At 44.7% G+C, this 57671-nt stretch carries 55 protein-coding genes and 2 riboswitches (2 of these 57 cut by a window edge); of the genes, 33 read left to right on the top strand and 22 right to left on the bottom strand.

The window, feature by feature from the left end; genetic code table 11:
* The 5 genes from P343_RS33190 to P343_RS33170 all read right to left on the bottom strand — a co-directional run.
* Positions 1–73, bottom strand: partial view of an ABC transporter permease gene (locus P343_RS33190; protein WP_023511219.1) — the start only. The gene continues 794 nt to the left of window position 1, outside the view; the window shows 73 of its 867 coding nt (coding positions 1–73); the start codon lies at positions 71–73; its stop codon lies off the left edge, out of view.
* Between the two features lie 14 nt (positions 74–87).
* Positions 88–1035, bottom strand: coding sequence for an ABC transporter permease (locus tag P343_RS33185; protein WP_023511218.1), 948 nt, complete (start codon positions 1033–1035; stop codon positions 88–90).
* On the bottom strand, positions 1032–1958 hold the full coding sequence (locus P343_RS33180; RefSeq protein ID WP_023511217.1) for an ATP-binding cassette domain-containing protein: 927 nt from the start codon (positions 1956–1958) through the stop codon (positions 1032–1034). Before P343_RS33180 ends, P343_RS33185 begins: the two co-directional genes overlap by 4 nt.
* A 2-nt stretch (positions 1959–1960) precedes the next feature.
* Positions 1961–2941 (bottom strand): ABC transporter ATP-binding protein, encoded by a 981-nt coding sequence (locus P343_RS33175; protein ID WP_023511216.1) that lies wholly within the window; start codon positions 2939–2941, stop codon positions 1961–1963.
* 196 nt (positions 2942–3137) lie between these two features.
* On the bottom strand, positions 3138–4757 hold the full coding sequence (locus P343_RS33170) for an ABC transporter substrate-binding protein (RefSeq protein WP_023511215.1): 1620 nt from the start codon (positions 4755–4757) through the stop codon (positions 3138–3140).
* Between the two features lie 216 nt (positions 4758–4973).
* A riboswitch (SAM riboswitch) is annotated at positions 4974–5075 on the bottom strand.
* A 434-nt stretch (positions 5076–5509) separates the two neighbouring features.
* Here P343_RS33170 and P343_RS33165 point away from each other — a divergent pair.
* Entirely contained in the window at positions 5510–6703 is a 1194-nt protein-coding gene (locus tag P343_RS33165; RefSeq protein ID WP_023511213.1) for an MFS transporter, read from the top strand.
* A 73-nt stretch (positions 6704–6776) separates the two neighbouring features.
* On the top strand, positions 6777–7688 hold the full coding sequence (locus P343_RS33160) for a phosphotransferase (protein ID WP_023511212.1): 912 nt from the start codon (positions 6777–6779) through the stop codon (positions 7686–7688).
* 71 nt (positions 7689–7759) lie between these two features.
* On the opposite strand, the gene P343_RS33155 is transcribed toward P343_RS33160, so the two are convergent.
* Positions 7760–7975: a hypothetical protein gene (locus P343_RS33155; protein ID WP_023511211.1), complete on the bottom strand. Its 216-nt coding sequence runs from the start codon at positions 7973–7975 to the stop codon at positions 7760–7762.
* Positions 7976–8086: 111 nt separating this feature from the next.
* Between P343_RS33155 and P343_RS33150 the strand changes: the two genes are divergently transcribed.
* Both P343_RS33150 and P343_RS33145 read left to right on the top strand, forming a co-directional pair.
* Positions 8087–9052, top strand: a complete 966-nt coding sequence (locus tag P343_RS33150; protein ID WP_152525315.1) for a nuclease-related domain-containing protein — start codon at positions 8087–8089, stop codon at positions 9050–9052.
* A gap of 128 nt (positions 9053–9180) precedes the next feature.
* Positions 9181–9669, top strand: a complete 489-nt coding sequence (locus P343_RS33145) for an NUDIX hydrolase (protein ID WP_023511209.1) — start codon at positions 9181–9183, stop codon at positions 9667–9669.
* Here the strand turns inward: P343_RS33145 and P343_RS33140 are convergent.
* Positions 9652–10107, bottom strand: coding sequence for an NUDIX domain-containing protein (locus P343_RS33140; RefSeq protein ID WP_023511208.1), 456 nt, complete (start codon positions 10105–10107; stop codon positions 9652–9654). The two genes, P343_RS33145 and P343_RS33140, sit on opposite strands and share 18 nt — an antisense overlap.
* Before the next feature lie 73 nt (positions 10108–10180).
* On the opposite strand from P343_RS33140, the gene P343_RS33135 reads away from it, so the two are divergent.
* Positions 10181–10678, top strand: coding sequence for a GNAT family N-acetyltransferase (locus tag P343_RS33135; RefSeq protein ID WP_023511207.1), 498 nt, complete (start codon positions 10181–10183; stop codon positions 10676–10678).
* 233 nt (positions 10679–10911) lie between these two features.
* On the opposite strand, the gene tlp is transcribed toward P343_RS33135, so the two are convergent.
* A complete protein-coding gene (gene tlp, locus P343_RS33130; protein ID WP_023511206.1) occupies positions 10912–11139 on the bottom strand; it encodes a small acid-soluble spore protein Tlp in 228 nt (75 codons plus the stop codon).
* Between the two features lie 86 nt (positions 11140–11225).
* Positions 11226–11669 (bottom strand): cyanase, encoded by a 444-nt coding sequence (cynS, locus tag P343_RS33125; RefSeq protein WP_023511205.1) that lies wholly within the window; start codon positions 11667–11669, stop codon positions 11226–11228.
* A gap of 347 nt (positions 11670–12016) precedes the next feature.
* On the opposite strand from cynS, the gene P343_RS33120 reads away from it, so the two are divergent.
* From P343_RS33120 to P343_RS33110, 3 genes are read left to right on the top strand one after another with little or no spacing between them, the layout of a single operon-like run.
* Positions 12017–12916, top strand: a complete 900-nt coding sequence (locus P343_RS33120; protein WP_023511204.1) for an ABC transporter ATP-binding protein — start codon at positions 12017–12019, stop codon at positions 12914–12916.
* A complete protein-coding gene (locus P343_RS33115) occupies positions 12913–13719 on the top strand; it encodes an ABC transporter permease subunit (RefSeq protein ID WP_023511203.1) in 807 nt (268 codons plus the stop codon). Before P343_RS33120 ends, P343_RS33115 begins: the two co-directional genes overlap by 4 nt.
* Positions 13720–14337: a TetR/AcrR family transcriptional regulator gene (locus P343_RS33110; RefSeq protein WP_023511202.1), complete on the top strand. Its 618-nt coding sequence runs from the start codon at positions 13720–13722 to the stop codon at positions 14335–14337.
* A gap of 58 nt (positions 14338–14395) precedes the next feature.
* Here the strand turns inward: P343_RS33110 and P343_RS33105 are convergent, their stop codons facing one another.
* Together P343_RS33105 and adhE are read right to left on the bottom strand one after the other, a co-directional pair.
* Positions 14396–15406: a D-2-hydroxyacid dehydrogenase gene (locus P343_RS33105; protein WP_023511201.1), complete on the bottom strand. Its 1011-nt coding sequence runs from the start codon at positions 15404–15406 to the stop codon at positions 14396–14398.
* A gap of 246 nt (positions 15407–15652) precedes the next feature.
* Complete coding sequence (gene adhE, locus P343_RS33100) at positions 15653–18268, bottom strand: bifunctional acetaldehyde-CoA/alcohol dehydrogenase (RefSeq protein WP_023511200.1); 2616 nt, start codon at positions 18266–18268, stop codon at positions 15653–15655.
* A gap of 549 nt (positions 18269–18817) precedes the next feature.
* Between adhE and P343_RS33095 the strand changes: the two genes are divergently transcribed.
* Positions 18818–19297: a GNAT family N-acetyltransferase gene (locus tag P343_RS33095; RefSeq protein WP_037594031.1), complete on the top strand. Its 480-nt coding sequence runs from the start codon at positions 18818–18820 to the stop codon at positions 19295–19297.
* Positions 19298–19491: 194 nt separating this feature from the next.
* On the opposite strand, the gene P343_RS33090 is transcribed toward P343_RS33095, so the two are convergent.
* A complete protein-coding gene (locus tag P343_RS33090; RefSeq protein WP_023511198.1) occupies positions 19492–20568 on the bottom strand; it encodes a DUF5105 domain-containing protein in 1077 nt (358 codons plus the stop codon).
* A gap of 633 nt (positions 20569–21201) precedes the next feature.
* On the opposite strand from P343_RS33090, the gene P343_RS33085 reads away from it, so the two are divergent.
* Positions 21202–22323 (top strand): TcaA second domain-containing protein, encoded by a 1122-nt coding sequence (locus tag P343_RS33085; protein ID WP_023511197.1) that lies wholly within the window; start codon positions 21202–21204, stop codon positions 22321–22323.
* Positions 22324–22555: 232 nt separating this feature from the next.
* On the opposite strand, the gene dltD is transcribed toward P343_RS33085, so the two are convergent.
* From dltD to P343_RS0119130, 6 genes are all read right to left on the bottom strand, one after another.
* Positions 22556–23743, bottom strand: coding sequence for a D-alanyl-lipoteichoic acid biosynthesis protein DltD (dltD, locus tag P343_RS33080; protein ID WP_023511195.1), 1188 nt, complete (start codon positions 23741–23743; stop codon positions 22556–22558).
* Positions 23740–23991 carry a D-alanine--poly(phosphoribitol) ligase subunit DltC gene (gene dltC / locus P343_RS33075; protein ID WP_023511194.1) on the bottom strand — a complete coding sequence of 84 codons (252 nt, stop codon included), beginning with the start codon at positions 23989–23991 and terminating at the stop codon, positions 23740–23742. The genes dltD and dltC overlap by 4 nt, the downstream gene beginning before the upstream one ends.
* Before the next feature lie 75 nt (positions 23992–24066).
* On the bottom strand, positions 24067–25242 hold the full coding sequence (gene dltB / locus P343_RS33070) for a D-alanyl-lipoteichoic acid biosynthesis protein DltB (protein WP_023511193.1): 1176 nt from the start codon (positions 25240–25242) through the stop codon (positions 24067–24069).
* Entirely contained in the window at positions 25239–26753 is a 1515-nt protein-coding gene (gene dltA / locus P343_RS33065) for a D-alanine--poly(phosphoribitol) ligase subunit DltA (protein WP_023511192.1), read from the bottom strand. The genes dltB and dltA overlap by 4 nt, the downstream gene beginning before the upstream one ends.
* Before the next feature lie 14 nt (positions 26754–26767).
* Positions 26768–26914 carry a teichoic acid D-Ala incorporation-associated protein DltX gene (locus P343_RS36835; RefSeq protein WP_023511191.1) on the bottom strand — a complete coding sequence of 49 codons (147 nt, stop codon included), beginning with the start codon at positions 26912–26914 and terminating at the stop codon, positions 26768–26770.
* A gap of 1 nt (position 26915) precedes the next feature.
* Positions 26916–28100: a serine hydrolase domain-containing protein gene (locus P343_RS0119130; RefSeq protein WP_023511190.1), complete on the bottom strand. Its 1185-nt coding sequence runs from the start codon at positions 28098–28100 to the stop codon at positions 26916–26918.
* A gap of 414 nt (positions 28101–28514) precedes the next feature.
* Between P343_RS0119130 and P343_RS33060 the strand changes: the two genes are divergently transcribed.
* The 18 genes from P343_RS33060 (at position 28515) to purD (ending at position 47631) form a co-directional block, all read left to right on the top strand.
* A complete protein-coding gene (locus tag P343_RS33060; RefSeq protein WP_152525314.1) occupies positions 28515–29636 on the top strand; it encodes a hypothetical protein in 1122 nt (373 codons plus the stop codon).
* Positions 29637–29711: 75 nt separating this feature from the next.
* On the top strand, positions 29712–30410 hold the full coding sequence (locus P343_RS33055) for a response regulator transcription factor (RefSeq protein WP_031264165.1): 699 nt from the start codon (positions 29712–29714) through the stop codon (positions 30408–30410).
* Entirely contained in the window at positions 30407–31777 is a 1371-nt protein-coding gene (locus tag P343_RS33050; protein ID WP_023511187.1) for a HAMP domain-containing sensor histidine kinase, read from the top strand. Before P343_RS33055 ends, P343_RS33050 begins: the two co-directional genes overlap by 4 nt.
* A gap of 305 nt (positions 31778–32082) precedes the next feature.
* Entirely contained in the window at positions 32083–33390 is a 1308-nt protein-coding gene (locus tag P343_RS33045) for an NCS2 family permease (protein WP_023511186.1), read from the top strand.
* Between the two features lie 272 nt (positions 33391–33662).
* On the top strand, positions 33663–33941 hold the full coding sequence (locus P343_RS33040) for a hypothetical protein (protein WP_023511184.1): 279 nt from the start codon (positions 33663–33665) through the stop codon (positions 33939–33941).
* Positions 33942–34063: 122 nt separating this feature from the next.
* Entirely contained in the window at positions 34064–34297 is a 234-nt protein-coding gene (locus tag P343_RS33035; protein WP_023511183.1) for an NETI motif-containing protein, read from the top strand.
* A gap of 72 nt (positions 34298–34369) precedes the next feature.
* Positions 34370–34471, top strand: a riboswitch (purine riboswitch).
* Between the two features lie 425 nt (positions 34472–34896).
* The gene (gene purE, locus P343_RS33030) at positions 34897–35355 is read left to right on the top strand and encodes a 5-(carboxyamino)imidazole ribonucleotide mutase (protein WP_031264163.1); all 459 of its coding nucleotides are present in this window, start codon (positions 34897–34899) and stop codon (positions 35353–35355) included.
* Positions 35352–36503: a 5-(carboxyamino)imidazole ribonucleotide synthase gene (gene purK / locus P343_RS33025; protein WP_023511179.1), complete on the top strand. Its 1152-nt coding sequence runs from the start codon at positions 35352–35354 to the stop codon at positions 36501–36503. The genes purE and purK overlap by 4 nt, the downstream gene beginning before the upstream one ends.
* Positions 36500–37798 carry an adenylosuccinate lyase gene (gene purB, locus P343_RS33020; RefSeq protein WP_023511178.1) on the top strand — a complete coding sequence of 433 codons (1299 nt, stop codon included), beginning with the start codon at positions 36500–36502 and terminating at the stop codon, positions 37796–37798. Before purK ends, purB begins: the two co-directional genes overlap by 4 nt.
* A 63-nt stretch (positions 37799–37861) precedes the next feature.
* A complete protein-coding gene (gene purC / locus P343_RS33015) occupies positions 37862–38572 on the top strand; it encodes a phosphoribosylaminoimidazolesuccinocarboxamide synthase (RefSeq protein ID WP_023511177.1) in 711 nt (236 codons plus the stop codon).
* A complete protein-coding gene (gene purS / locus P343_RS33010) occupies positions 38569–38820 on the top strand; it encodes a phosphoribosylformylglycinamidine synthase subunit PurS (RefSeq protein ID WP_023511176.1) in 252 nt (83 codons plus the stop codon). Before purC ends, purS begins: the two co-directional genes overlap by 4 nt.
* Positions 38817–39509, top strand: a complete 693-nt coding sequence (gene purQ, locus P343_RS33005) for a phosphoribosylformylglycinamidine synthase subunit PurQ (RefSeq protein ID WP_023511175.1) — start codon at positions 38817–38819, stop codon at positions 39507–39509. The genes purS and purQ overlap by 4 nt, the downstream gene beginning before the upstream one ends.
* Entirely contained in the window at positions 39490–41712 is a 2223-nt protein-coding gene (gene purL, locus P343_RS33000; RefSeq protein WP_023511174.1) for a phosphoribosylformylglycinamidine synthase subunit PurL, read from the top strand. The genes purQ and purL overlap by 20 nt, the downstream gene beginning before the upstream one ends.
* Entirely contained in the window at positions 41688–43112 is a 1425-nt protein-coding gene (gene purF, locus P343_RS32995; RefSeq protein WP_023511173.1) for an amidophosphoribosyltransferase, read from the top strand. The genes purL and purF overlap by 25 nt, the downstream gene beginning before the upstream one ends.
* An 11-nt stretch (positions 43113–43123) precedes the next feature.
* On the top strand, positions 43124–44164 hold the full coding sequence (gene purM / locus P343_RS32990) for a phosphoribosylformylglycinamidine cyclo-ligase (RefSeq protein WP_023511172.1): 1041 nt from the start codon (positions 43124–43126) through the stop codon (positions 44162–44164).
* Positions 44154–44723, top strand: a complete 570-nt coding sequence (gene purN, locus P343_RS0119120; protein WP_031264162.1) for a phosphoribosylglycinamide formyltransferase — start codon at positions 44154–44156, stop codon at positions 44721–44723. Before purM ends, purN begins: the two co-directional genes overlap by 11 nt.
* Before the next feature lie 61 nt (positions 44724–44784).
* Complete coding sequence (gene purH, locus P343_RS32985; protein WP_023511171.1) at positions 44785–46329, top strand: bifunctional phosphoribosylaminoimidazolecarboxamide formyltransferase/IMP cyclohydrolase; 1545 nt, start codon at positions 44785–44787, stop codon at positions 46327–46329.
* 30 nt (positions 46330–46359) lie between these two features.
* Positions 46360–47631, top strand: coding sequence for a phosphoribosylamine--glycine ligase (gene purD, locus P343_RS32980; protein WP_023511170.1), 1272 nt, complete (start codon positions 46360–46362; stop codon positions 47629–47631).
* A 107-nt stretch (positions 47632–47738) separates the two neighbouring features.
* Here the strand turns inward: purD and P343_RS32975 are convergent, their stop codons facing one another.
* The 3 genes from P343_RS32975 to P343_RS32965 form a co-directional block, all read right to left on the bottom strand.
* Positions 47739–48449, bottom strand: coding sequence for a hypothetical protein (locus P343_RS32975; protein ID WP_023511169.1), 711 nt, complete (start codon positions 48447–48449; stop codon positions 47739–47741).
* Positions 48450–48464: 15 nt separating this feature from the next.
* Positions 48465–49292: an ABC transporter ATP-binding protein gene (locus P343_RS32970; RefSeq protein WP_023511168.1), complete on the bottom strand. Its 828-nt coding sequence runs from the start codon at positions 49290–49292 to the stop codon at positions 48465–48467.
* A gap of 154 nt (positions 49293–49446) precedes the next feature.
* Positions 49447–50787: an aminotransferase-like domain-containing protein gene (locus P343_RS32965; RefSeq protein WP_023511167.1), complete on the bottom strand. Its 1341-nt coding sequence runs from the start codon at positions 50785–50787 to the stop codon at positions 49447–49449.
* Between the two features lie 145 nt (positions 50788–50932).
* Between P343_RS32965 and P343_RS32960 the strand changes: the two genes are divergently transcribed.
* Together P343_RS32960 and P343_RS32955 are read left to right on the top strand one after the other, a co-directional pair.
* Positions 50933–51769 (top strand): DMT family transporter, encoded by an 837-nt coding sequence (locus tag P343_RS32960; RefSeq protein ID WP_023511166.1) that lies wholly within the window; start codon positions 50933–50935, stop codon positions 51767–51769.
* A 119-nt stretch (positions 51770–51888) separates the two neighbouring features.
* Positions 51889–52869: an L-lactate dehydrogenase gene (locus P343_RS32955; RefSeq protein WP_023511165.1), complete on the top strand. Its 981-nt coding sequence runs from the start codon at positions 51889–51891 to the stop codon at positions 52867–52869.
* A 473-nt stretch (positions 52870–53342) separates the two neighbouring features.
* On the opposite strand, the gene P343_RS32950 is transcribed toward P343_RS32955, so the two are convergent.
* Positions 53343–53915, bottom strand: a complete 573-nt coding sequence (locus P343_RS32950; RefSeq protein WP_023511164.1) for an HAD-IA family hydrolase — start codon at positions 53913–53915, stop codon at positions 53343–53345.
* Positions 53916–54292: 377 nt separating this feature from the next.
* On the opposite strand from P343_RS32950, the gene P343_RS32945 reads away from it, so the two are divergent.
* The 3 genes from P343_RS32945 to ligA all read left to right on the top strand — a co-directional run.
* Entirely contained in the window at positions 54293–54589 is a 297-nt protein-coding gene (locus P343_RS32945) for a YerC/YecD family TrpR-related protein (protein ID WP_023511163.1), read from the top strand.
* Between the two features lie 148 nt (positions 54590–54737).
* Positions 54738–56966, top strand: coding sequence for a DNA helicase PcrA (gene pcrA / locus P343_RS32940; protein WP_023511162.1), 2229 nt, complete (start codon positions 54738–54740; stop codon positions 56964–56966).
* 71 nt (positions 56967–57037) lie between these two features.
* On the top strand, positions 57038–57671 hold the beginning of the coding sequence (gene ligA / locus P343_RS32935) for an NAD-dependent DNA ligase LigA (RefSeq protein WP_422784831.1). It continues 1373 nt past the right edge of the window; 634 of the gene's 2007 nt are visible here — the first part of the coding sequence; its start codon is at positions 57038–57040; its stop codon lies off the right edge, out of view.

Here is a 57671-nt window from a genome sequence, read left to right as displayed (position 1 = left end):
AGGCAAGCTTATGCTTCCAGAAAACAAAAGTATGCGTACGTTTTTGACTTTTCTTTTGAATGAGTGCTTCCATTTTTACCCCTGAGATTATTTGAAAGTTATGGTCGGATCCACAGCAGCATAAAGAATATCGGTCAACAAATTAGTGATGAGCACGACAACGGCGGTTAACAGGCAGACACCCATAATGACTGGATAATCATTATTCAGAACGGCCGTCATGGTCAGCAGGCCCAGACCGGGCCAGGAAAAAATCTGCTCAATGATGACGGTTCCGCCAAACAGCAAAGGAATCTGCATGCCAATCACCGTGATAATGGGAATTAGCGCGTTTTTTAATGCATGCTTATTAATGACAAGAAATCGGCCGATTCCTTTTGCCCTGGCATTTAATAGATAATCCTTTTGCAGAATTTCCAGCATGGCGGAGCGAATATAGCGCACATTGCTTCCCATTGTTGCCGCAACAAGGACAATGACCGGCAAAAGCAGATGACGAAACACATCGCCAAATTGGGTGTTTTCGCCAAGCGTACTCATACCGCTGGAGGGAAGCCAGCCTAATTTGACTGTAAAAAGGTAAATCACAACTAAAGCAGAAAAGAAACTTGGAATACTTGTTCCGACAAAGGATGCTGTGACAATGGTATAGTCGCCCTTCGAATACTGATGGGTTGCACTGTAAATGGCAACCGGAATCGAGAGGGCGATGCTGATAAAAAGTGCACTCCCCATGAGCAGCAGCGTCGGTCCGACATGACTTGCGATTAAATCCGAAACCGGCTGAAAGCTTTTATAGGAATAGCCGAAATTTCCATGGAGGATTTGATTGAGCCAAACGAGATACTGGATGTAAAAAGGTTTATTTAATCCATATTCGATTTCCTTCGCATGGACTGCGGCCTGTGACACCTTGGGACCGTGAATCATTTGCAGAGGATTCCCCGCATAGCTCATGAACAGATAATCAATAATCGTAATACCAATAAGAATCGGAATGGCGAAAAGAATTTTCTTTAGTACATATTTTCTCATGACCCAGTTCCCTTCAGAATGGACGATTTCACATAATGATGCGTCTGCTGGTCAACAAGTTCGAGTGGTGATGCATCATTCGGGTCCCATTGTGTGCGCGCATTTTCTTCCGCCTTCATCGATTTAATGAGCGGACTCGCGATTGGGATTGCTTCCTTTAAAACTTTGGTATAGGGATGAAGCGGATGCCTAAAGAGTTCGGCGGATTCGGCAATCTCGACAATTCTGCCTTGATTCATGACAGCGATTCGATCACTCACATAGCTCACAGCCCCAAGTCCGTGACCAATAAAAAGCATGGAAAGCTTCAGCTCGTCTCTTATTTCTTTCAGCAAATTCAATATCTGTGCCTGAATTGAGACATCAAGCGCTGAGGTAGGCTCATCACAGACCAAGAGTTCGGGTTTAAGCGATAAGGCGCGGGCAATCCCGATGCGCTGTCGCTGCCCTCCCGAAAACTCGTGGGGATATTTGTCTTTTGAACTTCTAGGAAGACCGACAAGATCAAGCAGATGATCGATATAAACGCCTGCATCACGCTTTGAAGCGATATGGTTCACCAAAATCGGTTTTTCCAGAATATCAAAGATATTTTTTCTCGGATTTAAAGAAGAGTAAGCATCTTGAAAGATCATTTGGATCTTCACGCGGTTCGCTCTTTTTTCCTTTGGCGTGAAGGTCAATATATCTTTGCCGCGAAACTGAATGGTTCCTGATGTGGGCTTTCCCAATCCAACAATTTGCTTGCCGATCGTTGTCTTGCCACTGCCTGACTCGCCGACTAATCCCAAAATTTCACCTTTTTTAATCATAAAGGAAACATCCTTTACGGCATGGACAACAGCCTTTGTAAAAAATGAGGCGGACTGCACCTTATAGACCTTATTCAACTTAATGATTTTCAAAACGGTATCGTCATTCATCTTTATTCTCCATTTAGCAATTGTTCTGCAAACTGGCAGCGCACCTGTGATTCCTGAAGTTTTTTTAATGACTGTACATTCTGTGTGCATGCCGGTTGTCTGAACGCGCATCGATCAGCAAAGCGGCATCCCTTAATCTGATCATAATTCTCCGGAACTCGGCCCTTTATTGGCTCGATTTTCTTCGCCTTTGAATGTTCGATATCTGGAATTGATTGGAGAAGCGCTTTGGTATAAGGATGTTTGGGACGTAAGAAAATGTCGTTCACGTTCGCCTCTTCAATGATTTCACCGGCATACATAACGGCCACACGGTCTGCCATCTGCGCCACGAGTCCCATATCATGGGTGATTAAGATCAGAGCCATATTCAACTCTCTTTTTAACTGATCTAATAGATTCATGATTTCAGCCTGAATAGTAACATCGAGAGCCGTTGTGGGTTCATCGGCGATCAGAACCTTAGGATGACACGCTAAGGCGATGGCAATCAGCACTCTTTGCCTTTGGCCCCCGGACAATTCATGCGGATATTTTTTCAAGATCAGCTCATGATCAGAAAGACCTACTTGATTCAGTAGGTCAATCACTTTTTTCTTCTTTGCTTTTCTTGAAAGGTTAAGATGTGCATCAATAATTTCTTCGATTTGGTTCCGGACAGTGAATACAGGATTCAGGCTTGTCAATGCATCTTGAAAAATCATACTGATCTTGCTTCCACGGATTTTATCCAGCTCGCGGTCTGAAAGATTCTGTAATTCCTGATTTTCAAATCGTATTGATCCGGAAGTAATCCTGCCGTTGTTTTTTAATAAGCCCAAAACAGACAGCATCGTCAGGCTTTTCCCAGACCCGGATTCACCGACCAGGCACAGTGTTTCTCCCTTATCTAGATGCAAACAGACATCGTGAACAAGAATCCGTTCTTCTGAATGAACTGTGTAAGTGGTATCAAGATGATCGATTTGAAGCAAATGTTCCATTAACTGCTCATTCCTTTAATAAGGTTGTTCAAAGAAGATGAGAATGATCTTCTGCTAAGGAGATGATCTTTCGCTAATAAAGGAAAGGATCTTTCGCTAAATACGTACACGTCCTGTGTACAACGCGAAAGTCACCACATCCTGTGGAAGTACGTACTGTGTACAACGCGAAAGCCACCGCATCCTGCGGAAGTTCTTATTTTTTCCATTCCCACTTCTCGATCGTGTTGAAGGATCCGTAAATATGCGGTTCGGCGTTCTTGAGGTCTTTATTGTAAGCGCCTAGTGAACGCAACACATATGCTGAATAGACAGGAACATCCTTTTGAACAATTTTATCGATGTTGCTGTACAGCTGCTTAGTTTCTTCCACACTTTTTGCCGACTGAATCTTAGAAAGATTGTCTGCGAGTTTGCTATTTTTATACTGCGGCCAGTCGCCATCACTGTTGACGATCCAATCAACATCCGGATATGGATCAATTGGGGACAGTGTATATTGAACGGCGAACAAATCAAATTGATGCTTCGAAGCTTTAGCGAGCAGATTGGACAAATCCAGTGTCTGGACGGTCACGTTAATGCCGATGGTTTTCAGATTCGCTGCAATAATATTTGCTGCTTGAACGAACGTGCTGTCTCCTGAATTAACAAGGAATGTCAGTTTCTTCGATTTATCCCAATGTGCTTCGTCAACCAGCTTCTTTGCTTTTTTCAAGTCAAAGGCGACCGGTTTGATGGATGCGTCATAGTACGGACTGTAAGATGTAACGAACCCATCAACGATATCGCCGTTTCCGTTCAGCAAGCTCTTCACTATTTCTTCGCGATTTGTCGCCAGTTGAATGGCTCTTCTGATGCGCACATCAGAAATCGTTTTGGTATTTATTGAAACGAGTTGGTGCGTGAGCGGCTGCTCCAGGACCGTTTTTACATTGCTTAATTTTTGAACATTTTTATAGTCTTCTTGTGGGAAAACGCCTAGGGTTTGCTGAACAAAATCAATTTCGCCTGATTTAAGCCCGGAGTACAGCTGACTTGACGGCACGATTTTTATGTTCAAATTCTTAATTTTTGGTGCGCCTCTCCAATAATTTTTGTTCGCAGTATACGTGATATAGTGATTGGAATCGTATTTGACCAACTTGTAAGGACCGCTGACAACGGTTGGTTTGTTGAACCAGCTGTATTTGCTTAACTGATCCGGGCTGACATCTTTTAATACATGCTTTGGAACTGTAAATAGATAGCGTCCGATTGTATTGTCAAAAGTTGCAATCGACAGCGGGCTTTTCGTAATGAACGCCACTGTTTTATTGTCGATCTTCTTCAAGCCGGCAATACTTGTTGCACCGTCCGGTGAATTGCCGCTGTCGGAAAATCCTTTTAATGCGGCATATCCGCCAATGTTTACATTTCCGACCTTAGGATCGGTTAGCCTCAGAACGGAGAAGATCACATCATCGGCGGTAATATCCTGACCATCCGACCATTTCGCCTTATTATTAATTTTGACTGTAAATGTTCGATTGTCTTTTGTTGTAACACTGTCTGCCAGCTGGCCGACTACATTCAGCTTATGATCGAGTTCAATCAGCGGCAGAAAATTGAGCCCAATCGCGTATTTACCTAATTCAGTAAGATCTACGAGCAGCGGATTAATTGTGGTCAATGAATCCGTAGCGCCGATTGTGACCACATTTTTATCAACCTTATTTTCACTTTTTTTATTGTCGGATGCACTGCTGCATCCTGCAAGCGACAACACAACTAATAAAAAAGATAAAACGATTGCAAATCCTTTGCGAAGCTTCATTGATACTCCCCCTTAAAGATTGTCATGGTGGTGGACCCTGATTTTCTGATTCTTTCAGGCTCCAGTTTGTTCACGAATTATAGAGCGCCACGGGCAGATCGCGGCTCTAGCGAAAAAAATGTTTAAAGATCGTCGAAGACAACGGGCAACGTCGAATGCTGTATCACGAAAAATAGACCGCTTTCGCAGAATCGAAAGCAGCCTTATTGCCGTTGCTTCTTATCTGCCAGAATTGAATCTGCAGGAATTGACACCATTGCACCATGTGCTGGTTGTCGGGCTTCATTGGGCCAGTCCCTCCGCCGCTCTTGATAAGAATTTAAGTGTTCAGTTTTAGGTTTACAAAACAAATCTTGCGAAACGTTTCAGCCTGACATGTCCCGGACGCGTTCCAGGACTTTTGCTAGCGATGATCATTAGCTAAATTATAATTCATAGTAATTCGATGTCAATAATATTTGATTGAATTACTTGGTTTAAAATTTACAGTGACATAGAATTGTAATAAATGAAACAGTACACCATCCTGGCCCTAACGCTATGAAATGATCTGGGACCGTTGTGGTTTACATAAAAATGAAGCTAAATAGAATCGGCTAACTCGCAAGAGAATGCAATCATCCAGTTTCTATATAAAAATCGAATAGCTAGAAAAGGATCTCTATGCCGGGCGATCCTTTTTTGATACGATAAATAGGTTGATTGTTTAGCATAAGCGAGCATTTTCTTATGCGTAGGACGGAGTGGACACAATGATGACCTGGAGAAGAAGTATTGGCAATAATGTTCGTTATAATTATTTTTATAATTTCTTTTCCTTTTTTGGTGTGACAGCGCTCTGGGTGCTCTATTTGACGCATCGCGGGATGTCGCTTGTCGAGGTAGGATTGCTTGAGAGCATCTTCCATGTAAGTAGTTTTCTTTTTGAGGTGCCGAGCGGTGCGCTTGCGGATCGCTTGAGCTATCGGGCGGTGCTGATACTTGGGCGAGTCTGTTCGATGATCAGCAGTGTTATTTTGATTTTTTCACATGACTTCCTTTGGTTTGCTGTCGGATTTATCATTTCCGCATGGTCCTATAATTTGAATTCTGGCACGATTGATGCGCTCGTTTATGAATCGTTGCGAAATTTGGGTGCGGAAAAGAAGTACATTAGCGTTTCTGCCAATATTAATGCAATTTATGAGTTTGCTGATACACTGGGTGTTTTTATTGCCGGCTGGCTCGTCAATGTCTACTTTGAGGGTGTGTACTGGATTCAGATTGTCATTTCGCTGTTTGCAATTTTGGCTGTTGTTATGATGGTGGAGCCGGACAAGTCTAAGATCAAGCAGCAATCGGAGAAGGCGACGGGGTATTTTGCGATTTTGAAAAACGCCGCAAGCTTCCTCAAAGAAAATGGTCAGCTCCGTTTTCTGATGATCTTTTTCGCGCTTTTTCAAGGGATCGCCGCTACTTACTATTTTTATTTTCAATCGCTAGTAGATAAGAACGGGTTTAAAGGCTTTCAAATTAGCATACTGATGATTGTGTCTGCAGTATTCCAGATCATCGGGGCAAAAATCTCTCCTCAAATTGAAAAAAGAGCCGGGCAGATCATGCTTATTAACACATTTTCATTTTTGCTTTGCGTTTTTCTTCTCGTCTCGTTTACGAATCAGCTAGTAGTTCTGATCATCTGCTTCATCGGCATGAATGCTCTAATCGCGATCAGCCAGCCAATCTTCAGTAACTATTTTAATGAGCTGATTCCATCGTCAAGCCGAGCAACGTTACTTAGTGTTTCCAGCATGCTTTTTAGTGTAACCATGATTATCCTATTCCCGTTTACAGGATGGTTGATCGAGAAACTGAATTTTTCAATCAGTTTCGGATTGCTCGGCGGTGTGCTGCTGATCCTGCTGACGGTGTTGCTGTTTTTAAAGAAAAGCTTTAATAAGGCATAGGTTATTGATAAAATGGAACCCGCTTTCCGGAAAAACAGGAGGCGGGTTATTCTACTTTAAATGGGGGAGCGCAATGGCAAATATCTGGGATCCGGAGCAGGTCGTTTCGGAGAAATTGGCGAAAGAATTGGTCGAGCGGCAGTTTCCTGATTTATCTCCAGTGACTGTGACCACGCTTGGTGAAGGCTATGACAACACGGTCTATCTCGTCAATGATTGTTACGTGTTCCGCTTTCCGCGCAGGCAGATCGCAGTAAATCTATTGAACACAGAAAAAGGTCTGTTACCGAAACTGGCTGGGACGTTACCGCTGCAAATTGCTGAGCCGATTTACTTTGGTGAGCCTGTAGAAAAAGTGTATCCGTGGCCTTTTATGGGGTACAAACTGGTACGGGGGAATCTGCCCGGAGTACTGACTGAAGAAAAGCGTGTGGAATCTGCCGTGGTACTCGCCAAATTTTTGCGCGCGCTTCATGATTTTCCAGTTGATCAGGCGAAAGCGTTAGGTGTTCCTCCCGATATGCTTGGTCGTCTGGACATTGGTAAGCGAAAAACTGCGCTGCTGGAACGCATTGATCAAATGGAAGCTTTGAATCTGTACGGTAATGTGCACAACCTGCGGCGATATGTAGAGGGGACCGGCCCGGTTGCCTTGTCTGAACAGCAGTGCCTTGTGCATGGAGATATGCATATCCGTAATCTGATTGTTGACGGGCATCATATGGTAACTGGGGTGATTGACTGGGGCGATGTCCATATCGGTGATCCGGCGGTGGATTTATCGATCATCTACAGCTTCTTGCCAAAACGAGGCTGGAACCTGTTTTTTGAACACTACGGCCGCGTCGATGATTCCACGAAAGCGCTCGCCAAATGGAAGGCAGCATTCACAACCGTTTCCCTGCTCATGTATGGACATGATATAGGAGATCAGGAGATCGTCGAAGCATGCAGTCAGAGCCTCGATCTGATTTTGGAGAAATGATTTTGTGGTGCGCGGCGGCAGGTGAAAATAGGAACTGATTGATAAAATTTTGAAAGTGATTGATATGTTGCTCAAGCTGATCGATAAACGCTGTACAAAAAGTAGGAACTACTTTTTGTCGGAAATTTTGTGGGAAAATAGGTAATGACCGGATTATTTTCCGTAACGACCGGATTATTTTGAATATCGACCGGATTTTTCTCGATAAAGACCGAATTATCTTTTGCGACGACCGGAATATCATGAACAACGACCGAATTACTAAAAATAGGAAAGTTGTCGATCAAGCAGTGGGCTCAGATTGTTCACAAAATGGTATTATTAACGGCAAAATTCACATAGGGATGCACAGCCTAGCCGGAGAACTTTTTAAAGGAAAGTGAGGCGGTGACGTGTATTTGAAAAAAATCGAAATTCCCTATCATGTGTATCAGTATGAAGTGTTTATCAAAAGGCTAAAACCGGGGCCGTTACGTGATGATTTAACGTCGCTCTATAAAAGAGCAATGGCTGGTTTTCGAGGTGAACAGTCTCTGGACTTTCCGCTTAGTTATCTCCCCAATGATGACTTCTTCATTTTTCACGATCTTCGCTTATTTGATGGCCTTCATCATTTTCAAATTGACTTTCTTGTCCTTTGCTCCAGATTTGCGCTCATTTTAGAAGTGAAAAATATTATCGGCAAGCTGACATTCGACACCGAGTTCAATCAATTAATTCGGGAATTGGATGACACAACCGATGTTTACGATGATCCGATTTTACAGGCGGAATATTTAAAAACGCAGTTGGGTGAATGGCTGGAGCGACACTACGGAATATCAATACCGATTGTAGATCGAGTCGTCATTGCTTCCTCCGCCCAGCTCCAGGTGACCGATTTGAAAAGCGATAAGATCAAAAAAATCGTGCGCAGAGCCAAACTCAAGGCGGAACTTCTGCAATTGAATCAACAGTTTGCTAAGGACTATCTGTCACCAGAGACGATGAAGAAGATTGCTGATCAACTGCTAGCCAATCATCATCCGCGGGTTATTAAAAAGTTCACTACTCGATTAAAACCCGACGATCTAATAAAAGGTGTGCAATGCCCGAATTGTGGTACACTTTCAATGATACGTAAGACTCGAACTTGGTATTGTCATTCATGTGATCGGACATCAAAAAATGCACATATAGAGGCGCTTTACGATTATTTGCATATCTATGGGCCGAAGATAACAAACAAAAAGTGCCGTGAATTTCTGAAATTCAATGCTGAAAGCACGGTTAAAAAATTACTTCATTCCTTTTCTGAGCGTTATGAAGGCGGAACAAAAAGTAGGAGCTACTTTTTGTCTAAGCGATTGTTGAAAACTAGGTAACGACCGGATTATATGGAATAACGACCGGATTTTTCTCGATAACGACCGAATTATTCAGAACGACGACCGGAATATCACGAACAACGACCGAATTCCTTATTTATAACGTACACATAGAGGTGATCAACATGAATGAACCGGAAAAACGCTACCATACGGTGTTCGGCTGCTATGGTATTGCCGAGCGTGACGGCAAAATGATTGTAATCGATAAGACCGGTGGACCGTACATTCATCGTTATGATCTGCCGGGTGGGAGCCAGGAGCCGGGCGAATCATTGGAAGCAACATTAGTTCGGGAATTTAAGGAGGAAACCGGTCTGACGGTTTCCAACTACTCGCAAATCGGTGTTTTTGATTTCTTTCTACCATGGATGTGGCGAAATTTTACGCATGTTCACCATGTTGCAGTCTTTTATAAAATCGCTCAAGCTGAAGGACAGTTTGAGACGCCCGAAGTCTTCGATGGTCAGGATTCTGCGGGTGCACATTGGGTCAGCATCGAGAAATTTAACGATCGTAATGCGTCCCCGCTCGTATTAAAAGCAGTCGAGTGGCTCAAAAATAGAAAAATGCCGAGCAAAGCCACCATATATGATTCATGGTCGGTCCTGTAATTGATCAAGCGCTTTTTGAATGGCCCATGCCTGATGCTCATGGAACATGAGATCCGCACTTTGCCGCACATCAACCCATTCCAGAAAGTTGTCTGTTTCAATAGGCGCCTGAATCTTCTGACCTAAACGCGTGGTGTAAAAGTAGCCGTCGTTGATCATCGGCTGAACGACAGGAAGCGTTGATAAGAAATAGCGTTGCGCATGATCCAGATAACGGATCTCATCAATCAAATGCCCCGTTTCCTCCAGTAATTCACGCCGAAGACATTGCGCGTCCGTTTCATCAGATTCAACACCTCCGCCGGGCAGAAAATATTGATTGCCATGTGCGCGTATCAGCGCTACTTTTTTTGGATAACCCTCCTCAAAAATCACAGCATACGCGCCTTTTCTCACTTTATAGTTCAAGCCATCTTTCACAGTACCGAAAATGTGCACGGATCCTCACCTCTATAAATTTTGCGAATAAGCCCATAATAACATAGAGAATATGTTGTGGAGGCGTTCGTCCGTGGTCATTTTTAAAAAGTTAAGCGCTGAACATGCGGAAATCTATAGAACATTAAGATTGGAAGCTCTTCGAACAAACCCTGAAGCCTATGCATCGGATTACGTAACTGAGAAGAATCGATCAATGGATCAAATCAAGACCCATTTATCCAATCCATACGTGATGACGGTCGGCGGATTCGATGGTGACCGGCTTATTGCGATCGCCTCGCTTCATCTGGAATCACTACCCAAGATGGCCCATCGCAGCACGCTTACCAGCGTTTATGTTTCGCCCGAAAATAGAGGTCAGCGTATTGCCCGGAAAATCATGGAATACATGATTGATACGGTAAAAAAAGACGGCGTTACAAAAATGTATCTTTATGTGGTTACTCATAATGAGAGTGCCATCCGTGCCTATAAAAAATTTGGATTCAACATTTATGGCGAAGATCAAAACGCAATGAAGGAAGAAGATGGATTCGTCGGTGAGTACTTGATGGTGAAATACATTTAACTGTAAAAACCTGTAGACACACGAGAACTCTGCTACTAAGCGGATTCAGGATTTTTAGAGGATCAACTGCAACTATGGGAGCAATAATAGTTTTGGAATTGATCATGACGGTTAACTTTTGGGGGGTGTCCCATGAAAGCGAGGGGCCCGGATATGCTCAACGTATTGGCGCATCTTACGCGCAGAGCAAGAAAAAAAGGTGTCAATCGGCAACGCCAATCGACACCTTTTCATTATCTTGTTTTGCTGAAGGCAGCTTCGTCTTTGATTTCATCGCGCAAGCCTTCGATGCTTTGCTCACGGCGCTGATTTTTTTCTTGAATCTGCTGCTTCTCTTCTTCGCTCATTTCATTACCATGTGCTTTGACAAAATCATTGGCTTCATCCATGTTTTTCAGAGTATGACCAATGTTTTTCGCAATTTTTTCCATGTTGTCTGAACGGTCATCAGGTTTTGCCATTGTGTATCCCTCCTCGTTTTTCGCTCCTTATTATGCGACCGGGAGGGAGAGATATACCAAAAAAATTCGAGTGCAGAATGAGAGTATCAGAACGTTTTATATTTGAGAAATTTACCGCTTAGCGTAATCACCACACGATCGCCGTGAGGATCCTCCTCTTTATCCAGATCCATTTTAAAATCAATAGCACTCATGATTCCATCGCCAAATTTTTCATGGATCAGCGCTTTAATTGTATCGCCATATACAAGAACGAGTTCGTAAAGGCGGTAAATGGTTGGATCTGTTGGTGGCAAGGAAAAATTTGCACCGCGGAATGGGATCGATTTCAGATCACGTTCAACTTCCGCTGGTAATTCGAGTAATTCAGTGACCGCTTTTGCCTGATCGGGACTTAGCGTCTGCTGTCCATAAATAGCGGCTGTGCAGAATACCTCGGAACAGCCCGCGGCATCTGCGATTTGGGAAAAGGTAAGATTTTTCTTTTCTTTCGCTTCCAGTATTAACTCTGTTGCTGAAGAATAAGCCATGTTCGCAATGCCTCCCAGATCATGCTTTATTAGAGGTGTTCGAAAAGTCCGGGAAAAATTACCGGCGAATCTCTGTGTCAACTTGCTTTTCTGCTCCTCACGTATTATGTGCATACGCTCCGGTGCTCAAAGCTGCGTTTCCTTGACCTTCTTGGCCCTTTTTGTCCTCCTTTTCGAACAGACTCTATAGACAAATAAAGGATACCACTCCGCGTAAAAACTGCTGGTTTTTTGTTACAGAGTCTGACATAAAATTTCCTTTTTATTAGTGTTGACCGAGTGGTCAATGCATGATATATTGATGTTGACCGAGTGGTCAATGTGCATCGAAAGGGAGGTTCACTGAGATGTCTGTTATTGAACTGAGTCATATTAGTAAACGTTTTGGCAAGTTTGTCGCTGTGAATGATCTGTCTTTTTCCGTCGAGCAGGGTGAGTTCTTTGGATTTATTGGACCGAACGGTGCAGGCAAATCAACAACAATGAACATGATGCTGAATTTTATTAAATGCAGTGGGGGAGAGATCTCACTGCTCGGGAAAAAAGTGCCGCAATATGATCTTGAAGTGAAGAAAAGGATCGGCTATGTGCCGAGCGATGTGCGGTTTTATCCGCAGCTTCGTGTGCAGGACTTGATCCGTTACACGCTCGATTTTCATCATATGGAAGGCGACAAAGCGGAAATCGATCGGTATTGTGATCTTTTCCAAATTGATCGTAAGAAGAAGTTCGGTGATCTGTCGCTTGGAAATAAGAAAAAGGTGGCGCTTGTATGCGGGCTCATCCATCATCCTGAATTAATCATTATGGATGAACCAACGAATGGACTTGACCCGCTGATGCACGCACGACTATTCCGCGTACTGAAAGAAAAGCAGGAGCAGGGTGTAACGATCTTTCTGTCCAGCCACAACTTGAAGGAAGTGGAGGACTACTGTTCTAAGGTTGCATTTATTCGCAGTGGCCAGCTGATCGGTGTTGAAGATCTGTCCCAAATTAATAAAAAGGTGAAAGTGATTACTTTAAAAGGCGAGACGCTGCCATTGGAACAAATGCAGACCATTGGCGCGAAGTGTATAAAAAAAGAGGATCATGAAGCACGTTTTCTCTATGAAGGCGGACTGCCGCAGCTTTTCTCAACACTCTCGAATCTTTCAGCGGATCTTGACGATGTTTCCGTCGCAAACCGTGACTTGGAGGAACAGTTCATGTCTATGTATGAACGTCAGGAGGGAGAACGGTTATGACACTTTTCAGGCTTGAATGCAAAACACATATTAAAACGCTGTTGATCTGGATTATTGTGGTTGGCTTGCTGACTTTAGGTTTGGTCTCTTTGTTTCCGGCAATGAAAGATATGGGCCTGCAGCAGATGGACTTGAAGTCGATGCCGAAAGAAATGCTGAAGGCATTTAACCTGTCGGATATGGGGCTACTAGCGACTATTAAAGGGTACTTTGGCTATGAGTATCAATATGTCATGATTGCGACCGGTATTTTTGCAGCGATGCTTGGTACGAACGCTCTTTCAAGGGAAGAATCGGAAGGGACGATTAGCTATCTCTATGCACAGCCAATTTCACGTATATCGATTATCGGGCAGAAAATGCTGGCTAATAGTATCCTTTATACGCTCTATTGGATCGTCTCAATGGCTGTCGCGTTTCTTGTTTGTTTGATTTTTAAAGAATCGGGCGCTTCCGTGTCTAATTTGTTCAAAGCATTCTCACAACTGACGTTTGCCGGATGGGTGATGGGACTGACCTTCCTTGCGGTTGGATTCCTTTTATCATCGCTGCTGTCTTCAAATAAATCAGCAACGTCCCTGTCACTTGGTCTTGTCTTTCTGACTTTTATTTTGGGGGTTGTCGGCAAGCTTAAGGAGGATTTTCAAGCACTTGTCTATTTTTCTCCGGTGGATGCCGCGCTTCCAAGTGCCGTTTTCAAAAATGGCATTGAGTGGAACTATATCGTGACCGACCTGATTGTCATTTGCATCTCATGTTTGCTGGCATTATGGATCTACAGGAGGAAGGATTTGAAAGTATAAATGGAAGAATCGAAAGAAAAAGCGATTTTGACAGCGGCGATCCATGAATTTGCGGTGAAAGGATTCGATCAGGCGTCAACGAATCAGATCGCTAAATCTGCCGGGGCGTCAAAAGGGCTGATCTTTCACTATTATGATTCAAAAGAGAAGCTCTTTGAAGCGAGCATTAACTACGCCCTTGATTTTTCAATGAAAGAGTTAGATTTTAAAAAATGGGATATGGAAGGCAATTTAATCGAGAAGTTGAAGGGGTATTGTGAGCAGGAATTTCTCTTTTGCAAAAAATACCCGGACATCTATCAGTTGCTTATTGCTGCTTTCACAAAACCGCCGAAGCAGCTGTCCGAAAAATTGACCAATTTGTTTACCGAGTTGATGGCCATGGCGCCTGAGTTTTTTCAAAAAGTGATTGATGGGCTTGATTTGAAAGATGATGTCGACACCAATACACTGCAGGCAGTGCTGATGTCTCATTATCAATTTTATTCTGGTCAGTCAATGGGCTACTTAAAAGAACATCCCGAGGCAACAATCGATGATCTAAAGCCTTTTATCGATCAGTTTCTGAATATGTTAGCTATGAGTCTGCGCGGGTTGCTGAAAAACGAGGACGTATAAAAAAAGAGCGGGGAATGATCGAAGCTTATGATCATTTCCTGCTCTTTTTATTTGTTCTTTATTTTGCCGATAGCGGCTGTGCTTGAACAAGATTTTTGCTTGTTCCTGTCCTCAAAACCTCGACAACACTGTCTAAGGCACCTTCAACAATGTTTTGAATGGCGGTCTCAGTAAAGAAGCCGACATGCGGTGTGAGCAGCACTTGTTCCATATCGAGAAGTTTCGAAAGAAGCGGATCATTGAGCGACTGCTTACTCAGATCTTTATTAATCATGAGTTCATTTTCAAAGGTATCTAACGCTGCGCCGGCAATTTCGCCGTTTTCAAGTGCTTCAATCAGATCTTCAGTTTTAATTAAGCCGCCTCTGGCAACATTGATTAGATAGGCACTGTTTTTCATCAGTTTTAATGTGCTTTTATTGATCATGTGCCGAGTCGAATCAAAAAGCGGCGTGTGAAGAGAAATGATATCAGCTTCCTTAAGCACGTCTTCAAGTGAAGGCCGATAGTCAAGGATACTGTTTAACTGATCGTTGGGATATTGATCAAAACCAATGATTTTTGCTCCTAGTCCTTTGAAGAGCTGTGCGGCCGTTGCACCGATGCGGCCGGTGCCGACTATGCCGACCGTTAATGATCGGATTTCTCTGGAAATAAGGCCTGACCAGCGAAAATCTTTGCCTGCAACGCGTTTAGTGAATTCAGGAATATGGCGGACGAGCTGCATCGCCTGAGTGACCGCGAGCTCGGCGACTGCGTAAGGGGAGTATGCTGGAACATTGGTCACCAACAAACCGTTTTTCTCGGCTTCGTTCAAATCAATCATGTCATAACCGGCGGTTCGTGTAGCAATCTGTTTGATACCGTTGCTTTTTAATTGAGTGTATAAATTCGGGCCTCCGAGTGCAATCGGCTGTTGAATGCAGATACCGTCAAAGCCTTTCGATTGAGCGACTGTATCTTCTGAGAGGAAATCTGAGGTTGTTACGATCTCCACCTGATGTTGATTTGCCCAATTCTCGATCGTTGCTCTCTCATGATCTTGTACTCCATACATCAAGAATTTCATTTGAATTCTCCTCCCTCATTTTCAAATGAATGGCGTATTTTTGCGCCGTTTCATCTATTCTTTAATTTCTTATAGTTTAAAGTGTGAACCATTTCACAATTATTTTATCGAATGCGCAAGCAAATGTAAACGATTGCAATTTAAAGCATAACCGCTGTTATGCAACGAAGTGATGTTAAGAAAAGCAGAACGAAACAAAAAATCCGCTCATGAATTCATGAGCGGACCTTTCGCTTTAGTTTGTAATCAGATACCCTTAAATGCTTGGCGATAGATTTCAGTGAGTTCGGATACAAGCGGCATTTTCGGATTGGCAGGGGTACATTGATCGCCAAATGCGCGATCCGCGAGCTTATCAACTGCTGCTTCAAATGCTTCTTTGCTTACTCCATTTTTTTCAATGCTCATCGGCATGTTTAATTCCTGAGTCAGTTTTTTAATAGCCTGAACAAGGTTTTCAACACTTTCTTCCGTGGTCTTTCCGGCGATGCCAAGGACTTGCGCGATCTCTGCATAGCGCTCATCAGCAATAAAATGTTTGTATTTCGGGAACGCTGCGAATTTTGTTGGCTTTTGAGCGTTGAAACGAATCACATGCGGCAGCAGAATGGCACAGCAGCGGCCATGTGCTAGATGGAACTCGTTGCCCAATTTGTGCGCCAGGCTGTGATTGATTCCGAGAAAGGCATTTGAGAACGCCATACCGGCAATCGTCGATGCGTTATGCATTTTTTCCTTTGCTTCCCGGTCGGTGCTGTCTTTATACGATCTCGGCAGATATTTGAATACAAGCTGGATCGCTTTGATACAGAGTCCATCGGTAAAGTCATTGGCCATATTGGAAACATAGGCTTCGATCGCATGTGTGAGCACATCCATACCTGAATCAGCAAGCACGCGCTGAGGCACAGTCAGAACAAATTCAGGATCGATGATGGCCACATTTGGCGTTAGCGCATAATCAGCAAGCGGATATTTCATATCATTTTCCTTATCCGTAATAACCGAGAAAGAGGTGACTTCGGATCCGGTTCCTGATGTGGTCGGAATGGCGACAAATTTGGCTTTCTTGCCTAGGTCTGGGAACTTGAATACACGTTTCCGGATATCCAGGAATTTTTGTTTGAGTCCGAAGAAATCCGTTTCAGGGCTTTCATAGAACAGCCACATCCCTTTGGCAGCATCCATCGCCGATCCGCCGCCCAGTGCGATAATGACATCTGGTTCAAACTTTCTCATAAGTTCCGTACCTTTCATGACCGTAGCCACGGATGGATCCGGTTCAACATCGGAGAATACTTCATAGTGAACCGGGTCTCTGCGCTGTTTCAGGAAGTGAATCACCCGATCAACGTAGCCGAATTTTACCATACCGGGGTCAGCCACAATAAACGCGCGTGTAATATCCGGCATTACCGACAAATACTTGGTTGCATTTTTCTCAAAATAAATCTTAGGCGGTACCTTGAACCATTGCATGTTGTTTCGGCGGTTAGCCAGGGTCTTGATATTAATCAGGTTGGCTGTGCCGACGTTTGTGGATACGGAATTGCCGCCATAGCTGCCGCAGCCTAAGGTTAGTGACGGAATAAAATGATTATAGATGTCACCGATTCCGCCTAATGATGATGGCGCGTTGACGATCAACCGTCCGGCTTTCATGCGCATGGCAAAAGCATCGATCACTTTCTGATCGTTTGAATGAATCACCGCAGAGTGGCCGATACCACCGAAAGCCAGCATTTCCTCGCAGCGTTTAAAGCCTTCTTCAGTCGTCTTGGCCCTAAAGCAGGCAAGCACAGGACTCAATTTTTCTCGTGACAGTGGTGACTCAGGACCGACACTGCTCAGTTCGGCAACGATCACCTTTGTGTCTTCGGGAACAGTAACACCGGCGAGTCCGGCGATGAATGCAGCGGTTTTGCCGACAATTTGCGGATTCACCGCACATCGCCGTTCATCGATAACCAGCTTCTCCACCTTTTTCTTTTCCTCATTGTTCAGGAAGTAGCATTTGTTATCAATCATTTCCTTTTTAACAGCCTCATAGATTTGCTGGTCAACAATGACTGCTTGTTCCGATGCGCAAATCATACCGTTATCAAAAGTCTTCGATAGGATCAGGTCATTGACCGCTTGCTTAACATCGGCCGACTTTTCGATATAGGCAGGCACATTTCCAGGACCAACACCAATTGCAGGTTTTCCGGAACTATACGCTGCCTTAACCATACCTGATCCGCCTGTTGCTAGAATCAGTGAAACACCTGGATGGTGCATTAGGCGTTGTGTCGCCTCTAGTGAAGGTGTTTCAATCCATTGAATGCAGTTTTTCGGCGCACCGGCTTTGACGGCTGCATCGCGAACAACCTTGGCAGCTGCGGCGCTGCACTTTTGCGCGGAAGGATGGAAGGCGAAGATAATCGGGTTCTTTGTCTTGATCGAAATCAGTGACTTGAACATCGTCGTTGATGTAGGGTTCGTAACCGGTGTGACACCGGCAATAACACCGATGGGTTCAGCGATCTGGACAATTTCTTCATATGGATCTTCGGAGATGACGCCAACCGTCTTATTTTTCTTTATTGAGTTATAAATGTATTCAGTTGCAAAAATGTTCTTAATCATTTTATCTTCATAAACACCGCGCTTGGTTTCCTCGACAGCCATTTTCGCCAGCTGCATATGCTGGTCAAGTCCCGCGAGAGCCATTTGCCTGACAATCTCATCGATTTGCTGCTGATCAAGTGGAGTGAATTCTTCCGATGCGGTTTTTGCATTCGTCACAAGCAGATCAATCGTTTCTTCTAGCGTTTCTTTTTTTGATTCCTTATCGTTTAACGAATGTTCTTCGATGGCCATATGATCTTCCTCCTTAGGGTATCAATCAATAATGACATTGTGAATCATTTCACATATATAATTTAATGCATGCGAGCTTCATGTGCAATGGTTATGTAAGCGCTGACACAATTTGTTAACAGGTTTGTGGCTATATTGTGAAAACGTTTCAATAATGGTTCTAAGCAAAAAAGTAGTGGGCTTAATTACAGGCTATGTTTAAATCTAAGGTTGTTTTTACCCAGGTATAAGCCGAAGAACGCGTGGTGCGAGACTCCAGCGGGATCGAACCAGTTGATGCAGGCCAGGGGAGACCCCGCAGACGACTGGATTGTTTGAGGAGGCTCCCGGACTGCCCGCGGAAAGCGAGCATCGAAAGCGTTAACAGGCTGAAAGACTATATAAAAACAACATCAAAGTTAACAGAGCCTAACCACAAAAAAGGCGTTCAGATTTGACACTGCATTGAAGAGCAGACCTAAATATAATGAAGAAGGATGCTATACTTAGGATATTCAGTTGATTTTCCAACTTATTTATAGATTCAAAATGGAAAGGGATAAAGTAAATATGGAAGCAACAGTTACGCTAAGTGTTTTTCATAAGCAGTATCAGCAAGAAGTGGATGATTATATTATTGAAGACATTCAATTTACAGGGCATCCAAGAGAAGCTGTGGAGTTGGCGGAAAAAGAGCCGGACAGGCATGCCATCCTCATCTTGCATGGCCAAGCTCTCGTTGGATTTTTTGTCCTGCATGGATGGGCGGGTGCGAAAAAATATACAGATGATCAGCATGCATTGCTGCTGCGCACATTTTCAATTGATACGAGGCATCAAGGCAAAGGATATGCTAAACAAGCGATGAAGCAGTTGCCAGATTTTGTTCGTACGAATTTTTCAGATATAGAACGTGTTGTTCTAGGGGTGAACCGCGCCAATTATCCGGCCCAGAATCTATATCTGAGGAATGGATTTTCGGATACTGGAAGAAGGGTTATTGGCGCACATGGTGAACAGTATGTTTTTGAGCAATTGATTCATTGTTGAAGCGTTTTTAAGTGGAGGTTGCTCTAATAAGCTACATTTAAGCGAGGTAAAAATATGTTAATTAGAGTGATTCAACAGGTGAACCTCTTAAGATGCTTAGATCATAATATGCTTTGAGCTTGTCTAAAACAGATATTCATTAAAACCGGATTGAGCGTCTCTCACATCGTTCAATCCGGTTTCGACATGGTCCTTTAATACCCGCCGGTCATATCGCCTTGTAATTGCTCATAGTCATAGTTGTCCGTGCTCTTTTCGGAGTCAATCCGCCATTTCTTTCCTTCCTTTATAAGATTAATTTTATAGCTGGTATCAGAGGATCGCGGGTCCGTATTTTTGAACACTTCTCCGATATTCTTCGTCATATAAACATACCAGGCCTGAAGCGCGGCATCATAGTCCGAGTATTTTCCGCGGTTATCATCGACGAACTGGTTTTTCAGCTTCTCAACCTCGTCATACATATCATCGAGGAAAAGCACTTTTGGTGTGACTTCAACAACTGCTGTTTTCGGAAGCGCAGTTTGAACCTTCAGACTCACGCTCCCTTTTTCACTATTGGCGCGCTTAAACGTTTCATAAATTTGATTCATTTGCTGGTCGGACAACTGATCCTCCAAGTCGGTCCCCATATTTTTGATAAACAAAGCTTTTAGCTGTTCCGCGTCTTTATTCGCATCATTGGCGACGAGTGTTGCGTACTTCGGATCCTTTTTCTCAAAAAAGACGGTTTGGACATAGGCGTTCATCGCGTCCTTGATCTCCTGCTGATTATCCTGATAATCCTTTGTATTGATTTTTACAACAATATCGCTAACTTTTTTATCACTTTTATAAACGTCCGGCTGAAAATGCAATTCATATGATTTGTTTTTTGCTACTCTGAATGGAATATATCCGGTCACGGTTTTATCTTTCGCCAAGGAATCTGTATCTAGCATTTTAAAGTTTCCCGAGTCGTCGTAAATGGTATCATCGACGGACACTTTCTCATTTTTTGAATCATACAGGGAAAAATCATCGGTGAGGAGATCGAGCGAGTCGCCGGAATGGTTGGTGATACTGATATTTAGTGCGAGAAGCGCGCTGTCATCGGTGTTTTCCTGCCCTTCTGTTGTGATAAACTGCCCATCTTTAATGGTTACCGTAGCGACATCGGATTTTCCTTCCCCTTTTCCGGTTCCATTTCCATTTGATGAATGCCCACATCCGGTAAGTAAGAAAAGCAGCAAGAGTCCCGAAGTGAGAAGAAGCCTGGTCTTAATCGTCATCTACCCCCTATAGTGTAATAAAATTGTTGGCCTTTAGAGGATGTTCAAAAAGTCTGGGAAAAATTGCTGTCCAATCTCATCGTCAACTTGTTTCTGCACTTCTCACGTATTAGCAGGAGAACTTCAACTAATACCGCGTACGTCCTGTACGCAACGTTGAAGTCATTACATCCTGTAGAAGTACGCTCTGGTGCTCGAAACTGCGTTTCCTTGATCTTCGACGCACAGGACGTGCTAGTGTCAGGCATGCCACAGGACGTGGCGTTCTGCCTGACCTCGGCCCTTTTTGTCCTCNCTTGATCTTCGACGCACAGGACGTGCTAGTGTCAGGCATGCCACAGGACGTGGCGTTCTGCCTGACCTCGGCCCTTTTTGTCCTCCTTTTTGAACAGACTCCTTTATTGACCTGAAAGTCTACGATGGGTTCTATGCAGCTGAAATCGGAAATAGAATAGATCAGTTTGTCCTTTTTCAATGTCAGGAGATTAAAGTTGGATCATAAAAATCTCAGCCCTACTTGCTTTAGAAAGGTAACTGAATCATAAACATATAGTTAATTACGGACAAATTTTGTGTGTCTCAATTGGCGAGCGCCGAATAAAATGGGCAGATATGGAAGGGGAAGTGAAAACGATGCGACTGGACAGACGCAGCATGACAATCATCGCAGGCATACTTTTGCTTTTCGGGCTTCTTATTCTTGCTGATTTTGGCTATAAAATGTCTTCTCCCGGACATCTGCTTGTTACTTTTGAGTCTGCGGTTAGGGAAAACGACACGGCTCAATTAAAGAAGCTGTTGATTTCCGACAACAAAAAGGTGAAGATCAGTAACTCCTCGACCAAGGCATTGTTGGATTACTTGCTGACACACCATGAGGCATTCAATGAGGTCAAACGTGATTTGGAGAAGGAGATTAAAGGGAAAACGCCGAATTCGGAAGGCGTCTTGAGCCTCTCTCAAACAGGCAGACATTTTTTGTTCTTTAAAGCCTACAAGTTGAAGCTTCGTACTCAGAAAATCGTTATCTCCGGACTGCGTGATGGTGAAGTGTTGGCGATGAGTGCCAATCAACGCAATGTACCAAGAACGGGAAATAGCTACGGGCCGATTCTCCCCGGGAAATATACAGTTCAGGAACAATTAACGAATGATCTCGGTATTTTTATTAAAAAAGATACGCTTTCCGTTTGGGATAGGCAGGTATCTCTTGATGTGGATTCGGAAACATGGATGGCGCATTCTTCTGCGATTCAAAAACAAGTAATCGAGAGAATTGATCAGTTTAATCAGGAAGTCTCCGTGTGGGAAACTTCAGAATATGATCCGGGGAAGCTCCCATCAGCGACTGAAACATTTAGAGAGAGCCAGTCGGCAATGAAAAGAGAAGAATTTGATAAACTGAAGTCGAAACTAGAAAAGGTGCAGTCCGCTTATTTAGGAATGTTTGTGGATATGGACAGTCTGACTTTAACCTATTATGGCGATCATTGGGATGCCACTGTCGACACGGTTATTTCCTACAAGTATGGGTATCAGTTGAAAAAAGATAAACAAATGCAAGACGCCTCTTATCAAAGAGGCGTCAGTTACCGGCTTATTTATGATCGCGACCAAAAACAGTGGCTGGTCAGCGGTTTTTCCGATAATTATATAACGGAAGATATGGCATCGGATTGGAAAAAGAAAAAGGAGATCAAGAATCCCGATCCCGTGATTCAGACTTGGAGCGCAAATGGAGGTACGCATCTGTGAACTACATCGGCACTAAAGTACCGAGCTTCTGGGAACATTGCATACCTGCTTTTATGTCCAAAGACGCAAAAGTAGAGGTAACAACTCTTTTACCACGGCTTGTTCCAAGCCTCTATAAATGTTTTTTTAGCAGTTTGGTCGCCCAAGGCACTGAGAAAACTCGGCATTAAAAAGCCGAGTTTTCTCAGTTGGCGACCTTTATAAAACTTTATCAGCATAGCTCATTCAGAGATTAGCTGCGATCAAAGAACGTTTTAATTGAGCGATCAATATAAACCCACCCCATAGGTCCAATATGCATCGTGTCCTGTAAAAAGAAAGGTTTGCTGTCAAAACGGGTAAAATCAGCTAGCTGAAATCCGTTTTTTCGGACTTCATCCGCAATTTTTTTGTAACAAACTTCACGCCGCTGCTTCGGCACGCCGGCGTAATCATACCAGCGCCCATTGAATGGTACGGAAATGAATAAGGCGTGAACATGCTCTTCCTTTAACAGATCAAGCACAAGCTGAAAATCACTGTATTCAGGCGACTGGGCATAACTTTCGTTTTTACGGTAGCCTCTGAACGTGTTCAGATGATGCTGTATGGATTTTTTATAGAGCGATGTATCAATGTGAAAGCGATTTGAACCGGTATCATGAATTGCTGTTTTCTTAGCCGAAAGGGTTAACTGATTCCAGTTATCCTTGCTTAGCTGTCTGTCCGGTTTCTGGTATTGTGATTTTTTATATCCAGGACGAATAAAATGCATGTCAACAAGATCGTGTAGCGTAAGGATTTTATAGGTCATCTGTCCCTTAAGTTCGTCGGCAAGCCTGAGTGCCGGCTGCCTTCGCCCAGGGTAGGCGACATCCTCCAAAAGCCGGCCCAAGGTTCCATCATTGCGGATAAAACTGAATTGAACAAGCCGGCGAGCCGCTTTCTGTTTGAGCTTCGGGCTGATCGAATTGCTGAAAACAAGGTTGTACGCCTGCTCCCTGGAAAAATTCGGCTTAAAATGAAGGGGATCCAATCCCGTTTTTGTAAACCATTCGGGAGAAAGGATGAACACAATTTTTTTCCCTTTCAACTGATTGGCGGTGGATGCAAAGTTCAGAAAATGAACGAGAGAATACATGCCGCCGCGTCCGATTAGAAACGGCGTAAATCCATCCGGCTGTACTTTAAAGTAATTGGTTGGATGGTATTTATCCAATCGGTACAGTTCAGATGAACCATAGATTGGGAGGTACTGTTCATTTTTCAACATTTTCTGTTGCATCAGCATCCCTTGAAAAACGTGCGGGTCAAGACTAGCCGCTGCTTCCTTCATATTATTGCTGCTAATGGCCGCTCGTTCAAGATCGGCAGGCATGAAAATCAGCGTGCAGACAATGACGACCGCGAGGAGCATCGGTCCGAATCGAAGCCATTTCATTTTCGTTCAGCCAACTGATTCACAATCATATTTGGCGTTGCCCATTCTTCTCTATTAAAATCTGAGATCGGCACTGAGATCTCCAGTTGTTGCTCGAATTCGACGACAAGCGAGATCGTAGCAAATGAGTCAAGCAGACCTTCATCAAACAATTGAAGATCCGGATTTTTTTTGATTTCATCAGATTCGCAAACTTCAGCGAGTATTGTAAGCACCTTGTCTTTAAAGTCCTGAGTAACTTCTGCCATTGTAAAACCCCCGATTTTATAGTTGATTTATTTTTAATTGGCTATCTCTGTATTATCGATTAAATTCATCAGTGATTACCTCTGCCACAGAAAGTCCAGCCTTCCTGAAAAAATAAGGAAGCTGAAACAGATGACATGAAACGTGATGACGACAGAGAGTGCATGCATCCATTTATTATCTTTCGGCCAGAATGGATGCTTTTTATTAAACCGCTCAAACTTATCAAACAGAATAAAAGCTGTGGCATGATAGATTCCATAAATGATGTACTGCAGCATGAATCCATGCCAGAAGCCCATCACTAAAAAGTTCAGCGTCAGGCCGATATCGGAAATCAAGTATCGATTTTTTAACCATTTCTTTTTTACAGCGGTATAGACGAAACGCATGTAAATATAGTCACGGAACCAAAAGGACAAGGTCATGTGCCAGCGGTTCCAGAAGTCTTTGATGTTGCGGCTGATGAACGGCTTGTTGAAGTTCTCCGGTGTACGCACGCCCATCAAGTAACTGACCCCAATCGCGAAGTTGCTGTAGCCCGCAAAATCGAAAAACAGGTACATACTATATCCGTACATGTAGAGCCAAATACTTGAGAGCGTATCCGGCAGCAGCATTGGTGACCCCATCCAGTATTTGTGGATCAGATAGCCAATGATGTATTTGTAGAGAAAGCCGAGAAAAATTTTGTTCAGTCCTTGATAGAGCAGTGTCCGATACTCTACTGATGTCGGAATTTTACTCGTATCTTCCCTGAAACGTCTGTAACGGTCGATTGGTCCGGATGAAATCGTTGGGAAAAAAACGATGAATCGAAAATACTGGATCAACGGTATCTCTTTCAGCAAACCGTCACGTATGTCCATGATCATTTGAATAGATTTAAAAGATACATAGGAAATCCCGAGAAAGCCAATAAAATTTAATGCCGGAACATCAGCAGACAGCTTGACAAGAAACAGCGGGATGATTGCAAGTACGATTGCAATATAAAAGCACGCGCTATTATTGTTTTTTGTTCTTATTGCCAAATAACCTTTAATCAACACGGCTTGCCAAATGATAAACAGCAGAATAGAAATAAGCTGTTCTGGCTGTGCCGCGAAAATGAGAAAGGTCATCAGGATGGCCACGCAATCGTTATAAAGCGTATTCCGCATGCCCATTAGGCCTAGAATAATGATTGGTGCAAGCAGAAAAGCGATTAAGGTAAAAAATTGGAAAGAAGCATATGGGATAAAAGAAATCATTGAGCAGCCTCTTTCAGCGGCGCTTTTCGATCAATCTTTCCATTGGCAGTCATTGCGAGCGAAGATTGATAGATGAACTTTCTTGGTACCATATAATCAGGCAGTACGCGAGACAGTTCTTTTCGCAGGGCTGATGATAATTGAAATGACGAGTCAAACGGGTTTTCCCCAGGAACAACAACAGCAATCAAATGATCGTAACGATCACCTGACTTTACTGGGACGACAATACCCTGTTTGACATAATGGCATGACGCAAGCACATGCTCGATTTCATCTAATTCCATTCTGAACCCATGAAGTTTAATCTGATGATCCATTCGCCCGTAATAATAAAGCATGCCGTTCTTCAACATGCCGATATCTCGAGTATGGTAGGCTGGCATACCATTAATCATGCTAAATGCGGCAGCTGTTTTCTCTGGTTCGCCAAGATAGCCCTTACCAACACTAGCTCCGCAAATAACAATTTCTCCTTTTTCACCATCAGGCATGGGCACACCATCATCGCCGATAATCAGGATTCGGCCATCCGGCTTGCAGCGGCCTACGGGAAAAGAATTGCCAGAGTTCATCATTTCTTGAGTGATGTGAACGCTTGTCACGGCTACCGTTGTCTCCGTCGGTCCATAGGTATTTATAATTTTGGCCTGCGGAAAGCGCATCTGTAGGCGAGCGGCAACAGTTGGCGGCAGCGTCTCACCACAAAACAGGAAAGTGCTGAGATCTGGAAGCATGTCATTCGAGAAAGTGGGTTCCATCAGGCACATCTCCGCAAAGGATGGCGTGGACGTCCAGATGTTGATACCGGATTGAGCAAGAGAAGTGAACAGGTCTTTTGGACGAGCAATCATCTCTTTATCAATCGCCCACAAAGTACCCCCGGATGTGAGCGACGGATAGAGATCCATGACGGACAGATCGAACGAAAAGGGTGCTTGGTTCATAAAAGTAAGCCCCTCGTGAATATCAAAATCCGCCAGCATCCAGCTCGTGAAACTGCTTAACGCGCGGCAAGGTATTTGAACACCTTTCGGTTTACCGGTGCTTCCCGATGTATAAATGATGTAGAAGATATCCTCGCCGCGGACTGCATGGCTTCTGTCGAGTAGACGATCATCAACATTCTGAATGCATGCATCCAACTGATTCGTTTTAATTACTTTTGCATCTAGTGAAGGCAGCAGGTCCGGGCAGTCGCTGAACACGAGCTTCGCTTTGGAACTGGCCGCAATTAAACCAATTCTTTCTGCGGGAACGGATTGATCCACAGGTATATAAGCGTGACCGGACTTAGCGCAAGCGAGGAACAGCACCGGCATGATCGGATTCATATGGCCATGAATAATGAGCGGTGTCCGATCATCTCCTAGTTGATCTTGAATCCAGCAAGCGATGGCGTCAGATCGTTTCTTCAGTTCGCCAAAGGTGAGTTGATGGTCTCGATGAACATAACATAACCGGTCAGGTACCTGTTCCGCCCACTTGTCGATCTGAGCAATAATATCCATTGTTAATCCCCTCCTTAGAAGTCACTGTATATGAACGTACCGGTATGCGCGGCGGCAAATCCGTAAATAACAACCAGTCCTAATAAAATCGCAGTGTAAAAGCAGGTGCGTGCGATCCAGGAAATAAGCGGGTGGTTAAGTTCCCACTTGAAGCCATTCATTTTATTTCCCTCCTTTTTGATTTTTGGTTTCTTGCAATGTGTGAAAAATCATTGTATTGAGCGTACTGATTTCGAATTCAGAACTGCGGACATTGGAAAGTAGGACAACGTAACTTTGCTTATCTTGAGTAAATGCATTACTTCCGTTCCATCCGCCGAGAACGCCGTGGCTTGAGTAGGTATCATTTCCCCACCCTTTTCGGCCAATGTACCATCCGCAACTGTAAGAAGTCCCTGGGAAATGACGAGATAACAATTCATGGACGCTCGCTTTAGAAAGCAGTGTCGAATCGGCGATTGCATGATCAAAAAGGTACATATCCCAAGAAGTCGAATAAATGTCGCCACATCCGATTAGCTGTGAAAAGGATGGAATTTGTTCTGAAAAAGCGTGACCATCAACGATGACATAGCCGGTTGATCGATATGCAGAATGCAGCATCTCGTCGCCGAATCCGGAATGCAGCATGCCCGCTCTCTGGAAGATGAACTGGCGGATATAATCGTGCAGCGACTCATGGAAAGCGCTGCTGCTGACTTTATCCAGAATCGCACCAAGCAGCGCATAATTTGTATCGGAATAGTGCCAGACCGTACCGGGTTTTGAAGCAAGGCGTAAGGAATGCAGCGCAATGCGCTGAACGAGTTGATCGCGTGTCACCGGCTGCATGGTTTCCATAACATTTCCTAATCCGGAAACATGGCAAAGGAGATCGAGCATCGTGATCTTGTTTCCATTTGGAAAATTCGGATAGAAACGTGATACAGGATCGTTAAAGTGAATCAGCCCCCGCTCCCGCATCTGCATGAAAGCAACCGCCGTGATCGATTTCGTTGTTGAACCCACATAATAAGTGGTTAATGGCTGGTTCCTCCTCCCGTTGTGACTATTGCTGAGCCGATAACCCTTGCTCAGAACTACCTTGCCGTGGCTGACCACCAGTACACTTCCGGAAAAACCGCTTTGCTGAATACGGCGGTCAATTGCAGTTCTCCTCCAGTCGCTGGCAAAAGATGTCATCCTTGTGTGCTTTGGGGGAATAGACGTGTTTTTTCCTGTTGAATGAGCTGCCGAATGCGCTTGTGTGGCACTATTTTGATTAAATGTCATAAGTGCAGCAGCAACGCATCCCCCAATCAAAAGACAACTAAACAGGATGGCGAATCGTGTGTTTTTCTTTTTCATTTTTGCCCTTTCTCAGCAAGTCGCTTTGTGTGTACAAGGTTCAATGAACGTCGGTGTTTGAGTTTCCAGAACTTCCGTTCATCACAACATAGATTAGTCGGCAATAAGCTAAAAATGTCTTAATCGGCAAGATCGTAACTTTTTTGTTACCCATTTGGAGAGGGATTTTTCCTAAGATGAGAGAGAAGGATCTCAATATACGTACTTCCAGAGTGCTATTAATTAGCACGTGAATGGAATGTAAAAAGTTAGACGTATTCTGAACGAATGTCAACACGTCAGGTACAATGGCACTAAGATATCTTCTTTCGTTCGACGTTAATAAAAGGGAGGCCAGTTACCCTGTTTAGAAAAATAAAAGCGATGATCGGCACTGGACTTGTTCTGGTCCTATTCCTTTCCGGATGCTCTTTTTTGAAACAGCCTCAAGCGCTGATCCAAAAGCCTAAGCTGCCGGATCAAAAAAAGATCATGATCGATATTGTTGACCAAAGCATTCCGGCGCAGGCGAGACTGGTTGCACCCGTTCAATCCAACTACAAAGGAAAAATCATGATTGTGAAGCCAAATCATGCAGCGGGAACACTTGCACTCTTTTTTTATGAAACACGGCAGCAGCGTATTCATTTTGCAGTGATTAAAAGGGGAACTCAACATTGGCGAAAAATTTATGATGAAGAAACGGATGCAGCGGGCGTTTCAAGAGTAGCGGTCACAGATTTTGGTAATCACGGAAGTACAGAAATTTTTGTGTCGCTTGAAAGCTACCCGCAAAATCAATTAAATGTATACACATTGAGTAAGGGACAGTTGAACAAGATCATGACCTCACCGTTTAGTGGAATGATTGCGGGGGATCTCGATGAGGATCATCAGCCGGATTTTGCCATTCTTCGTACAGACAGCGCTTCTGGGATGATGCGGTTTGCATTCTACCAAGTGAATCAGGAAGATGAGCCAGTGCTGGTTCGTCAGGAAGAAAATGTGGAACAATTTTTCTTTAATAACATGGCCGGTCCATTTGATGCGTCGTCAAGCGGTGGTCTTGTCATCCGCGATCAGACGTTGCCTGCAGAGGACGACATAGAAAAAAGCGATTTTGACACAAAGGGAACGTTATTTGGAAACACCAATGTGTTTGTTCAGTGGGGCGATTCAGCATTGGCTCAATATCATGCGGGAGAATGGAAGAATCTCCGATGGAATCCATTCGGCCCTAATCGCTGGTCTTCGTCCTCAATGCTTGTTACAGAACGGTATTATGATAGCCTCCGCCAATTTTTTGTGGACTTTCCTTCAGGTATGGCGGAAAAAATCAGCATTGCCAAATCATACAATAATCATGTCATTTTTGTTCAAGCCAATGGATCAATTTATATGGATGTGTACCGGATTAGAAAAGAGTTGTTTCGGAGCGAACGATACAAGAACTGGATCAAGCTTGGATCTTCGCAGCATTACATTTTTGCGGTTCCGAATAAATACAGGCAGGCAGCCGGGTCCGTTAAAGCCGGCGTTTACAATGAACATTCATGATGGGAAATTTTAATTTTCATAGGATGTGCCTAGAGAGACAGCGGATGCTGTAGAGCAATGATTGAGGTGAACGAAATGGAAAAACTCATGGTTGTAGAGGATGAAGCGTCCATCAGAGGCTTTATCGTGTTAAGTCTAAAGCACGCGGGTTTCGATGTGCTGGAAGCTGAAACCGGTGAAGAGGCGCTCCGGATATTCAAACGTGAACCGTCTGTTCATATTGTTTTGCTTGATGTTATGCTTCCGGGGATGAGCGGCTTTGATGTTTGTGAACAAATGAGAAAATTAAAATCTGCTGTCGGCATCATTCTGCTGACCGCCAAAATACAGGAAACGGATAAGGTGCATGGGCTCGGCATCGGAGCAGACGATTATATTACCAAACCGTTCAGCCCGGCAGAGATGATCGCGCGTGTGCAAGCACTTTTGCGCAGATTGAACGGCAATGAGATAAATGCCGATTCCGAGTATATAGTGTCTTCCGTATTTAAACTTTCAAAGAAAAATGAACAATTTTTCAAGAATGATCAATTAATTGAACTGACGCCGACGGAATTTACGTTGATTAAGACGTTAATGGAGAATGAAAATGGTTTGCTGTCACGCGATGAACTCCTAGATCGCGTTTGGGGAAAGAATTTTGTTGGTGACGCTAAGATCGTCGATGTCAATATTCGGAGATTGAGACAAAAAATAGAGGATGAGCCATCTGAACCTTCATATATTATGACCCACTGGGGCAGGGGTTACTTCTGGAATGGCGGCAAAGCATGACACGCAGAGTTGTCCTGCATTTTATGATCATTATCCTGTTGACGCTCGCCTTGAGCGAGACAGTGCTCACGATTGCTGTCCGCCATTATTTCTATGATGGTGTCAAAGATACCTTATTACAGCACGCAGAAGACGCCAATACCCTTTATAAGAAGTTTAACAGTCAGCTTGTACTCAGCCACTGGAGCAACAGTCTGAACGAAGCCATGGACAGCTTTGATATGAAGAAAACGCTACTAGAGATCTATGACGCGGGCGGGGATATGGTTGCTTCTTCTACAGGATTAATCAGCCAGTCAACAATTTCTCCAGAAGGTGAGGTATTTGAAGGCGAGCCGACGTCAAAAGTTGAACGCCTGCCTCAAACCGGAGAAAAAGTGATGGCGGTTTATTATCCGATTCATATTAGAGGAAAGCTTTTTATTCTTCGCTATCTCTCTTCATTAACACTTGTTGATAAAGAACTTCTGCTGATTGATTTTGTATCCATTGGCTGCGGTCTGGTTATTGCCCTTCTGGTTTTCTTTGTCAGCCTGAAGCTTGCACAGTCAATTGTCATGCCGATGAAGCACATCATTAAAGTCTCTGCAAAAATGGCTTCGGGAAACTTCTCCATGCGAATGAAGGATGACTATAACAACGAATTAGGTACCCTCGCAAAGACGCTGAACGGCATGGCTGAAGAAATTCAGAAAAATGAAAAGCTGCAAAACACCTTTATTTCTTCCATATCTCATGAACTTCTGACTCCATTAACGGGTATTAAGGGATGGAGTGAGACGATGCTGATGAATGAAGATACGACACAGAATGAGTTTCGCGAAGGGTTAAAAGTCATCAGTCATGAATCGGACCGTTTAAAATTATTGGTCGGCGATTTGCTTGATCTTTCTAAGCTGAAACAGAATACACTGACACTTAATCGTCAGATGACGCGGCTTGACGAGACCGTCAGGCAGTCTGTTGCCTCCATGCATGTTAAAGCTGCAGAGAAACATTGTTGCATTGTCCTCCATCATTGCAAACGTTTAATTGCGTATGTAGATCGGAACAGGATGCAGCAGGTCATTACAAACTTGCTTGATAATGCGATCAAGTTTGCGGACAGAGACTCTCAGATCATCGTATCTCTTGAAGAAGATGAAACGACGATTCGACTTTCGGTCAGAGACTGGGGCGTAGTTATTAATATGGAGGACATTCCAAAATTAACGAATCCTTTTTTCCAAATTCATGCGAACGGACGTGGATCCGGACTAGGTCTCGCCATTTCAAAAAATATCATTGATCTTCATGACGGAGAGCTAAGAATTACTAGTGATCCAGGTAGCGGAACTGAAGCATTAATTATTTTGTCAAAACCCTAACACCTCCTATTTCCGAACATTATGATACAACTTGAAAATAGTGTTCGTTATTTCGTTGACGAAATATCCTTCTTGCTGGTATAATGGGGGTGCAAAAAGAGATTTTTCGTTTTGCTCCTATTTATCGGAATTATTTTTCGGCACACATCATGATTGTATTAGCATTTATTCTTCATGCTTCAATGGCTTTGAAGTTTTTTTTGTTTTTGAGTTAATAAGCTGCTGTACCAAGGTACCTGTTGGATTTTGTGCTGAAGAATAATGACGATTGATACGGGCAGAATGAGACAATTAGGGGGATTATTGTGAACGAGAACTGGTTATCACGTTACTTTCAGTTTTCAGAGTTAAAGACCACTTTAGGCCGTGAAACTTTGGCAGGCTTGACCACCTTTATTTCGATGGCGTACATATTGTTCGTCAATCCTAGTGTTTTGGGTGCTTCAGGAATGGACAAAGGTGCGGTATTTACAGCGACCGCTATTGCCAGTGCGCTTGGCTGCCTGATCATGGGCATCGTTGCTAAATATCCAATCGCTATTGCTCCAGGACTTGGTGTTAACGCGTTTTTTGCATATTCTGTCTGCATCGGTATGAAGATTCCTTGGGAAACTGCACTGGCCGGCGTATTCATTGCCTCCATTGTATTCTTCATTATTACAATCTTTAAGCTTCGTGAAATCATTATTGATGCCATTCCGCAGAGTCTGAAATTGGCAATGGCTGCCGGTATCGGTTTGTTTATTGCGTTCATCGGTCTTCATGAAGGCGGTCTGATTGTTGCGAATAAAGCCACGATGGTTGGCTTCGGACCGCTGAATATCGGCACAACATGGTTGACCATTTTCGGATTAATTGCAACGATTATCTTGATGGTCAGAAAAGTTCCGGGCGCTATTTTCATTGGTATGGTTTTGACTTCGATTGTCGGTATCATTTTTAAACTGATTCCGCTACCAACGTCGTTAATTTCTACGGCTCCGAGCCTCGCTCCTACTTTTGGCAAGGCTATAACTCACGTTCCGGATATCAATACGTTACAGCTCGGTGTTGTCGTTCTGACTTTCTTGCTCGTTACATTCTTTGATACTGCAGGCACTTTAATCGGACTTGCTGAACAAGCTGGTTTTATGAAGAACAACAAAATGCCTCGAGTTGGACAAGCGCTGCTTGCGGATTCTACGTCCATGCTGGCAGGCGCCATCGTCGGCACTTCACCTACTTCAGCTTACATTGAATCATCAACGGGTATCGCTGTCGGCGGTCGTTCCGGATTTACAGCAGTTGTCACTGGTATTCTGTTCCTTTTCGGCATGTTGTTCTCGCCGCTGCTTTCCGTCGTGACTGCACAAGTAACAGCCCCGGCTCTGATTATTGTCGGCGTACTGATGGCAAGCGCTCTGAAACAAATTCCGTGGGATAAATTCGAGATTGCGGTTCCTGCTTTCCTGACTGTACTCGGCATGCCGCTGACCTACAGCATTTCCGACGGTATCGCACTTGGCTTTATCGTTTACCCAATTACAATGATTGCAGCCGGACGTTGGAAAGAAATTCATCCGATTGTCTATGTCCTGTTCTTTGTCTTCATTGTCTTCTTCGCACTTATTTAACCGTGATTTAATCAAAAATCTCCTTCATTGAACTAATGGAGGAGATTTTTTTGCGCTTGTTAGGCTGTCGATCTCTGTGCTTTGCAGGAATCCGGCCGTTATCGCTTTTAATCCGGTCATTGTGCAGAATAATTCGGTCATCATTGCTTAAAATCCGGTTTTGGCGCTTCATTCGATTAAAAAAGAAACATGCGCGTCCCGCATGCTCCTGAATACATGAAAAAGAACGGAGACATGATAAGGATAATCTATCCTGAAGGATGTGGGTTTTGATGATTGCATTATTTGTCGCTATTCTTTTTTGGTTGGCGGGAACGATTTTGATGGGCGCCAGCTTTTATCTGACAAACAAGTTAAGGGAGACCGGGGAGCATCTGCTTAAGGACGCAGAGCATGAAAAAGGCAAGGATAATTCTGCAAGCCTCGCCAGGGCTATTGAAGGAAACATTCTTGAGCATATTCCCAGCTATGTGGTGCATATGGCGACAGGAGTGATTGGCGCTCTGTTTTTGGCGTTCGGATTTGTTGCCCTTGCTTTTTACGTACACTAAACAGATACAGTCGGAGTCTGTCGAAATCCTGGAGCAGCTGATATAATGAATATACAGATTTCTACAAATAGTGACATGATCCGCGTGACTGTGAAGGGACTGTTTAAAAAGGTGAACGGCATTTGAGCAAAAAAAATAAAGGGAAGAATCAAGGCGATAAGCTACTTAAAAAGAGGTTTACCGTCGGAGATGAAGAGACACTTGACCAATGTCTCGACCGAATGAAGCGTGAAGGCTACACACCGATCAGGCGAACAGAGCAGCCGATTTTCCGAGAGACAGCAAATGGCCCTGAATGTATTGGCAGACAATGTGTATTGGAAGGGAAATTGATCCTTTCAAAAGGCGAACAATAGATTCTTTTTGTTCATTTAATGTTCGATTATCAGGTTGACACATCGCGAATATTGCTGATATGATGAGAGTGTCAAATGAAGATTGCGAACCCTCATATATTTTTGGGAATATGGCCCAACTGTCTCTACCTGGCGACCGGAAATTGCCGGACTATGAAGGGAAAATGGTGACGTTTTGTTTGTGGCCGCTGCCCGCGGTTAAAGACCAGACGGTTGTTTTCTCTTTAAATCAGGGAAACAGCTGCTCTGGGCTTTTTATTGTCTGGATTTTGAGTGTGTTCAAAAAGGGCCGAGAAAGTGTAGAGAATTTGTAGGTATACCGAAGGATTTCGGTGGCATGGCGATTGATAAAATTCGACAGCAATTTTTTCCCAGACTTTTTGAACATTCTTTACTATTGGAGTCTGCTCGAAAAGGAGGACAAAAAGTACCAAGAAGATCAAGGAAGCGCAGTCTTGAGCACCGGAGCGTATGAAAATAATACGTGAGGAGCGGAAAGACAAGTTGACACAGAGATTCGCCGGTAATTTTTCCCGGACTTTTCGAACATCCTCTATTGGGGAGGCAGTATTGTGAGTCAAGCAGTAGTAGGCGTGGTAATGGGAAGCAGTTCCGATTGGGAGACCATGAAGAATGCATGCGACATTTTAGATTTTTTGGACATTCCTTATGAGAAAAAGGTTGTGTCCGCACACCGCACGCCAGATTTAATGTTTGAATATGCGGAAACGGCACGCGAACGCGGATTAAAGGTGATCATTGCTGGGGCCGGCGGTGCCGCTCATTTACCGGGCATGACCGCAGCAAAAACAACCTTGCCGGTAATTGGCGTTCCAGTTCAATCGAGAGCGCTTAGCGGCATGGATTCATTGCTGTCAATCGTTCAGATGCCGGCCGGAATTCCGGTGGCAACCGTAGCGATTGGTGCGTCAGGCGCAACGAATGCGGGCCTTTTAGCGGCACAGATGTTATCCGCGTTCGATGACCAACTTAGGGATCGTCTCGAAGCATATCGCCAATCTCTAGCCAAAAAGGCAAAGGAAAGTGATCTGAAGTGAACCACAAAACGATCTTGCCGGGACAAACAATCGGCATTCTCGGTGGCGGACAATTAGGAAGAATGATGGCAATCAGTGCAAAGCAAATGGGATACAGGATCGCCGTACTTGATCCGATTGAAGATTGTCCATGTGCACAAGTTGCAGATATCGTCATTGTTGCAGGTTATGATGATCCTGAAGGCGCAAAGAAAATGGCAAAATGCGCTGATGTCGTGACCTATGAATTTGAAAATGTAGACGTTCAGACAGTGGATTACCTGCAGGAGAACAGTTATCTCCCGCAAGGCGGACACTTGCTTGAAATAACCAAGGACAGGCTTAACGAAAAAGCGGCAATCCGCGAAGCAGGATTGCCGGTTGTTCCCTATATGCCTGTCCGTAATCATGATGAATTGAAAACGGCGATTGCTGAGATTGGATTTCCTTCTGTATTGAAGACTACTCAAGGCGGCTACGATGGAAAAGGACAATATGTCCTTAAATCAGAAGACGATTTGCAGGAAGCTCTTCCTTACATTGGCAAAACACCGTTTGAACTTGAAAAATGGTTACCTTTTGAAAAAGAAATTTCAGTTATTGTTGTACGCAGCACTGCCGGAGAAACTTCGGTTTTCCCGGTTGCTGAAAACATACATCGTCATAATATTTTGCATCATACTCTTGTGCCGGCGAGAATACCTGATCGTTTACGCGTAGAAGCAACAGAACATGCTTTACATCTCGCGGAAGCCCTCAAGCTCGTCGGCACACTTGCGGTTGAAATGTTTGTTGGGACAGACGGAAAAATTTACGTCAATGAGACCGCGCCGCGGCCGCATAATTCCGGACACTTTTCAATTAACGCTTGTGAGACATCCCAGTTTGAACAGCATATCCGCGCGATTTGCGGATTGCCGCTTTCTAGCACGCAGCTGCTCAAACCGGTAATTATGATTAATATTCTTGGCGAACATGTTCAGCCAGTTCTGGACAAAATAGCGTTATTGTCCGCTGCTCATCTCCATCTCTATGGAAAAGACGCGGCGAAAACCGGACGTAAGATGGGACATCTTACAATCCTTGGTGATTCAGTACAAGAGGCTATTGATCAAGCAGAGAGATTAGGGATATGGAAAATCGAACAGGAAGTGGGTAAGCATTCATGATTGATCGGTATACGAGACCGGAAATGGGCGCAATTTGGACAGAAGAAAACAGATACAGGGCATGGCTGGAAGTCGAGATCCTTGCCTGCGCAGGTTGGTCCGAACTTGGAGAAATTCCAAAGGAAGACGTTGAAAAGCTAAGAAAAAATGCGTCATTTACCATTGATCGCATTCACGAAATTGAGCAGCAGACCCGCCATGATGTGGTTGCATTCACGAGAACTGTTTCTGAATCACTTGGTGATGAAAAGAAATGGGTGCATTACGGTTTAACCTCAACCGATGTTGTTGATACGGCTCAAGGTTATCTGCTGAAGCAAGCGAACGCAATCTTGTTAAAAGACATTGAACATTTTATCGAAGTGATCCGCCAGAAGGCGAAAAAATATAAGAACACGGTCATGATGGGCCGGACACACGGCGTTCATGCGGAACCGACGACTTTTGGTCTCGTTTTGGCACTGTGGTATGAAGAAATGAAACGCAATTTGGAACGCTTTAAGCGTGCTGCAGATGAAGTACAGTACGGCAAGATCTCCGGAGCGGTCGGCACGTACGCGAACATCGACCCAGCGGTTGAAAGTTATGTCTGCGAGCATCTCGGCATTAAACCGGCACCTATTTCAACTCAGGTGCTGCAGCGCGACCGTCACGCACATTACATGTCCGTCCTTGCGCTGATTGCGACATCTATTGAAAAGTTTGCCGTTGAAGTGCGCGGCCTGCAGCGTTCGGAAGTTCGCGAAGTTGAAGAATACTTTGCGAAGGGCCAGAAAGGCTCGTCTGCAATGCCTCACAAGCGTAATCCGATCGGTTCGGAAAACATGTGCGGTCTTGCCCGGGTCATTCGCGGCTACATGACCACTGCGTATGATGATGTGGCGCTCTGGCATGAACGCGATATCTCGCACTCGTCAGCAGAACGTATTATTTTACCTGATGCGACAATCGGTCTTGATTATATGCTGAATCGTTTCGCCAACATCGTTGAGAAACTGACAGTTTTCCCAGAAAATATGAAACGCAACATGAAGCGCACCTTCGGGTTGATCTTCTCACAACATGTGCTTCTGGCACTGATTGAAAAAGGCATGAGCCGTGAAGCAGCCTATGACATTGTACAGCCAAACGCAATGAAGTCGTGGGAAACGGAGACGCAGTTTAAGGAAATCGTTGAGAATGATACGCGTATTACAGATAAACTGACGCAAGCTGAAATTGATGCCTGCTTTGACGAAACCTACCACCTAAAAAATGTTGACTTTATCTTTGAACGTCTAGGATTGAATGACTGATTATCACTAAATCATCCGGACGAGCACATGATCCGGACTCCATAGCGAAAAGGGGAAAAACACATGAGTCAGCTTTTATACGAAGGCAAAGCAAAGAAAATGTTCACAACGGATGATCCTAATGTGCTTCGGGTTGAGTACAAGAACGATGCTACGGCATTCAACGGCCAGAAGAAAGCATCATTTGAAGGAAAAGGACGCTTGAATAATGCGATCTGCACCAAAATTTTTAAAATGCTTCAACAGAAAAATGTGCCGACGCATTACATTGAAACCATTTCGGAAACCGAACAACTTGTAAAAGCCGTTTCGATTGTTCCGATTGAAGTTGTTGTCCGTAATGTTGTAGCTGGTAGCTTGTCAAAGCGTCTTGGTGTCGATGAAGGCGTGACACTTGCCCGGACAATCGTTGAATTTTACTACAAAAGCGATGAACTTGGCGATCCGATGATCAATACTGATCATGCACTGGCGATGGAAATCGCAACTAAAGATGAACTCGCTGAAATTCGCCGCCTGGCGCTTGATGTTAATGATGCTCTTCAGGCATTTTTCTCAGAAGCCGGCATACTTCTTGTCGATTTCAAATTAGAATTTGGCAAACTGAAAGCAACTGGCGAAATCGTGCTTGCTGATGAAATTTCCCCGGACAGCTGCCGCCTGTGGGATAAGGAAACACATGAAAAGCTTGATAAAGACGTTTTCCGTCGCAACATTGCTGATCTTCCGGAAACCTATGAAAAACTTCTCAAACGCTTGGAGGATGTCAAATGAAAAAGGTGAAAGTGTACATTACATTGAAGGAAAGTGTGCTCGATCCTCAAGGACAGGCTGTGATGCAGTCGCTTCACAACATGGACTATAAAGATGTTAAAGACGTGCGCATCGGTAAATATATTGAACTTCTTATGGAAGATTCAGCAGATGTTGCAGAACAGGTTGATACCGTTTGTGACAAGCTGCTGGCGAACACGGTTATTGAAAACTATCGATATGAAATCGAGGAGGAGGTTCATTCGTGAAAACCGCAGTCATTGTTTTTCCCGGCTCCAACTGCGATCAGGATATGTATTATGCGATTAAAGACGGACTGGGTGAAGAAGTAGACTATGTGTGGCATGCGGAAACCTCGCTGGATGGCTATGACGCGATCATGATCCCCGGCGGCTTTTCCTACGGTGACTACCTGCGTTCAGGTGCGATTGCCCGTTTTGCTGGCATTATGCCTGCAGTCATCAAAGCAGCGGAACAAGGCAAACCGGTCCTTGGTGTCTGCAATGGTTTTCAGATCCTTCTCGAGGCAGGATTACTGCCTGGGGCAATGTTGAAAAATAAACATCTGAAATTCATCTGTGAAACGGTGAATCTCAAGGTTGAAAATAACGAGACGCAATTTACTACACTCTATGATAAAGATGAAGTGATCCGTATTCCGATTGCACACGGGGAAGGCAATTACTTCTGCGATGACGCGACTCTTAAAGAACTTGAGGAGAACAATCGTATTGTCTTCACCTATTCAGGAGAAAATCCAAATGGATCGAGGGCTGATATTGCCGGCATAATCAATCCGGCCGGGAATGTCTTAGGCATGATGCCGCATCCGGAACGTGCTGCAGACGCGCTGCTTGGCAGTGACGATGGTCTGCGTTTGTTCCAGTCGATATTAAATCATTGGAGGGAATCCACACATGCCGCTTACACATCTTGAACCATCACCGGAGCAGATCGAACAAGACAAAGTGTATCGAACAATGGGCTTGACAGAGGAAGAATACCAGAAGGTTAAGGAACTGCTCGGCCGCAAGCCGAATTATACCGAAACCGGCTTATTTTCTGTTATGTGGTCGGAACACTGCAGCTATAAGACATCAAAACCGGTTCTGAAGTATTTTCCAACCAGTGGAGAACATGTGCTTCAAGGCCCGGGCGAAGGTGCTGGCATCGTTGATATCGGTGACGGCCAGGCTGTGGTTTTCAAGATTGAAAGCCATAACCACCCTTCAGCAATTGAACCTTACCAAGGCGCTGCTACAGGTGTCGGCGGGATCATCCGTGATGTTTTTTCAATGGGTGCTCGTCCGGTTGCGCTGCTGGATTCCCTTCGTTTTGGCGATCTAGACAATTCACGTGTTCGCTATCTGTTTGAAGAAGTAGTCAGCGGAATCGCCGGATATGGCAACTGCATCGGCATTCCAACTGTAGGCGGAGAGCTGCAGTTCGATAATTGTTATAACGGTAATCCGCTTGTCAATGCGATGTGTGTCGGCATCATGAACCATGAAGATATTCAGGTCGGTCAAGCACGAGGCATTGGCAATACGGTGATGTATGTGGGTGCAAGCACAGGCCGCGACGGTATTAACGGAGCAACCTTCGCTTCAGAAGAAATATCCGAGAAGTCGGATGAAAAGCGCTCGGCTGTGCAGGTTGGCGATCCATTCATGGAAAAACTGCTTGTTGAAGCATGTCTTGAATTAACGAAGCATGAAGCGCTTGTCGGCATTCAAGATATGGGTGCTGCAGGGCTCGTCTCCTCTGCCAGTGAGATGGCTGCAAAAGCCGGCGTCGGTATTCACATGAATCTCGATCTGATTCCTCAACGCGAAACCGAAATGACACCTTACGAAATGATGTTGTCCGAATCGCAGGAACGTATGCTGATTGTTATTAAAAAAGGCAGCGAAGAAGAAATAAAAGCGATTTTTGCTCGCTGGGGCCTGCATGCGGTAGCGGTTGGTGAAGTTATTGAAGAAGAAGTACTCCGTCTTGAACACAAAGGAACGATTGTTGCAGATGTACCTTCAGATTCACTCGCTTCTGCTCCGGTACGCCACATGCCGTCAAAGGTTCCGGCTTCTTATCTCGCAAATCAGGCCGCCCCAAATTGGCTACCTGAAATCAATAATTATGAAAAGACAATTAAGAAATTACTTGGCCAACCAACCCTTGCTTCAAAGGAATGGGTAACGCGCCAATACGATTATATGGTACAGACGAACACGGTGGTCGCTCCTGGTTCGGATGCTGCTGTTGTCCGTGTCAGAGGGACGAAGAAAGGTCTAGCCATGACCACGGATTGCAACGCGAAATATCTGGCGCTCGATCCGAACGAAGGCGGAAAAATCGCGGTTGCTGAGGCAGCACGAAATATCGTTTGCTCCGGCGGTCTCCCGCTTGCGATCACCGACTGTCTGAACTTCGGCAGCCCGGAAAATCCGGAAGTGTTTTGGCAGATCGACGAATCCGTGAAGGGCATGGCAAAGGCTTGTGAAGAATTGAAGACGCCGGTTATTTCTGGAAACGTCTCACTCTACAACGAAACCGATCGCGGCGCGATTGACCCGACACCGGTTGTCGGTATGGTCGGCCTCGTGGAAGATCTTGATCATGTCATGACTGCACCGTTCAAAAATGAAGGGGATCTGGTTTATGTGATCGGCAAAGCCAACCCTGAATTTGGCGGCAGTGCATTGCAGATATTAATAGATGGAGAAGTGAGCGGCAAGGCACCTGTTTTGGATCTTGAACTTGAAAAGAGCCGCCAAGCCAAAGTGCTCGAAGCGATTAAGTTAGGTTACCTCGCTTCTGCACACGATGTGTCCGAAGGCGGACTTGCCATAGCCGTTGCTGAATCTGTATTTGGCACCGAATTCGGTTGCGATCTTCAATTTGACAGTGATCCTGCAGTTGAACTTTTCTCAGAAACACAATCACGCTATCTTGTCACTGTTCCTGAAGCATCAAAGAGCGCTTTCGAATCTCTGATTGATGACGCTGTTCTTGTAGGTAAAGTAACACGCAGTGAAACCCTGAACATTGACTTTGCATCGTCTACCGTCACTCTGAATCGGCCGGAACTTGAAAACGAATGGAGAGGGGCTCTGTCATGCATTATGTCGGCAAAGAACTGAATGAAGAATGTGCGGTATTTGGCATTTGGGGACATGAGAACGCAGCGAAACTGACGTATTACGGTCTTCACAGCATGCAGCACCGCGGCCAGGAAGGCGCGGGGATTGCGGTATCCGACGGAAAGCACATCTATGATCATAAAGGACTCGGCCTTGTTAATGATGTCTTTGACCATGAGAAACTCGAAACATTGAGCATCGGCAATGCGGCAATTGGCCATGTCCGCTATTCAACACAAGGCGGCAACAGCTATGCTAATGTGCAGCCGCTTGTCTTTCGCTCACAGAAGGATTCATTATCCATCGCGCACAACGGCAATTTGGTTAATGCCCATAAACTGAAAGGCGAGCTTGAAGAACGCGGAAGCATTTTTCAGACGACTTCAGATACTGAAGTCATCGCCCACCTGATCAAACGTGATTACGCAGACAATTTTATTGAAAGTGTGAAGCACGCTTTGTCCGTCATTAAAGGTGCTTATGCGCTTGCGATGCTCACAGAACATCAGCTGATCGCTGCACTCGATCCGAACGGATTGCGTCCGCTATCCCTCGGAAAGCTTGGCAATGCCTGGGTCGTTGCTTCAGAAACCTGCGCTTTTGACCTGATCGGCGCCACTTATGTTCGCGATGTGAATCCGGGCGAAATTATTGTAATCGACAATGAAGGGCTGCATTCCGATTTCTTTACAAACCGTACGGAATCGGCGATTTGCAGCATGGAATATATCTATTTCTCACGTCCGGACAGCAACATTCAAGGCATCAACGTGCACGCGGCAAGAAAGAATTTGGGGCGCATGCTCGCACAAGAAGCTCCGGTTGAAGCAGACGTTGTAACCGGCGTTCCAGATTCAAGTATTTCCGCTGCGATCGGTTATGCCGAAGCGACAGGTATTCCGTATGAGCTGGGCATGATTAAAAATCGTTATGTTGGCCGTACATTCATTCAACCGTCTCAGGAATTGCGCGAACAAGGGGTTAAGATGAAGCTCTCTGCGGTACGCGCGATTGTCGAAGGAAAGCGTGTGGTTATGGTTGATGATTCAATTGTGCGTGGAACAACAAGTAGACGAATTGTCGGCATGCTACGCGAAGCGGGGGCGACGGAAGTGCATGTGCGGATTAGTTCACCGCCAATCACGCATCCATGCTTCTATGGTATTGACACATCAACGTCATCCGAATTGATTGCCTCCACCCATTCAGTGGAAGACATTCGTGAAATGATCGGCGCTGATTCCCTCGTATATCTGAGTGTTGAAGGTATGCAAAAGGCGATCGGACGCGATCCGGCAATGAAGAACTGCGGACAGTGCATGGCCTGCTTCACAGGCAAGTACCCGACGGAAATCTATCCGGATACGGTCCTGCCGCATGAAAAAGAACTGCTTGTCTGAGGAGGACCATCATGGCGAACGCATATAAAAAAGCCGGTGTAAACATCGAAGCCGGTTATGAGACAGTGGGACGAATCAAGAAACATGTACAGCGCACCTTCCGTCCGGAAGTCATCGGCGGACTTGGCGGCTTCGGCGGAGCAATTGATCTGTCGCAAATGAATATCAAGGAGCCTGTGCTCGTTTCCGGAACCGATGGCGTCGGCACAAAGCTGATGATCGCGTTTGCGACTGACCGCCACGACACGGTGGGCATTGACGCTGTAGCAATGTGCGTCAACGATATCGTGACACAGGGTGCAGAGCCGCTCTATTTTCTCGATTATCTGGCCTGCTCATCTTTGAAACCAGAGAAGGCGGAAGCGATTGTCAAAGGCATTGCTGATGGCTGTGCAGATGCCGGCTGCGCCTTAATTGGGGGCGAGACAGCGGAAATGCCGGGCATGTATCAAGAGAATGATTATGACATTGCTGGTTTTTCTGTCGGTGTTGTTGAAAAATCAAAACGCATCACTGGTGACAAGGTGAAGCCTGATGACGTGCTGATCGGTCTTGCATCAAACGGCATACACAGTAACGGTTTTTCTCTTGTCCGTAAGCTCGTGTCGGATGCCGGTCTAACCTATAGTGATGCTTTTGAACCTGATCCAGATAAAACCGTTGGTGAAGTCCTTCTGACGCCAACGAGAATCTATGTTCAACCGGTTCTTAACCTGTTGAAAAAAATCGATGTACACGGGGTCGCTCACATTACCGGCGGCGGTTTCTATGAGAATGTGCCGCGCATGTTCCCAGAAGGACTGACGGGAGAGATCGATACCGCAGTATGGGAAGCACCTGCAGTGTTCCAATGGCTGAAAAAGCTGGGCAATCTTCAAACGGATGATATGTTCCACACCTTTAACATGGGTATTGGCATGGTTTTAACAGTTGCACCTGAAGACAAAGAAGAAGCGCTCGAGATGCTGAAGGCGTCGGGCGAAACGCCATTTGTTATTGGACATGTGACTGAAGGTCAGAATTTGACGCTGGTGAACATCGATGAAGCATAAGATTGCAGTTTTCGCATCAGGGCATGGAACCAATTTTGTCGCGATTAACGATGCCGTTCAAAAGGGCGATATCCCTGCCACGATTGAATTGCTCGTCTGTGATCAGCCGGGTGCCGCTGTTATCGAACGCGCGAAAAAAGCTGGTGTGCGTACATTGGTGGTGTCGAGAAAAGACTACCCATCAAAAGCGGCATTTGAACAAGAGGTTGCAGATGCTTGCCGGCAACATGATGTTGACTATATTTTTCTTGCAGGCTATATGAGGATACTAGGTAAGGTCATGCTTGCCGCATATCCGCATCGAATTATTAACATTCATCCTTCATTGCTTCCGTCTTTCACCGGATTGGATGCAATCGGCCAAGCCTTTGAAAAAGGGGTCAAGATTACCGGTGTGACGATCCACTATGTCGATGAAGGCATGGATACCGGACCGATCATCGCCCAGGCTGCTGTCCCGGTAGAAGATGATGATACTATTGAGACATTAGAAACACGCATTCATGAAACCGAGCACCAGATTTACCCGCAAACCATTGCAAAACTGCTAAGCAAATAATAAACAGAAACACAGATTCAGATATTGAGAACATCCGAAAAGAGAAAGGAAGTTATCGAAGTTGGCAAAACGAGCATTAGTCAGTGTTTCAGACAAGACAGGGCTTATTGATTTTGTGAAAAAATTGGTGGACGCAGGAATTGAGATTATCTCAACGGGAGGAACCAAGAAAGCAATTGAAGAAGCCGGACTTCCTGTTCTCTCAATCAGCGATGTGACTGATTTCCCGGAAATTCTGGACGGTCGAGTTAAAACGCTGCATCCGGCTGTTCACGGCGGTCTTCTTGCGGTTCGTGACAATAAAGAACACATGGAGGCAATCAAAGGTCTCGGCATTCAGACAATCGACTTCGTTGTTGTTAATCTGTATCCGTTCAAGGAAACGATCTCCAAACCGGATGTTGCTTATGATGATGCAGTTGAAAACATTGATATTGGCGGCCCAAGCATGCTTCGTTCGGCAGCAAAAAATCACCGCAGTGTTACCGTTGTTTGTGATCCTGCAGACTATGACGTTGTTGCAGAAAGCCTAGACGCAAACGCTGAGGTGCCTTTTGAACTGAAACAAAAGCTTGCGGCCAAAGTATTCCGCCACACAGCAGCTTATGACGCATTGATCGCCGATTATTTCACAAAGCAGGTAGGCGAGGAATTCCCTGAAAAACTGACCCTGACTTATGAAAGAAAACAGTCACTTCGTTACGGAGAAAATCCGCATCAGATGGCTTCATTCTACAGCGATCCGATCAAAGATGAGTCAACGATTGCTGCGGCTAAACAGCTGCACGGCAAAGAGCTCTCATACAATAACATTCGCGATGCGGATGCGGCGCTTGGCATTATCAAGGAATTCAAGCAGCCGGCAGCTGTAGCCGTGAAACACATGAATCCATGCGGCATTGGTATTGGTGCATCAGTTAATGAAGCATATGATCGTGCCTATGAAGCGGACCCTGTATCCATCTTCGGCGGTATTGTTGCTCTGAACCGTGAAGTAGATGCAGCACTTGCTGAGAAACTGCACGGCATCTTTCTCGAAATTATCATCGCTCCTTCCTATTCAGACGAAGCGATTGCGATCTTGGAAAATAAGAAGAAGAACCTGCGCTTGCTTCAAGTGAAGTTCACAGATGACAATCAGGAATTTGCTCAATATACCTCAGTTCGCGGCGGCATGCTTGTTCAAGATTTGGATACGAAGGGCTATGCAGATGTTGAAGCGGATCTGAAAGTAGTTACTGATCGCAAGCCTACGGAAGCAGAAATGGAAAGCCTGAAATTTGCTTGGACCATTGTAAAGCATGTGAAATCAAACGCGATCGCACTTGTTAATGACGGCCGAATGGTCGGCATGGGCGGCGGACAAACAAACCGCGTCGGTGCCGCTAAAATCGCGCTTGAAGAAGCGGGCGAAAAAACCAAAGGTGCTGTGCTTTCATCGGACGCTTATTTCCCGATGAACGATACCGTTGAAGAAGCGGCAAAAGCTGGCATCACTGCCATTATTCAACCTGGCGGCTCGATCCGAGATCAGGAATCAATCGACATGGCGAACAAGTATAACATCGCTATGGTGTTCACCGGCATGCGCCACTTCAAACATTAATTTCATTCGCTTTTTGAAAGGGGAACGATCATGAATGTGTTGATTGTTGGCGGCGGCGGCCGCGAACATGCGATGGCTTGGAAGGCATCGCAGAGCTCGCTCGTGAATAAAGTGTATGCAGCACCAGGAAGCGATGGAATGAGCGCTGTCGCAGAATGTGTTCCGATTGATGCCATGGATTATGAAGCGCTTGCTTCGTTCGCAAAAGAAAATGATGTGGCGCTCACACTTGTCGGACCTGAACAGCCGCTTGTCGGTGGCATTGTCGATGTGTTTTCAGCGAATGGACTGAAGGTTTTCGGACCATCAAAAGCTGCAGCTCAAATTGAAGGCAGCAAGTCCTTTGCGAAAGCACTGATGGAAAAATACGAGATCCCGACTTCACATTATCAGACCTTTACGGATTATCAGGCAGCAAGTGATTATCTGCAAAAGGTCGGTGCGCCGATCGTTCTGAAAGCGGACGGGCTTGCAGCCGGAAAAGGCGTTATTGTCGCACTGACCATGGAGGAAGCAGAACGCGGACTCAAAGCGATCATGAAAGACAAACAATTCGCCGATGCCGGATCTCGTGTCGTAATCGAGGAGTATCTGGAAGGCGAAGAGTTTTCACTGATGGCCCTGGTGAATGGTGAAAACGTTTTTCCTTTGGCGATCGCCCAAGATCACAAACGCGCGTATGAAGGCGACAAGGGACCGAATACGGGCGGCATGGGCGCCTACTCACCGGTTCCGCAGATTTCGAAGGCGGTTGTCGATGAAGCAGTCGGAACAATCCTGAAACCGACCGCATCCGGCATGGTAAAAGACGGCTGCACATTTACCGGCATACTCTATGCAGGACTGATTCTGACTCAGGCGGGACCGAAAGTGATCGAATTTAATTGTCGCTTCGGTGATCCGGAGACACAGGTTGTTCTACCGCGGATGCAATCCGATTTTATTCAGGTTGTGCTTGATATCTTAGATGGCAAGCAACCGGAACTTGAATGGAGCGACAAAACGGCGGTTGGGGTTGTGCTCGCTTCCGCAGGTTACCCAGGCAGTTACAAGAAAGCTGAAAAACTCGGTAATCTTGACGCTCTGCCTGAAGAAGCACTGCTTTTTCACGCCGGCACTAAGAAATCCGGCACGGATTGGCTCACCAATGGCGGTCGCGTTCTGCTCGTTACACGGCTTGGCGACGATCTCCGCTCTGCCCGCGATGCCGTAAACCACGACCTCGAAAGCATTCAGACTGATGCGGTGTTCTTCCGTAAGGATATCGGGCATCATGCGCTTGAAGCTTCCGGTCAAAAATAATTGTCAACGCAAAAACTGTCTCAGCCACAAGGCGAGGCAGTTTTTTTCATGAAAAGAAAATATTGAATAGGCTCAGAGTTTATGTCAGCGGATAGAAGTCGTTCATCCTACGACGTTCTTTTCAAATGAATCCAGAACATGAAAAGTATCATTAGTACCAATGAGTAGCCAATGATCCATAGGAAAAGAAGTGCGGCATGCAGTGTAAATAAAGGGTTTGGAGCAGATTCTAACCATTTCAATAATGGATAGACAGGGGGCAGGAAATTCATCATCGGTTGCAATTGTTTAGGCAGGATATCCATTATACCAGGCGCTGCTAATGTGATAGCGAGCATAAAACAAGTGCCTAACCAGGTGTTTGCTGAGTTTTTTACAAGGCGCCGTGTCATTAAAGAAGTGAACGACATCGATAAAACAAATAATAGAAAATGACTTAGAAAACCGATACTTATTTCTGGGAACGTGATTCGTTCATCAAACATTCCGAAGGCGATAGGAAACGATGTTGATATGACTGATAAAAGAACACCGATGAGGGAAACAAAAGCAAATTTCCAATTATAAAAGCTGTTCATGCTTTTTAAATGGACAATCGCAATCGTTTCCTGCACCTTCGCTTCAACATGAAAGACACTAATCGTAAACCATGCCGCTAATAGATAACCTAAAATGGACGTTAAGGCGTAGCTGTCCATAATTGGATTCGGACGGTAAGAATAGTTAACAAACAGCAACACAGTATAAATAACAAACGGTGGAACAAAAAGATAGGATCTAAAATAGTTCATGGCTTGGTAGCGTAGTACTGGAAACATGGGGTTCACCTGACCTTATGAGTAAGATGGATTTACGGATCGTATTTTATAGCTATTGGTTATGAGTTTAACAATGACCTGATTGCTTTGTTCTTCTGTTGTCTTAATAACAAGTTCGCGATCCCTAATACGGAATGACTTGCTTATTGTCTCTAAATGCAATTCAGGATGGGGGAGATCAGTAGATAACACGGCCTTTATTTCCATCGTCAAAACTCGAGGAAAAACGCTTTCGGCGATGATTTTACCTTGGTTAATTCGATAAACGCGATCTGCAACCCGTTCGAGCAATTTTCGCTCATGGCATGTAAAAAGAATAGGTAATCCCTCATATTTTAGCTTGTTCAAAATGTCGGCTAATTCTTCTTGTGACTGAGGATCCAGTCCGGATAACGGCTCATCTAAAATGAGAAAGTCAGGCTTCGATAAGAGCGCCTGCATGATACCGATTTTTTGCTTCATGCCCTTTGAAAAATGTTGGATCCGAATGTCTGCGTAGTCACTGAGCTGAAACGTATGCAACAGGTCAGTGATTTTCTTTTTTAAAGACGGAAGCGGCTGCCCCTCCATTTCCCCTAATAATGTTAAATACTCATTTGGCGAAAAACGGATATTATTTGGAAATTGTTCCGGTACATACCCAATTTTCATTTCAGCATGCTTTTTAACGATTCTGCCTGCTGTTGGTTTTTCCAGACCGGCAATGATTTTCAATAAAGTGCTTTTTCCAGAACCATTATGGCCAACAATGGCTAGTGTTTCTTCACGATTGATGGAAAAACAGACGTGATCAAGAATTTTTTGATGGTCATAATGCTTAGAGATATGGTCAATATGTATCAATGGATCGATCCTGAGCCCCTTCTTTCTTTGTGAAGTAATTAACGGCTTTCAAAACAAGCTTACCTCTTTATTTTTTGTGGAAATCAGAGAGACTGTCTGTAAATCGTACAATGAAGTCGCGACAATTCAAGCAATTTATCGTTTGGCTAATTGATCATTTACTCATCAATTTACTCGCTTCTTCAAAGATGGCACACATGCCCATTCTGATTTGCTCGTTTGTCAGCTTGGCGATACATAACCGAATCGCGTTTTGCTCTCCGGCACCGTTAATAAAATAATTGTTGGCTGGCGAGACATAGATTTCTCGATCCTTAAGCTGCCTGATTAATTGCTCGACATTCAGGTCATGTGAAAGCTTCATCCAGGCAAAAAAGCCTGTTTTTGGAACAGCTATTTCAATACCAAGGTGAGGGAAGCGTGTGACGCAGTCTCTTAAGCAATCCATTTTCTTTCGATAAGCAAGCTGTACTTTTCGAACGTGATTTCGATACATGCCGCTTTTTATAAAAATTTCTAGTGCGCCTTGAGCTAATATGGAAGTGTTTAAGTCATCATATTTTTTGTGTTTTATGAATGTGGCGACCAATTGTTCAGGAAGGACAACCGCTGCAATTCTAATGCCGGGCATAAATGCTTTAGAAAAGCTTTTTATGTAGATTGTTCGCTGTGAGACGTCGTAATAATGAGCAGGCAATGCCTTTGAATTCGTGTCAATATCTGCTAGATAATCGTCTTCAATGAGGTATACGTCATATTTTTCTGCCAGTGCTACAATGCCCTTTTTCGTTTTTTCTGAGTAACTCGTTCCCAATGGATTATGAAATCTGGGGATTATATAGAAGAATTTTATTTCTTCTTCTCTGAAGATCGTTTCCAGCTCATTTAAATCAATGCCGTCGTCTCTCCGGTCAATTCCAATCAAGTTCAATCCGCTTTCGATCACCATTTCCTGCATCAATCCATAGGTGGGCTGCTCAACCAAGATGTTTTTCTTTTGATTAGGAAAGGACATTTTTGTCACTATATTCAAAGCTTGTTGTGCGCCTGAAGCGATACAAATGTGTTCATCAGAGGTGAAAATTTGGTGCTCACTGAAGTGAGTGACCAGCACTTTTCTCAAAGATTCCAGTCCCTGAGTTGCTCCATAGGTAAATAAATGATCTTTATATAATTCAACGGATCGATTGATACAATGATTAAATTCTTTATATGGCAGTAGCTTGGGTTCTGGCATAACCTCTGAAAAATCAATTTTTTCCTGGAGATTTCTGCTTGGAGAATGATTTTCGACTAGGTAGAAGCCTCCTTTAGGGATGGAATAAATCTTGTGGTCATTTTCAAGTTCCTGATAAGCACGGATGATTGTCGATTTATTACACATAAACTTTTCAGCCATCACGCGAATGGAAGGAAGCCGTTCTCCCTGCTGCAGCTGGTTTGACGTGATCAGTTGTTCAATGCTCTCAATAATCTGTTCAAACTTCTTTTTCACATGCCACACCTCTTACCTATCTTGATCCACATTCTTAATCATCTATACCGGTACAGATGTTATTTTTTCAAATTGTACCGTATGAGCCTAGTATATATAATTTGATTGAGAAATGGAATAAAAAGATTAGGGAGAAATGTCGGGTATGGCTATGAATCGAAGGAAAGCGATTATCTATATGATGATTGCGGCGTGTTTGTGGAGTATTGGCGGATTGTTTATTAAACTTGCAGACTGGAATCCGATGGCGATTGCAGGTGCCCGCAGTGGAATTGGCGCACTTGTCATGTTGATTTATTTAAAGAAGCCGATGATTCATTTAAAAGATAAGCCGACGGTACTTGGCGCATGTGCTTATGCGAGCCTTCTTGTTCTGTTTGTGTCTGCGAATAAACTGACGACTTCAGCAAATGCCATCTTATTACAGTTTACAGCGCCTATATGGGTGGCCATCTTTTCGGGATGGTTTTTAAAAGAGAAGGTTCGAAAATCTGAATGGATAACGATTGCTGCGGTTATGCTGGGGATGATTCTGTTTTTCATCGGCGATTTGCAGCTCAAGCATACATTAGGCAATATTGTGGCTCTTTTCAGTGGGGTGGCAATGGCGAGCATGATTATCTTCCTGAAACTCCAGAAAGAGGGTTCTCCGGTAGACGTCACATTGCTTGGCAACATGATTGTATTTATCGTTTGTCTTCCTTTTTTCTTCATGTCGGTTCCAAGCAAAGAAACCCTTTTTGCACTGCTTATATTAGGTGTTTTTCAACTTGGCATTCCGTATATCTTTTATACAAAAGCGATTCCGTTTGTATCACCGATTGAAGCTGCACTCATCCCCATTCTTGAGCCTTTGCTTAATCCGGTTTGGGTACTTTTTGTGACCGGAGAAGTGCCTGGGTACTATGCGCTTGTAGGAGGCATCACGGTTATGGTTGCGATGGTATCGAGAGGGGTATATCAGGCGAGAAAGAGTGGATGAAGATAATCTTCTCATGCGTGCAAACAATCCAAAAATTCTTGATACAGCTCTGTAGAAGGTGTAAAATAACGGCACTAGACAAAGAAGGATAAATCAGGAAACAAGAGGAGAGGATTGAAGTGAGCGACACAGTCAGAAGAGTAGGTATTGTAGGTATTGGTAATGTAGGAATAGCGGCGGCATCAGCGGTTGTTCATGAAAACATTGCGGACGAGCTGTACATCTCGGATATTGATTCCGAACGTGCGAAAGGTGAAGCATGGGATTTTGCGGACAGCATTGAATTGACTCCATCACGGACACGGGTAATTGAAGTTCCGCTTGAAGGTCTGGCGGTTTGCGATGTTATTCTCGTAGCTGTCACCGAAAGATCTCAGATTCCAAGCAGTTCTCGTCTTGAACTGCTAAAGGGGACAGCAGCAATCACTTATGATATTGTGCCAAAACTGCGCCAGGCTGGTTTTAAAGGTACGTATGTCATTGCGACAAATCCTTGTGACATTATCACCTATCTATTCTATAAACTGTCCGGACTTCCGAAAAACCATGTAATAGGTACCGGTACTGCACTAGACAGCATGAGACTGCGCCGGCAATTGTCCGATGTGATTGGCGGTGTCGATCCGCGCAGCATCAGTGCGTTCATGGTTGGCGAACACGGAGATTCTCAAATCGCTGCTTGGTCACATGCTACGGTCGGCGGACAGTCGCTCGATCAATTTGAGGAAGACAACTTTGATCAATTTGGCAAGATCGACCGCGAACAAGTAGAAGATGCAGCCAGGCATTTCGGCTGGGAAATTCATAAACGCAAGGGCAACACACAGTTTGGGATCGGAAACGAACTTGCCTTCTTTGCAAAATCGATCCTTAATGATGCGCGCGTCGTGACTGCTGCATCGGTTATTCAAAACGGCGAATATGGACAGCATGATCTCGCCATCGGTGTTCCAATTGTGCTGGGCAGAAACGGTGTGGAAAAAATCGTTAAATATCGCCTAAGCAAAAAAGAACAGGAAGGCTTTAACGCATCAGCCGAGCTGATCAAAGGCTACATTAAACAAACACTGGAAGAACATGAAGAACCAGCAAACAACTAATAGATAATAATGAAGCCTCCGTCTTGAGCGTGAAAAATGCTCAAGACGGAGGCTTTTTGTCATGATAAGAAAGTTTAAAATTCAGGGCGGAGTTACTAGGATGATTAGCGCTACTTCGCCATGATTTAGGTTCAAACACGAAAGTGCGAGACGCCTGCGGGAATCGCGAGCCAAGTGAGACCCCGCAGATTACTGCTTGTTTGAGGAGGCTCACGGATCGCCCGCGGCAAGCGNGACGCCTGCGGGAATCGCGAGCCAAGTGAGACCCCGCAGATTACTGCTTGTTTGAGGAGGCTCACGGATCGCCCGCGGCAAGCGAGCAACTGAAGTGTCGTTTAAGCACAAGTTTGGTGAATTAAAGCCGCATAAAAAGCGATAGTCAAGGACCGGGCTTGCCCGGTTTTTCTGAATCGGCATTTTAGGAGAGAGACCGATTAATTCCCGAAACAGACCGATATCACGCCAAAACTAGCTTAGACATATACCCGATCAAAGAATTCATCGTAGCGATCTACATAAAAATCCGCTCCGGCTTCTTTGTTCTGGAAGAGACAAGTTTTCTTGCCGAGCTTCTTTGCCGGAATAATATCGAGTGTTCGATCACCAACCGCTAAATCAATTCCATGGCGGTCATCGAGATAAATGTAGGAAGCCGGGTCTGGTTTGCGCGGAAAGCCATCATCACCGGTTACCATTTCTGTAAAATAGTGTTCCATATCATAGTGCCGCAGAATACGGACAAGATCTTCGCGATTATTATGCGTCATGATCACATTCTTGTCTGCAGAGTCAAGCACTTTTTCAACGGAATCAAACGGCTTAAACCCGCTCGCCGGGTACTGTCTGATCAGCTGTTTGAACTCGCCGATTTGTTCTTCAGTCATATCAAAATAGGAGAACGCTTCTGAGAATGATATTTTTATTTTAGAAAATATGTCCTCTTCAGAGACATCAGTATGAAGCGTGCGCTTAAAGAGGTTGGCATAAATGGGGTAAGTATCAAAAAGAGTACCGTCAAAGTCCCATAAAATATTAATTGTCGTCACATCCCTTAAACGTCTTGTAAGCAATACAATCTTAGGCTACCACAAACGTGTACAGGATGAAACCGAAAACAGATGGAAATAGAAATAGCTGCAACAAGGGTTATTTGCAAGGTGAAATTATTTTCGCGCTGTGCTGGGCGAAAACATTTTTCGCTCTGACTTTATCACTCGCCATAATTGATGTAAGATGTTATAAAGAGTATTTATGCGAGTTTGTAAGACGAGATCGTGTTCAAACTTGAGAAAAGAACTAGGATGTGTCTGAACAAGGGCATAAGATTCCGCCTGACGCATCAGAACATCTTTTTATTTGTACATTCGTAAAACATAAAAAGTGATGAAGTTGCGGATTAACCACGAGAAAGGAATGGACAAGGTTGCAAATTGATAAATTAAGAGGCAAATCTCTTGATCAGCTGTTTGACGCCATCCTGACATTGAAAGATCGCGAGGAATGCTATCGCTTTTTTGATGACCTATGCACGATGGGCGAGGTGCAGTCATTATCGCAACGTCTTGAAGTGGCGAGAATGCTGATGGCGGGACAAACGTATCATCAGATCGAGGAAGATACAGGTGCCAGCACAGCTACGATATCCAGAGTCAAACGCTGCATCAACTTCGGTGCGGACGGCTATAAAATGACCATTGATCGATTAGAAGAAAATAAATAAAGAATTGTTCTCGTTGCATGAAGAACAAGAGATTTCATTGAGACGGCGGTGTTCTGGGGACAAGTGCATTCAGAATACGCCGGCTTTGTGTTTGTGTGCTTTTTTGTTCTTCACGCTGCGCAGCAACTCTAGTTTAGGAAGTGATTAAATGGACCGGCTTTCACAGGAATTGCTTGAAGGACTGAATTCGGAACAATTAAAGGCGGTCAAGCATCATGAAGGGCCCCTGCTGATTATGGCAGGCGCGGGAAGCGGTAAGACGCGCGTGCTGACGCACCGCATGGCATATATGATGATTGAGCGTGATGTGGCGCCTTGGAATATTCTCGCTATCACATTTACCAATAAAGCGGCTAAAGAAATGAAGGAACGTCTCGCCAATCTGGCAGGCCCGCTGGTTGATGACGCATGGGTTTCTACATTCCACTCAATGTGCGTGCGGATCCTGCGCCGTGATATTGACCGGATGGGTGTCAGCCGTAATTTTACGATCCTTGACTCAACCGATCAGTTGTCTGTTGTGAAGCAGATTCTAAAAGATCAAAATCTTGATCCGAAAAAATTTACACCACGCGGCATTCTTGGGAAAATCAGCGCAGCAAAGAATGAGTTGAAGACGGCTGCTGATTTTGCAAAAAGCGCTCAAGGCCCATATGACGAAGTGGTTCGCGATGTTTATAAAGATTACGAGAAGAAGCTGCTGCAGAACCAATCACTCGATTTTGACGACTTAATCATGACGACCGTCCACCTTTTCCAGCGTGTACCGGAGGCTTTGGATTATTACCAAAAGAAGTTTCAATACATTCATGTGGATGAATATCAGGACACCAACCGAGCGCAGTATCTGCTTGTGCGCATGCTGGCCGACCGATTTAAAAACCTGTGCGTCGTTGGTGACTCCGATCAGTCGATCTATGGATGGCGCGGAGCTGACATTCATAACATCCTATCCTTCGAGGAAGATTATCCGAACGCTGAAGTTATTAAACTAGAACAAAACTACCGATCGACAAAGAAAATTCTTGAGGCTGCCAATCATGTTATTGAAAATAATCACGACCGTAAGCCGAAGAATCTGTGGACGGAAAATGCCGACGGAAAGAAAATCGCTTATTACCGAGGTGCAACCGAGCGCGAGGAAGGTTACTATGTCGCTGGAAAAATGCGCGAGCTGTTTAAAGACGGATTCAACTATTCGGATTTTGCGGTGCTCTATAGAACGAACGCTCAATCTCGTGTCATTGAAGAAACACTCGTTAAGTCGAATATTCCATATCGGATGGTCGGAAGTATTAAGTTCTACGATCGCAAGGAAATTAAGGATATACTCGCCTATCTCCGACTGATCGCTAATCCGAACGACGAAATCAGTCTGGCACGTGTCATCAATGAACCGAAACGCGGCATTGGCGCTTCGTCTATGGATAAACTGGCTGATTACGCGATTACGGCGGATCTCTCTTTGATGCAGGCAATTGGGGATGTTGAGCAGACGGGAATCGCTGCGCGGACTGCAAACAAGATGGAAGCCTTTGCAGACATGATTATGAACTGGTCCAAGATGCAGGAATTCTTGTCAGTAACCGAGCTCGTTGAAGAAGTGCTCGACAAGTCCGGCTATCGCGAAGCGTTAAAATCCGAACGGACGATCGAAGCGCAAAGCCGCCTTGAAAACCTTGATGAATTGTTGTCGGTAACAAAGGAATTTGAAAGCACACATGAAGATAAATCGCTGATTAATTTTCTGACCGAGTTGGCACTGGATTCCGATATTGACGAGGAAGAGGATCAGGCTGTTCAGGATTCGGTGACGCTCATGACCCTTCACTCCGCCAAAGGTCTGGAATTCCCTATTGTTTTCCTTGTGGGTATGGAAGAAGGCATTTTCCCTCATCTTCGTGCATTGGATGATGAAGAGGAAATGGAAGAGGAGCGGCGTCTGGCCTATGTCGGTATCACAAGGGCTAAGCAGCAGCTTTTTCTAACGAGTGCCCAGATTCGAATGCTGTTTGGTAAAACAATAGCTAATCCAGCGTCACGATTCATTAAAGAGATCCCTAATGAATTGCTGGAACTGGAAGACTCGGAGGAACGCGAAATCTCTGGGGGCTTCTCATCAAAATCAAGGTCCGGCTCTCCATTCGAACGCAGATTTTCATCACCGCAAGTCCGTCAGACACCGGTCCTTCAAAAGAAAACCCATAATACTGAAGCGTGGGCAGCCGGTGATAAGGTTTTGCATAAAAAGTGGGGCCAGGGCACGATTGTGAGCACGCGCGGAAATGGAGACAGTGTCGAACTGGATATTGTTTTCCCTAGTCCCGTTGGTTTGAAACGACTGCTCGGCGCGTTTGCCCCGATTGAGAAAGTATGAAAAGGCAATAATAAGATCAGAGTTCACTTTTACTTCCGCACTTTTTAAACATCCTCTTAAAGGAGAAACGAATCATGGAAGAGCAACTGCCCCAACACCTCATCGATTTGCGCAGGCAACTGAATAAGTACAGCTATGAATATTATGTAGAGGACAATCCGAGTGTGCCCGACAGCGAATACGATCGGCTGATGAATGAACTGATCGCGATTGAAACGGATCATCCAGAATGGATCACTCCGGACTCGCCAACCCAGCGTGTTGGCGGAGAACCGCTCAAAGCGTTCACGAAGGTGACCCATGATGTCCCAATGCTTAGTCTAGGGGATGTGTTCAGTGAAGAGGAATTGCTGGATTTCGACCGTCGCGTCAGGCAAGCGGTCGGCGATGAAGTGGCTTATGTCTGCGAATTAAAGATTGATGGTCTGGCGGTATCTCTAACCTATGAACAAGGCAAATTTGTCCTTGGTGCGACACGCGGAAACGGAACGATCGGTGAAGATATTACAAACAATCTGAAGACGGTCCGCACTTTGCCGCTTGTCCTTCCTGAGCCAATCGATATTGAGGTGCGCGGCGAAGCTTATATGCCGAAGAAGTCATTCGAGAAGCTGAATGAAGAACGGAGCCAGAATGATGAGCCGCTTTTTGCCAATCCGCGCAATGCGGCCGCGGGCTCTCTGAGGCAGTTGGACCCGAAAATAT

Source organism: Sporolactobacillus laevolacticus DSM 442 (genome assembly GCF_000497245.1).
GTDB lineage: Bacteria > Bacillota > Bacilli > Bacillales > Sporolactobacillaceae > Sporolactobacillus > Sporolactobacillus laevolacticus.
This window is presented reverse-complemented; position numbering and strand designations above follow the sequence as displayed.

Coding starts and splice junctions, on each gene's coding strand:
- P343_RS33185 (WP_023511218.1), bottom strand. CDS start 1,035: ATGAGAAAATATGTACTAAAGAAAATTCTTTTCGCCATTCCGATTCTT.
- P343_RS33180 (WP_023511217.1), bottom strand. CDS start 1,958: ATGAATGACGATACCGTTTTGAAAATCATTAAGTTGAATAAGGTCTAT.
- P343_RS33175 (WP_023511216.1), bottom strand. CDS start 2,941: ATGGAACATTTGCTTCAAATCGATCATCTTGATACCACTTACACAGTT.
- P343_RS33170 (WP_023511215.1), bottom strand. CDS start 4,757: ATGAAGCTTCGCAAAGGATTTGCAATCGTTTTATCTTTTTTATTAGTT.
- P343_RS33165 (WP_023511213.1), top strand. CDS start 5,510: ATGATGACCTGGAGAAGAAGTATTGGCAATAATGTTCGTTATAATTAT.
- P343_RS33160 (WP_023511212.1), top strand. CDS start 6,777: ATGGCAAATATCTGGGATCCGGAGCAGGTCGTTTCGGAGAAATTGGCG.
- P343_RS33145 (WP_023511209.1), top strand. CDS start 9,181: ATGAATGAACCGGAAAAACGCTACCATACGGTGTTCGGCTGCTATGGT.
- tlp (WP_023511206.1), bottom strand. CDS start 11,139: ATGGCAAAACCTGATGACCGTTCAGACAACATGGAAAAAATTGCGAAA.
- cynS (WP_023511205.1), bottom strand. CDS start 11,669: ATGGCTTATTCTTCAGCAACAGAGTTAATACTGGAAGCGAAAGAAAAG.
- P343_RS33120 (WP_023511204.1), top strand. CDS start 12,017: ATGTCTGTTATTGAACTGAGTCATATTAGTAAACGTTTTGGCAAGTTT.
- P343_RS33115 (WP_023511203.1), top strand. CDS start 12,913: ATGACACTTTTCAGGCTTGAATGCAAAACACATATTAAAACGCTGTTG.
- P343_RS33110 (WP_023511202.1), top strand. CDS start 13,720: ATGGAAGAATCGAAAGAAAAAGCGATTTTGACAGCGGCGATCCATGAA.
- P343_RS33105 (WP_023511201.1), bottom strand. CDS start 15,406: ATGAAATTCTTGATGTATGGAGTACAAGATCATGAGAGAGCAACGATC.
- adhE (WP_023511200.1), bottom strand. CDS start 18,268: ATGGCCATCGAAGAACATTCGTTAAACGATAAGGAATCAAAAAAAGAA.
- P343_RS33095 (WP_037594031.1), top strand. CDS start 18,818: ATGGAAGCAACAGTTACGCTAAGTGTTTTTCATAAGCAGTATCAGCAA.
- P343_RS33090 (WP_023511198.1), bottom strand. CDS start 20,568: ATGACGATTAAGACCAGGCTTCTTCTCACTTCGGGACTCTTGCTGCTT.
- P343_RS33085 (WP_023511197.1), top strand. CDS start 21,202: ATGCGACTGGACAGACGCAGCATGACAATCATCGCAGGCATACTTTTG.
- dltD (WP_023511195.1), bottom strand. CDS start 23,743: ATGAAATGGCTTCGATTCGGACCGATGCTCCTCGCGGTCGTCATTGTC.
- dltC (WP_023511194.1), bottom strand. CDS start 23,991: ATGGCAGAAGTTACTCAGGACTTTAAAGACAAGGTGCTTACAATACTC.
- dltB (WP_023511193.1), bottom strand. CDS start 25,242: ATGATTTCTTTTATCCCATATGCTTCTTTCCAATTTTTTACCTTAATC.
- dltA (WP_023511192.1), bottom strand. CDS start 26,753: ATGGATATTATTGCTCAGATCGACAAGTGGGCGGAACAGGTACCTGAC.
- P343_RS36835 (WP_023511191.1), bottom strand. CDS start 26,914: ATGAATGGCTTCAAGTGGGAACTTAACCACCCGCTTATTTCCTGGATC.
- P343_RS0119130 (WP_023511190.1), bottom strand. CDS start 28,100: ATGAAAAAGAAAAACACACGATTCGCCATCCTGTTTAGTTGTCTTTTG.
- P343_RS33055 (WP_031264165.1), top strand. CDS start 29,712: ATGGAAAAACTCATGGTTGTAGAGGATGAAGCGTCCATCAGAGGCTTT.
- P343_RS33050 (WP_023511187.1), top strand. CDS start 30,407: ATGACACGCAGAGTTGTCCTGCATTTTATGATCATTATCCTGTTGACG.
- P343_RS33040 (WP_023511184.1), top strand. CDS start 33,663: ATGATTGCATTATTTGTCGCTATTCTTTTTTGGTTGGCGGGAACGATT.
- purE (WP_031264163.1), top strand. CDS start 34,897: ATGGGAAGCAGTTCCGATTGGGAGACCATGAAGAATGCATGCGACATT.
- purB (WP_023511178.1), top strand. CDS start 36,500: ATGATTGATCGGTATACGAGACCGGAAATGGGCGCAATTTGGACAGAA.
- purC (WP_023511177.1), top strand. CDS start 37,862: ATGAGTCAGCTTTTATACGAAGGCAAAGCAAAGAAAATGTTCACAACG.
- purS (WP_023511176.1), top strand. CDS start 38,569: ATGAAAAAGGTGAAAGTGTACATTACATTGAAGGAAAGTGTGCTCGAT.
- purL (WP_023511174.1), top strand. CDS start 39,490: ATGCCGCTTACACATCTTGAACCATCACCGGAGCAGATCGAACAAGAC.
- purF (WP_023511173.1), top strand. CDS start 41,688: ATGCATTATGTCGGCAAAGAACTGAATGAAGAATGTGCGGTATTTGGC.
- purM (WP_023511172.1), top strand. CDS start 43,124: ATGGCGAACGCATATAAAAAAGCCGGTGTAAACATCGAAGCCGGTTAT.
- purN (WP_031264162.1), top strand. CDS start 44,154: ATGAAGCATAAGATTGCAGTTTTCGCATCAGGGCATGGAACCAATTTT.
- purD (WP_023511170.1), top strand. CDS start 46,360: ATGAATGTGTTGATTGTTGGCGGCGGCGGCCGCGAACATGCGATGGCT.
- P343_RS32975 (WP_023511169.1), bottom strand. CDS start 48,449: ATGTTTCCAGTACTACGCTACCAAGCCATGAACTATTTTAGATCCTAT.
- P343_RS32960 (WP_023511166.1), top strand. CDS start 50,933: ATGGCTATGAATCGAAGGAAAGCGATTATCTATATGATGATTGCGGCG.
- pcrA (WP_023511162.1), top strand. CDS start 54,738: ATGGACCGGCTTTCACAGGAATTGCTTGAAGGACTGAATTCGGAACAA.